Origin of the sequence: Pseudomonas kitaguniensis (genome assembly GCF_049199985.1) — a bacterium.
GTDB classification, from domain to species: Bacteria; Pseudomonadota; Gammaproteobacteria; order Pseudomonadales; family Pseudomonadaceae; genus Aquipseudomonas; species Aquipseudomonas kitaguniensis.
This window is the reverse complement of record NZ_JBLZPT010000011.1, coordinates 55,563-111,855: the sequence shown is the minus strand read 5'-3', so window position 1 is coordinate 111,855 and position 56,293 is coordinate 55,563. Positions and strand designations below refer to the sequence as shown.

The following is a 56,293-nucleotide window of genomic DNA, read 5'->3' as shown; positions in this document are numbered from 1 at the left end:
CTCGACCTGTCCCGGCCGGTGGTCTCGCGTTACCTCGCCGAGCTGGAAGACTGGGTCGGCGCGCGCCTGCTGCACCGCACCACGCGCAAGCTCAGCCTGACCGCCGCCGGTGGTGAAACCTTGCCGCGCTGCCGCCAGTTGCTGGAACTCTGCGGCGACCTGCAAGCCGCCGTCAGCGCACCCGATGACGCGCCCCGTGGCCTGTTGCGGCTAAGTGTCAGCACCTCGTTCGGTCAGGCGCAACTGGCGGCGGCCATCGCCGAGTACGTCAAGCGCTACCCGTTGGTCACGGTCGACTTGCAGATGCTCGACCGCACGGTGAACCTGGTGGACGAACGCATTGACCTGGCCATCCGCACCAGTAATGACCTGGACCCCAACCTTATCGCCCGGCGCCTGACCGTGTGCCGTTCGGTGGTGTGTGCAACGCCTGCGTATTTGCTGGCGCATCCGGCCCCGCAAAAAGTCGAAGACCTGGCTCGGCACAACTGCCTGACCCATAGCTATTTCGGTAAACACCTGTGGCATTTCGAAGAGCGCGGCGAGCACGTCTCGGTGCCCATCAGCGGCAATATCACCTGCAACGAGGCCAGCACCTTGTTGCGTGTGACGCTGGCGGGGGCGGGCGTGGCGATGCTGCCGAGTTACCAGGCCGGTGACTGCATTCGGGCTGGCGAGCTGGTGCGCCTGTTGCCCGAGGCCGAACCTCGGCAGATGAGCATCTACGCGGTGTATGCCTCACGCAAACACATGCCTGCGGCGCTGCGCAGCTTGCTGGATTTTCTGGTGCTGTGGTTCCCGGAAGAGCCCGCTTGGGATGTTGGTCTCTGAGCCGACATAAACAGTTTGAATGGCGCCCAATAATGGCAACTCGCCCTGACTGACCTATGCTTAAAGCAGCACCCCGTAGATCCGTTCAGAGGTCTGTGCCATGACCCTAAAAACCAGAAAGTACGTGATGATTTTTATCCTGTCTGCCCTGACCACCGCGCTGTACGGCTTCGCCGCCTTGCGCGTTGAACAAACGCGCATGCAGCCGAGCTTCGCGATCAGTTGCCATCACGACCTATGCGTTCCGCACACCGGCAGTTTCAGCGCGCTCAGGTAACCTGTTCAGCCTTCAACTGCTCGCGAAACGCCTTGGGCGAAAACCCGACCCGTCGGCGGAACAGCCGCGAGAAGTTGGTCGGGTCGGAAAACCCCAACACCTCCGACATCTCATTGATGGTCATGCTGGTGTAGGTCAGCAGGCGCTTGGCTTCCAGTAGCTGGCGGTCGTGCATGATCTGCAACGCTGGCTGCCCGCCCAATTCCCGGCATGTGCCATTCAGGTGTGAGACCGAGATGCCCAGCTTGTGGGCCAAATCCTCAATCTTCGGGTGTTCGCGGTAATGCTGTTCGACCAGTTGGGTGAAACGTCGAAAGTATTCGCGGCCACGCGGCGCTCGCGGGTGGCGGCGCTGGATGGCCTGGCGGCTGATCCACACCAGCAGCACGCTGACCAGCGCGTGCAGCATCATGTCGCGCGCCGGTTGCTCATTCGCGTATTCGTCCTGCAAGCGCGCGAACTGCGCGTTCAGGTAGTCGCTGTCCTTGCCCGCCGGGTAGCTGCCGAGGGCTTGCAAGCCGTCCACTGTGGCGCCCAGTTGTTTCTGTAAATGGCTGACCAGCGGCGCCGCCAGCGTCACGATGTAGCCCTGCACATCCTCCGAAAAACGAAACCCGTGCACACACAGCGGCGGCAGCACCTGCAACGTGGCTTCACTGAGCGTGGTGCGCTGGCCCTCGATTTGCAATTGCGCCTGACCTTTATGCACGTACAACAACTGGCACAGATCCGCGTGCCGGTGGGGTTGGATTTCCCACTGGTATTCCCGACTGCGCCGCGAAATAGTTTCACAGTGCAACAAATCCGGGGTCGGCCATTGCTGGCTTTCACCGTAAAGCTTGAAGACCGGAATCGCGGTACTGGCAGTTTTGGTCATGGTTTCAATCCGATGCTCAGGATAGTGGTGCGGTAATCGCCCCGATTGGCAAAAAGCGCAGGCTTTGTCTCAGTTTTCACCTTCCTGTGGCGTCAACTCAAGTGAAAAATGTCAGCAACAACACCAATGACAACTCTTTCACCTGATCCGTTCGGGTGAAGCATGCGGGCCACAAAAATAATGAAAACCCTGACCACTCAAGTCGCCATTATTGGCGCCGGTCCCTCTGGACTGTTGCTCGGCCAACTGCTGCATAACGCCGGTATCCAAACCCTGATCCTGGAGCGCCAGAACGCCGAGTATGTGCAGGGCCGCATCCGTGCCGGCGTGCTGGAGCAAGGCATGGTTGACTTGCTGCGCGAGGCGGGCGTGAGCCAGCGCATGGACGCTGAAGGCTTGGTGCACGACGGGTTCGAATTGGCGCTGGATGGCCAGCTCACGCATATCGACCTCAACGCCCTGACCGGCGGCCAGTCGGTGATGATCTACGGCCAGACCGAAGTTACCCACGACCTGATGGCCGCGCGCGCAGCCGCTGGCGCGATCACCCTGTACGAAGCGCACAACGTGCAGCCGCATGACCTCAAAAGTGATCGACCGTGGCTGACCTTCGAGCATCAGGGCGAGGCGTTTCGCCTGGAGTGCGACTACATCGCCGGTTGCGATGGCTTCCATGGCGTGGCGCGCCAGTCGATCCCGGCGCAGGCGCTGCAGGTGTTTGAGCGGGCCTACCCGTTCGGCTGGCTGGGCATTCTCGCCGACACCCCGCCGGTGCATGCCGAGTTGGTGTACGCCAAGCACCCGCGCGGCTTTGCGCTGTGCAGCATGCGTTCGCCGACCCGTAGCCGGTATTACTTGCAAGTGCCGGCTGAGGAACGCGTTGATGAATGGTCGGACCAGCGCTTCTGGGATGAACTAAAAAACCGCTTGCCCAGTTCTTTGGCCGAGCAACTGGTCACCGGCCCTTCCATCGAAAAAAGCATCGCGCCGCTGCGCAGCTTCGTCGTGGAGCCGATGCAGTACGGGCGCCTGTTCCTGCTCGGGGACGCCGCGCACATCGTCCCGCCCACGGGGGCCAAGGGCTTGAACCTGGCGGCCAGTGACGTGAGCACGCTGTTTCGGATTTTGCTCAAGGTGTATCGCGAAGGTCGCGTGGACTTGCTGCAGACGTATTCGGCGATCTGCCTGCGACGGGTGTGGAAGGCCGAGCGGTTCTCGTGGTGGATGACCTCGATGCTGCATCAGTTTCCCGAGGCGGATGGCTTCAGCCAGCGCATCGCCGACAGCGAACTGGCGTATTTCATCCACTCAGAGGCCGGTCGAAAAACCATCGCTGAAAATTACGTCGGACTTCCTTACGAAGCTATCGAATAGGCTGCTATCGAGTAGTATGTTGAGCATTCCCGCAGGGCCCTTCTTTACCTGCGGGTTTTGCTCGAAGGGTCTGCCGTGACTAACCTGAATCAACCCGCACCACCGGTTCCCGCCATACGCAGTGTGCTTGCCGCCTTGATGCTGGCGATCTTCCTCGGGGCCTTGGACCAAACCATTGTTGCCGTGTCGATGCCGGCCATCTCCGCGCAGTTCCATGACGTTAACCTGCTGGCCTGGGTGATCGCCGGCTACATGGTGGCAATGACCGTGGCGGTGCCGATCTACGGCAAGCTCGGTGATCTGTACGGGCGGCGGCCGATGATGCTGATCGGCATGGGCCTGTTCACGCTGGCGTCGCTGTTTTGCGGCATGGCGCAAAGCATGGAACAACTGGTGCTGGCGCGGGTGCTTCAGGGCATCGGCGCTGGCGGCATGATCTCGGTCAGCCAGGCGATTATCGGCGACATCATCCCGCCGCGCGAACGTGGGCGTTATCAAGGCTACTTCAGCAGCATGTACGCGGTGGCCAGCGTGGCCGGGCCGGTGTTGGGCGGCTACATGACCGAGTACCTGTCGTGGCGCTGGGTGTTTTTGATCAACCTGCCGCTGGGCGCCGGCGCCTGGTATGTGGCCCACCGCACCCTGGTGGGGCTGCCGGTGCCGCAACGCAAGCCGATTATCGACTACCTCGGCACCTTGCTGATGATCATCGGTCTTACGGCCTTGCTGCTGGGCATCACTGAAATCGGCCAGGGCCATAGTTGGCGTGACCCGCAAGTGCTGGGGCTGTTGGGCTGCGCGTTGCTCGCGCTCAGTGTGTTTGTGTGGCACGAACGCCGCGCGCCGGAGCCTTTGTTGCCCATGCATTTATTCGCCAACCGCAGCGCGGTGTTGTGTTGGTGCACGATTTTCTTTACCAGCTTTCAGGCGATTTCCCTGACGGTGTTGATGCCGCTGCGGTATCAGACGGTGACCGGCTCGGGGGCCGACAGCGCGGCCTTGCATCTGCTGCCGCTGGCGTTTGGTTTGCCGGTGGGCGCCTACACGGCCGGGCGCCTGACGTCGGTGACGGGGCGTTATAAACCGATGATTCTGGCCGGCGCATTGCTGAGCCCGTTGGCGATTTTGGGCATGGCGTTCAGCGCGCCTCAGGATGTTTGGCTGACCGCGGTGTTTATGCTGCTGTGCGGGATTGCGGCGGGCATGCAGTTCCCGACGTCGCTGGTGGGCACCCAAAATTCGGTGGAGCAGCGCGATATTGGCGTGGCCACAAGCACCACCAACCTGTTCCGCTCCCTGGGTGGGGCGGTGGGTGTGGCCTGTATGTCGGCGCTGTTGCTGGCATTGTTGCAGGATTCGAGTGTTGCGCATTTGGCGAGTGGCGCGCTGGGCGGCGAGGGCAGTTCCGGCAACGTATTGCTCGACGGCCTCAACGCCGCGCCCGGCCCGGCGCAGGATGCGTTGCGTGGGGAACTGGCGCTGACGTTTCGGCATTTGTTGATGGTCAGTGCGGCGGTCTCGCTGTTGGGGCTGGCGGCCGCTGTTGCGATGCCTGACCGGGTTTTGCGCGGGCGCGGCGATAAGGCTCGGTAATTTCGTTATTTGCGTAACGGCCGCTTACGGCTCAACTCGGTCAACAGTGGGAGCGGGCTTGCTCGCGATTACGGTATATCAGATAAATATGTTTCAACTGACACACCGCAATCGCGAGCAAGCCCGCTCCCACAAAAGCGCTTTTAAGCTCAAGGGCTGTAATACCCCACAGCCACCATCAAATGCCCCGCCTTGCGCAAATAAGCGTGCTTGTTCTCGACCCGGTCAGTCACCGGGTTTTTCCAGCGGTATTTGTATTCCCCCTGACCCTGCTCAGCCATCAGCTTCAAAATCGGCTCCCCCACCGGCCTGCCGTCCGGGTCATTGACCTTGGCGAAATCCGTATTCACCAAGCGCGCATTCGTCCCATGCGCTACATAGCGGCCTGTACTCAGGTCCACCACAAACACATACAAGTCATCCTGCAGAAACCCGCCTTGCAACGAATTGATCGCCTTCAGCGTGCCCGCTTCATCCTTGGCCAGCGCCTTCACCGCTTTGTCGCGCAACGCCCGTGCCTGCTCCGGCGTAGCGCGAGGCAAGTAATACCCCACCGCCAGAATCCGTGCGCCGACGCGCTGATAAAACACATGCTTGTGCTCAACCTTGCCGTCATTCCAGTTCTGCCAGCGGTAGTCGGCTTGTTGCACACCCTGACCTTCGGGCACTGCCAGCGCGTCCTTGAATGATTGACGCAAATCCGGCCCCAGCACTTCAGACACATCGCGGCCGATCAATGCAGAGGATGGCCCGCCACTCGCCAGCAACACGCCTTGGGTATCGACCACAAACACATAACGGTCCTGGTCAATAAACTCGCCCTGGCGGCTGAACGCGGCAAACGCCTTGTCGCCATTGCTCTGGTAATACGCCAGGGCCTTTGCCAGCAATGCCTTGGCGGCGTGGGCGTCGGTATCTTCTGCCGTGTCGGCGTGCACCTGGCTGAAACACAACAGCAGCAGCCAGGTGAGTCGGAACAGTCCTTTCATTGCTCATCCCTCATTATTATAGGTGTGACAACAGCGTAGACCGGCGTGACTCAGGGCGCCGCCAGCCATTGATCGAGAATGCCGGCATAAACGCCATTGGCCACGCTCAGGTGCAACCACTGGTCGACGTAGCTCTTCCAGGCCACATCATCGCGGGGCAGCAAGTAAGCTTTTTCGCCGTACTGCATCTGCCGCTCAGGGTTGACCGCACACAGCCCCGGCTTGCGCTTTTGCTGGAAGCGCGCCTCACTGGCGTCGGTGATCATCACGTCGGCCTTGCCCGCGAGCAACTCGTCAAAAATAGTCACGTTGTCGTGCAGGCGGATTTGCGCGTTGGCCAAATGGGCGCGGGCAAAGGCCTCGTTGGTGCCGCCCGCCGGCTCGATCACACGCACCTGCGGCTGGTTGATCTGTTCGACGCTCTGGTAGCGTTGTACCTCGGCGCATCGCACCAGCGGGATCTTGCCGTCGACGCCGAGCGTCTGGCTGAAGAAGGCCTTTTTCTGGCGCTCCAGTGACACCGAAATACCGCCCACGGCGATGTCGCAGCGCTGCGCCAGAAAGTCCGGCATCAGGCTTTTCCAGGTGGTCGGCACCCAGTGGATGCTGGCGTTGAGGCTTTTGGCCAGTGATTCGGCCATGGCGATGTCGATACCTTCGTACGTGCCGTCTGCGCGCAGGGCGGAGTAGGGCGTGTAGTCGCCGGTGGTGCAGACGTTCAGCGTGCCGCGTTGCAGCACTTCATCGAGGCGCGAGGGGGCGGTGTCGGCCAGGGCGTTAGTCGCCAGGCTCGCCAATAAACACAGGGCTAGGGCAGCTTTCATGCAAGCGAGTCCTTGGGGGCATGATCGGGGGCGTCATTATTTCCAGCTGCGCGCGCAGGTAGCAAGGGGCGTGGCCGGGTTTACCACGGTAGGGCTTCGACCTTTTTTTCACGTTGCAATGGTTAAGCTACGAATCAAGGTCATTTACTACCGTTCCACCCACATGAGCCCGTGATGTCGCCACAACCTCCTTCCTCTATCGAGATTGAATTCGCCGAACACTGCGACCGCGAGCATGCCAGGGTCTGCGGCGACACGCGCCCGCCTGCGCTGCGCAAGCGCCTGGCGGTGTGGCGCGATGAGCGGTTGGTGCGCCAGGCGTTGAAAGTGGCCGGCGAACCCGGGCTGATTCTTGACCTGGCCTGTGGCGCCGGCCGCTTCTGGCCGGTGCTGGCCGAACACATCAATCGGGTGATTTTGGCTTCAGACAACTCCCAGCACATGCTCGACCACGCGTGCAGTCATCACCCGGCGGCGCTGCTCAAGCGTGTCAAAACGTTCCAGGGCTCAGCGTTTTCCATCGGCTTGTCGGCGAATGCGGTGGACTGCATTTTCTGCCTGGAGTTGTTTCGCCATGTACCCGGCAGCGACGCGCGTTTGGCGCTGCTGCGCGAATTCCATCGGGTCAGCCGGGACACGGTGATTGTGTCCGTCAGCTCGCAGGCGTCGGTAGAGGATGAGTTCCGTCAGGCCGGCTTCAAGGTGCTGAATCACCAGGAGTTCCTGCCGGGCTCAAAACGTTGGCGCGTTTACGTTCTACGTAAGAGAGGCTAACTCCCGTCTGTCCGACTATTCTTCAGCTCCTGTCGGAGTTTTCATGATGGCGTGTGCACTGCGGATGCTCGCTAAGCGCTTTCACGATATATACTGCGCGCCATTCTTCAAGGGAGAGCCGTGTGGCCATCGATATTCACTGGATCTGCGACAACGATAGCCTCGGCCAGCATTGCGCCGAATGGCAGCAGTTGCCATTCGTCGCCCTCGACACCGAATTCATGCGGGTCGACACTTTTTACCCCATTGCCGGGCTGATCCAGATTGGTGATGGCGTACGCGCTTACCTGATCGACCCCCTGACCATCGACAACTGGCAACCGCTGGCCGCTTTGCTGGAAAACCCCGGCGTTATTAAAGTGGTGCACGCCTGCAGCGAAGACCTCGAAGTGTTGCTGCGCCTGACCGGCAGCTTGCCGGTGCCGTTGTTCGACACTCAATTGGCGGCGGCTTACCTGAACCTCGGTTTCTCCATGGGCTACTCGCGCCTGGTGCAAGCGGTGCTCGACATCGAGTTGCCCAAGGGTGAAACGCGCTCCGACTGGCTGCAGCGGCCGTTGTCCGAGACGCAGGTGAGCTACGCCGCCGAAGACGCGGTGCACCTGGCCGAAGTGTATATCCGGCTGCGCCCGCAGTTGTCCGACGACAAATACAACTGGGTGCTGGAAGACGGTGCCGAGTTGGTGGCCAACTTGCGCCGCGAAGTCGACCCGTACGAGGTGTACCGCGAGGCCAAGCTGGCGTGGAAACTCTCGCGTGCGCAACTCGCCGTGCTGCGCGAACTGTGCGCCTGGCGCGAGCAGCAAGCCCGCGCCCGTGACCTGCCGCGCAACCGCATCGTGCGTGAACACTCGTTGTGGCCCCTGGCCAAATCCCAGCCGGATAACCTTGCCGCGCTGGGCAAAATCGAAGACATGCACCCGCGCACCGTGCGTCAGGATGGCCAGTTTCTGCTGGACCTGATCAAACGTGCCGGCAGCGTGCCGATGGACCAATGGCCACCCGCCGTTGCTGAACCGCTGCCGGTGGATGCCGCCACGCTGATCAAGCAACTGCGCGCCTTGGGCCAGGCCGAAGCTGAGCGCCTGGAGATGGCGCCGGAACTGATGCTGCGCAAAAAAACCCTTGAGGCGCTGGTCAAAAGTGGCTACCCCGACGGGCCATATAAATTGCCTGACTCGCTGCGTGGCTGGCGCCGCGAGTTGATGGGCCAGGCGCTGCTCGACAGCCTGGCGACTGCCGGAGAACAGCCTTGAAACGAATTTGCTCGATCTATCGCAGCTTGAAAAAAGACGGGATGTACCTCTACGTGCTCAAAAGCGATGCGCTGGAGCGTGTGCCGGAACCCCTGATGATCGCGTTCGGCAAGGCTCATCTGGCCTTTGAAATGGTGCTGACGCCGGAGCGCAAGCTGTCGCGTGAGGACATCACGGTAGTCCTGGAAAACCTCGACAAGCAGGGCTACCACCTGCAAATGCCACCGGCCGAGGACGAGTACATCGAACACTTGCCCGAAGAGCTGCTGCGCCGCAACGACCCGATGTGATCGGTCAGTGCCCTGTTCAGGGCACATGCTTCCCTGTACTCGTATTAGTTGGCGGTGGCCGCATGGATGCGGGCGGCCGTCTGCACTGTTTTTGAAAGGTTTGAACCATGCGTGTTCTGATTGCTGAACAGGATCACCCGCTTTACGCCCAATTGCTGAGCGAAGCGGCGCCGGACGTTGAAGTGTTGACCAGCGGCGACTCGGCCGAACTGTCGCGCCTGGCCGCCGATTGCCCTGTCTGGCTCGGCCAACCGGATTTGCTCGCCACGTTGCTGCGCCAAGGCCATACGCCGCAATGGCTGCAATCGACGTGGGCGGGCATCACGCCGTTGCTGGCCGAGGGCTTGCCACGCGATTATCAACTGACCCGCGCGGTCGGCATTTTTGGCCAGGTCATGGCCGAGTTTGTGCTCACGTATATGTTGGGCCACGAGCGCGAAGTACTCGCGCGGCTGGTCAGCCAGGTCGAGCGCAAATGGGACAACCGGCTGGGCCAAAGCCTGGCGGGGCGCAAGGCGCTGATCGTCGGCACCGGTGATATTGGCCAGAGCGTTGCCGATTTTCTGTTGCCGTTTGGCGTCAAGCTGTATGGTATCGCCAGTTCCCCACGCGAGCAGGCGCCGTTTATCGAAGTCGCCGGGCTCGACCAATTGGGCCGGTTGGTGGGTGAGGTCGACTACGTGATCAACCTGCTGCCGAGCACGCCGAGCACGCATGACCTGTACGACGCGGCGCTGTTCAAGCAATTCAAGCCGACCGGGTTGTTTATCAACGTCGGGCGCGGCGTGGCGGTGGTCGATGCCGACTTGGTCGAGGCGTTGAAAGAAGGGCACCTGGCCGGCGCGGTCATCGACGTGTGCCGCCAGGAACCGCTGCCGCAACGCCACCCGTTCTGGACTGCCTGGGGCTTGTTGCTGACCGGGCACAGCTCGGCGCCGACATCGCCAGCGTTGATGGTCGCGTTGTTTGTCGAAAACCTGCGGGCGCATCAGGCCAGGCAAGCGTTGCGCGGCGAAGTCAGCTTCGAACGCGGTTATTGAAGGCAGCGCCCGGCAATCGGGCGCATTGCTTAACATTGGGTCATGTACATAAAACCTGACAGTCAAGATGGAACCTCTTTCGCGGGTGCCCCCACCCAGTGATCGCAAAAGGCGCAGGGTTGCGCGTTTTGAAAGTTTGCTCTTGACTAAGGACAGGTATCACCATGACCACGCTCACTTCGCCTGGGGTTTATACGCCCCACTTCGCGCATTCAAACTCATCCAGCGTACCCACGGGCGAACCGCCCGCAACGCGTGTGCCCGCGCACACTAACCCAACGCCGACGCCACCCGCGCTGTTGGACGCAACGCTGGCAGCCCACTGCAATCGGCGAACCCTGGCGGATAAACTGCGCCACATCATTCAAGACCTGCCCCGGCAGCTCGTGGCGAACCAGCCGTTATCCAGGGCCAGGGCGCAGATGGAAACCGCGCTGGCAGCGCAGCTGAAAAACACAACGATGTACGTGTGTGAAAACTCGATCTATCCGGCACCCGAAGCTCTGCCTGCCAACCGCCTGGTCAGCCTTGAGGCCTACCTGCTCAGTTGCGGCCTGGAAGTGCCGAAAACCCTCGAAGCGCTGGTGCAGCAGCAAAACGTTATTGGCAGGCAGGCACAGGCCCATCCACTGGGCAACCTCAGCGGCGCGCTGTCGTGGCCCGTCGCGATGCCGGCGCAAGACCAGCGCGACATCATTGCCCTGATGCACGACAACAGCAGCGGCTTGGCGGATTTGCCGTTGGCCGACAGCGCGAAGGGCGCGCTCGGTTATTTGCTCAGCGGCAGTGCGGTGGTTGGAACGGCGCTGAACGCGCCGGTCCTGGCGATGGAACAACTGCTCGGCTCACCCAAAGCCCAGGCGCTGGGGCAAGCCATTCAGTCAAGGTTGGACGGCAGTGACTCAGGTATCGGCAGCAGCGCTTATGTGTTGACGGCGATCCACCTGGGGCTTGACCCGGAGTCCCTGGCCACACCCGCGCGCAACAGCGTTGCCGGGTTTGATCTGGCGAGCCGTCAGCACTGGGGGCAACCGCCTTCGGTGGTGATTGAAGGGTTGGGCAAACACTTGGTCGAGAAAGGTCGCGCCAGCGCGCAAACCGCCGACCTGGCCGCTTCATTGCTGCTGGCCAAAACGGCGCCGGAGTTCCTGATCAGGGATATTCCGGCGGGCGTGACCTGCGCCAGCGTGCTCTGGGCACACTTGGCGATGTCGGTGGGCAGGCTCGAAGCGCAAACCCCGGGCCGCACGCTCGGCATGCGCTATGCAGAAGTCTTGCTGGCCGCCGAGCAGCTCGATACCGACGCCGCCGTCAGCCAGCATATCGACCTGCAGGCACTGATAAATTGGGGCGTCGCCAACGGTCTTCTCGGCACCGCTGAACAGGCACCGTCGACGATTGAGATGGAGCGCGTGAGGGCCGCGTATAACGACCAGTTGGGCGTGTTGAAAACCACCAGCACCTTGCTGCAAACGCCCATTCCCAGTCGAGAAGCGATGGCGCTTGCCCAGCTTCAAGAGGCGTTTCCTGGCGTGGACGTCAGCCTCTTCAAGGTCAGGAACATCCAGAAGGCCAGGTTGAAGGCAGGCCGTCCTGGTCTCTACCCCGGCCTGCGTTCAATGCTCGACATCGTGATGGAAGGGAGCAAGCTGGGGGGCGAAGATCATTGGATCAGCAATGACAAACGCTTGCCCATCAATCGGTTTTGCAGCCTTTACGGCCAGGGCAAACTGGATGTTTCCACCTCGTTCAAGGCGCAGTTCGATGCGTCCATAACAGCCCACGAAGGCGGGCAACAAGCCAGGGTCCGGCATCTGATCTCGACGTTGCCGCTGGCAGATCGCAAGCGCCTCGAAAGCGCCAAGCTGGAATTCTTCCGTACCGACCAATACAAAATCGCCGGTGATTTATTTACCCCGCCAGCGCTTTACGCCAGGGGGCACACGTTGGAGGTGAAAGCCACCGGGAGTGACGGCCAAGTGGATCTTTACCGGATCGACACGCGCCGCGGTACGGTGCACAAACAAAACTTTCTGATACGCCGCCGCACTGAGCCTTTTACCGCGAACAAAATGCATGAGCGCGAGGCTAATGTGCTCTCGAAAACGCAGTTGTTTGAGCCCGATAAAGCCAAGTACGCCGAGCAGTTTCACGCGCAACCCGAGGGCGCGGGGGCGCCTGACAGTTTCAGCTCGGCGCGCAGTCACGCTATCGCCGATGTGTTTGTGCAGGCCCTTGACCTGAAGAATGATGACCTGTTGAAAGAGGCCAGGGGCGTCACCTCTTATGATCAGGACAGCGCGCGTAACGCGGCGATTTCCGAGTTCTTCCTGAACCTCATTCCGCTGCGCTCGGCCATCGTCAACTTTGGTAATGGCAACATTGGCCAAGGCGTCTTCGACCTGGCGATGGATGCGGTTGGCCTGATCACGTTGGGCGCGGGCAAGGCTGCACAGGCCGGCAAGCTGGTGGGCAGTGCGGTGTCGACGGCGGGCAAGGTGGCGAAGGTTTCGAGGTTTGTCGGGGCAACGCTTGTCGAGGCCTTCAACCCCTTGAGCGGCGCGGGGGATTTGCTCGCAAGTGGTGGCAGGTTGGTGGTCAAAGGCAGTCGTGCTGTGAGCCGGCAACTTAATCAGCTCAGGGGCGCGGCCGGCAGTTATGCCCTGTTGAAGGTCGCCAGTAAACACTATGCAGAAGCGGCCACGGGCGTGTTCAAAGTCGCGGGTGAGAGTGTTGAAGGCGGCGCCGTGTTACACAAGGGCAAATGGTATGCCTTTGATGCCGAAACAATGCTGCCCTACGGTCGACCACTCGACGATTTCGCGCCTGCAACCCGCGCGGTGAATGGCCAGATTACCCGCGCCTCGGCAGTGCCGGATGGCGAGTTGAGCAACGGCCTGTTTGGCCAACTCAACGTGCCGGCGTCCAGAATTACCGGGCTAACGCGCAACCATCAGGGTGTATATGTTGCCGCTGACGGGCACTTGTCGCATATCCGCCACACCGACAGTGCCGGCCAAACCGCCGTTTACGAAGTGCGTCAGGTAACGCGCACGGCAGACGGCACGGTACAGGCGCGGGTTTATCACAACAATCGACAAACCCCGCTGTTGCTCGAGCATGTGCAGGGTGACCAGTGGCGGCGGCTGGGGGCGCGTGGCGGTAGCCCGGTGTCGGTGAAGTCCGATTTGGGGCCAGAGATTGGCCGAGGCGGGGAGGGGACGGTTTATGCCAGCCTGGACGGGCAAAATGTTTACAAAGACACGGGACCGACCTGGCTAACCAGCGCCGAAGGCTACACCTCTATGGAAGTGGTCAATATGAACAAATACTACGGGGAGGATGTTGCTGAAGTCATCGTTGAGGAAGGGCGCAAATACATAAAAATGAGAAGAATCGACGGTGTGGACCTTAGCAAGATTGAAAAGGGCAGTTTGCCGCCCTCCGCGCGGTCATTAGTGGATGACATGCTGGCGCGCATGGAAGCGAATGACATTTATCACGGCGATCCGCAAATGAGCAATTTCATGTATTCCAGGAAGGACAATAAAATTTACCCCGTCGATATGGATGGCCTGCCTGCTGAGTTCATGGTGTCGGAGATAATGGACACGTATAACCGGAAAAAGGCCGAACTGCGCAAAACCTTCAATGAACTGATCGCCGCCTAACGTTGAGGGTGCACCCTGCCGTTTTTCAACGGCAGGGTTGCAGCGGCGTTAAAGGCTGAAGTCACCTTCGCACACCAGCTCGCTCAACGGCTTGCGCGGGCTTGGCGCTTCACGGCCTTGCAGGTATTCAGGCAAGGTCGATTTGTCGCCCAGCTTGCCCACGGCCACGGCCGCGTGCAGCGCATACCCATCCGGGATCTTCAGTTCTTTGCGGGTCAGCTCCTGATCGAACCCGGCCATGCCGTGGGTGTGCCAGCCGCTGAGGCTGGCTTGCAGCGCCAGGTGGCCCCAGGCCGAGCCAGTGTCGAAGGTGTGCCACAGAGCCGGGGTTTCTTCCGTGGCGCCGGGGGCAATGAAGTCGGTTTTCGACGCGATAATCACCAGCGCCGACGCGTGCTGCGCCCACCCCCGATTGAATTCATTCAGCAGGCCCAAAAAACGCTCCCAATCCGGCGTGTCGCGGCGCGCGTAGAGAAACCGCCAAGGCTGCGAATTGTAGGCCGAAGGTGCCCAGCGTGCAGCTTCGAAGAAGCTCAGCAGGGTGTCCTGCGCGATGCTCTCGCCGCTGAAGGCGCGGGGCGACCAGCGCTCGGTGAACTGCGGGTGGATCGGGTAATCGGCAACGCGTGTCATGGGCTTTTCCTGATCGACAATGGGGCGCTCAAAACTACTGCGCCCCCGCCAGACTGACAAGTGGTGTAACGCAGCCACTCGTAAGCGCTTGGCCGCAACGGCCTTGGGCACTAGACTGGCGGCCTTTTCACCTACCGATACTGATGCAGAGCCATGGCCGCCAAAGTCGAACCTTTCTGGATACGCAAAACCCTTGAACACCTCGACCAGGAGGAATGGGAGTCGTTGTGTGACGGCTGTGGCCTGTGCTGCCTGCAAAAGCTTGAGGATGAGGACGACAACAGCGTCTATTACACGCGTATCGCCTGCAAACTGCTCGACCTGAAAACCTGCCAGTGCACCGACTACCCCAACCGCCGCGCCTCGGTGCCCGACTGCATCCAGCTCACGCCGGGCCAGGCTGACCAGTTCAAATGGTTGCCGCCAACCTGCGGCTATCGCCTGGTCAGCGAGCGCAAAGACCTGCCGCTGTGGCATCACCTGGTGTGCGGCGACCGCGATGCGGTGCACCAGGAACGCATTTCCCAGTCTGGCCGCATGCTCGCCGAAGGCAGCGTGCCCGAAGACGACTGGGAGGATTACCTGATCTTCCGTGCAGGCTAAAGGAGGCGTGTGTATGACGCTGCAAACCCGGCTGGCGGCGCTTTTGGTGTTGCTGGCGCTGAGCCTGCCCGCGTGGTGCGCGAACAAAGTCGAGCTGGACTACCACGTCAAACTGCTGCCGCAGAGCGATCAGGCGCAAGTGCGCGTGAGCGTGTCGCAAGGCTCGGCGGTGCGCAGCCTGAACTTCGACCTGGGCGCAGGCGGCGACTACAGTGACTTCAAGGCCGACGGCCAATGGAGCCTCAACGGGCACCGTGGTCTGTGGCAACCGAGCGCCGGCATGGCCAGCCTGACCTACCGTGTACGCCTGACCCACGCGCGTAAAACCGGCATTTATGAAGCGCGGATGACCCCCGGTTGGGCGCTGTTCCGGGGTGAAGACCTGGTGCCGCCAGCGCGGCTCGACCAGCAGGGCGGCGTCGAGTTGGTCTCGCGGCTGGCGTTCGAATTGCCGGCAGGCTGGAAAAGCGTCGAAACCGCCTGGCCGCGCATCGGCAAAAACACCTTTCGCATCGACAACGTATCCCGCCTGTTTGATCGGCCCACCGGCTGGATGCTCGCCGGCAATCTTGGCAGCCGCCGCGTACGCTTGGGCGACACCGACGTCACGGTGGCTTCGCCCAAGGGCCAGGGCATGCACCGCATGGATGTGCTCACGTTGCTGACGTTCGTCTGGCCGCAGGTTGAGGCCGCGTTCCCGCGTCACCCTGCCAAGTTGCTGGTGCTGGGCGCCAGCGACCCGATGCGCCGCGGGGTGTTTGCGTCGCGCGACTCACTCTACCTCAACAGCCGCACGCCGCTGGTCAGCGAGAACGGCAGCAGCCCGTTGATTCGCGAAGTGGTGCAGGCCGTCGGGCGTTTCAATGATCACGGCAAGAGTGACTGGATCAGCGAAGGCATGGCGCAGTTCTATGCCATCGAGCTGATGCGCCGTGCGGGCGGTATCACCGATGATCGGTATGCCGCGATCCAGGCGCGACTGGCCAGGGAAGGCAAGGACGTGACCACACTGCGCGGCGAGCACGTCAGCGGCGCAACCGTTTCACGCGCGGTGGTGGTGTTGCAGGAGCTGGACCGGGAGATCCGCGTGAAAACTCACAACAAACGCTCGCTGGATGACTTGGCACACGCGGTGATGCGTGCAAACAGCGTCACCACCGCCGAGTTTGTGCAGTTGGCCGACGCTGTCATCGGCGAGTCTTCGGTGGTGCTCGATTCCAAACTGCTGCGCTGATCGATTAGGTCAAACGCGCTTTTTTGTGGGAGCGGGCTTGCTCGCGATAGCGCTGTGTCAGTTGAAAAATACTCGTCTGAGACAGCGCCATCGCGAGCAAGCCCGCTCCCACAGTTTGACCTTGCACCTCTGCAAGGCGTGGATCAGGCCGGAGTTTTGGCGGCTTTTTCAGCCGCCACTTCGGCCTTGGTCTTCAAGTTTTTCAACTCTTGGCCTGCGCGCTCGATCTTTGTGCGCACCGTGTTCATTTCCTGACGGCCCTCCTCCAGCTTGTCTTTGAGCGAGCTGTGCCCGGTCACGCCGCGCACCAGCGCCACGCCGCCAATCGCCACCTGGATCAGCCCGAAGATCCCGCCTCGGCGCAGGCCCTTGCCGACCAGCATAACGCCGCCGGCGACTGAGCCGATGCGTTCCCAACCGTGCACGTTTTGGCCGGGTTGGGTTTCAAGTGGCGCGTGTTCGATGATAGGTCGCAGGATTTTGTTGTCGCTCATGGTCTGTCTCCAACAAGGGCTAGTGTGAATAGCTGACTGTTGGCAGGCGTCGGATGTTCCCGAAAAATCAGTATTTGGGGCCTGAACGGGTGTTGTTGCCTTTAGCCAAGCGGTCGTAAAGCACCACGTTGACGGTGGCGGCAAGGTTCATGCAGCCCGTGGTCGGGATGTACACCACGTCTTCACACCAGTCGCGAATGTCTTTATCGAGCGAGCCGTCTTCGGGGCCGAAAATATACAGCGCGCGGTCGGGATGGGTGTATTCGGGCAGCGGGCGCGCGCCTTCGACCAGTTCCACAGCGACCGGGATGCAGCCCAGCGGCAGGATCTTTTTCAAGTCGTCGATGCCGATCAACGGAATGTCGTGGTGGACTTTTTTGGTGTCGGTGATGAAATCCCGCGCGCGCGCGTAACGCACCCCGGTGTAGAACACCGAGGCCACGCCGTAGCAGCCGGCGGCACGCATCACCGAACCGACGTTTTCGGGGGATTTGGGGTTATACAGACCGATGCAGCTGTAGCGTTTATTGCCCACGGGGAAGGGTGCCTTAAAAAGACGGCATTATAGCGGCAAGTTTCAAGCTGCAAGCTACAAGTTAGGAGCGGCAAGCTGCATGCAGATCGGCTTTTTCTTGCAGCTTGCAGCTTGTAGCTTGCAGCTATGATCCATCTTTTTTCATGAGTCCGGCCAACGCCGCAAACGGGTTGTGCGTCGCCTTGGCAATCGTCGGGCTGCTGGTGGAGCCTTCGCCGAAGTACTGCTGGTCGGTGTAGCGCGAGTGTTCGTTATCGTGGCAGTACAGGCACAGCAACTCCCAGTTGGAACCGTCTTGGGGGTTGTCATCATGATTATGGTTACGGTGGTGTACGGTCAGCTCGCTCAAGCGCTTGCCGGCAAATTCACGCGCGCAGCGGCCACACACGTGCGGGTACATCTTCAAGGCTTTGTCGCGGTAGCCCATTTCCCGGTCGCGCTGGGCATCGGCAAGGATGCGGTCCAGCTTGGCAGTGTGGGAGGGCGGGTTAGTCGAGCTCATCATGGCTCCTGGCTATTTGGGGGTTCACGGATACAGTTGATTCTAGCCGCTCGCGCCGTAAATGACCGCTGGCTTTTTCAGCAGCGGTACAGCCTGGCACCGGCAATCGTTTGTAGTATCGGCTCACACCCTTCACAAGGATCTGAAAACCTATGCGTTTATACCCATGGACCGCTGCGCTGCTGCTCAGCGTGCTGGCGGCTCAAGCCCAAGCGTTCTCAACGCCCAAGCCTGGCCAGGTAATCGAGGTGAGCCTCGAACAACTGCACCCCACCCAAGCCGTGGTCGGGTTTGACCAGATTGGCTACAGCCTGGCGTTGTTCGCCGACAAGCCGGCCAAAGTCTTCGACGAATACTGCGAAACCAACGGCCAGGGCGAGGCCGACAATGTGCCCAAAAAGGCCGACCTGCAGCAACCTCAAAGCTTCACCTGCAAAGACCCGGTGGGCGCCCATCCCGATGCGATGAAAACCGTGGTGGTCGGCCCCGGCGGCCAGTTGTACCTGACCGACGGTCATCACAGCTTCACCACCTTGTGGGAAGTACCCGGTGGTGGGCCTCAATTAAAAATGTGGGTGAAGGTTACCGACGATTTCAGCACCAGCGCGGACATGGCCACCTTCTGGCAGCGCATGCAGGCCGCGCGCAAGGTTTGGCTCAAGGACAATCAGGGCCGCACGCTGGCGCCTGAGCAATTGCCGGCGCACTTGGGTTTCAAGAACCTGCAGGACGACACGTTCCGCAGCCTGGTGTACTTCACCCGCAAGGCGGCCTACGGCAAGCCGGAGGACGGCGCGATTGCGCCGGAATTTTTGGAGTTTTACTGGGGCAACTGGCTGCGCACGCAAATCGATTTGAGCGCGTTCAACCTGAACAAGAAAGGCGGCTATAAAGATGCGATTGAAGCTGTCGCCAAGCGCATGGTCAGCCTGGCGCCGGGTTCACAGGTCGGCGACAGTGGTTTTACCGCGCATCAATTGGGCGGCATGACCAAGCTGGACCAGGGTGAGCTGGAAAAAACTGTCGATAAAAAACTGCCGTATGTGATCGATTACCGCAAATCCAGAAGCTGACGGGGATTGAACGTGTGGGAGGGGGCTTGCTCCCGATAGCGGTGGTTCAGTCGATGATGTGTTGACTGAGTGACCGCCATCGGGAGCAAGCCCCCTCTCACAGGGGATCTTCGGTGTTTGTAGGGCGCGCGGATCAGCCCTTGAGCTTCTCGGCAATCCAAATGGTGTGCCGGGTGCCTTTGTTGCCGTGGGCGAACACTTGCACTTCTTCGGCCTTGAAACCGGCCTTGCGCAGTTTGTCGCTGAACAGCTTGTCGGCGCTGGCCGACCACACGGCCAATACGCCCTTGGGCCGCAAGGCTTTGTCGCAAGCGGCCAGGCCGCCGGCGGAGTAGAGCCAGCTATTGGCCTTTTGCGTGAGGCCTTCGGGGCCGTTGTCGACGTCGAGCATGATCGCGTCAAAACCCTGAGGCTCGGCCTGCAGCACCTTGGCCACGTCTTCCATGCGGATCACCGTGCGCGGGTCCAGCAACGGGCGGCCGGACTTTTCGCCCAGCGGCCCACGGTTCCATTCCACAACACCGGGCACCAGTTCCGCCACCACCACTTCGGCGGTCTTGCCCAAGTGTTTGAGGGCCGAGGCCAAGGTAAAGCCCATGCCCAAACCACCGATCAATACCCGCGAACCGGGGCGCCCGGCGACCTTGCGGCAGGGGATTTCCGCCAGCGCGTCTTCGGAGCCGTGCATGCGCGTGTTCATTAACTGGCCGCCATCACCGCCCTGGATCTTGATGACAAAATCCTCGCCGTATTCGAACAGGCACAAGGCACCGCCGTTGTCGGGGATCGGGGTGGTGTCGAGCAGTACGAAACGTTTCATGGAAATCTCATTGGGAAGGGCATTCTTGCGCGGTTGGGAGTAGCCTTACGGTATTCCGGTCAGGCCATGGAGCCATCGATGAAGTGCAACATTCTAACGGTCATTGTGTTGAGCGCGCTCGCATTGGGTGCCGCGCAGGCTCAGGAGGTGCAAACCGTGCCCGTTGCACCCGCGCCAACCCCAGGCGCGCCGGGCACGCCGACGCCGACGTTATACCCGCAGGTCACCCCGCCTGTCGCCCCCAAGGCCACCGCTAACGGCTCACCTGCGCTGGTGCCCATCGTATTGCCGACGCCTCCGAAGGACCAAACCGTGCCTGGCTTGCTGCAGAACGACAGCAAACCGAAAACACCCGGCGGTTAAACCTGTTGCGCGAGTAATTGCCCATCGGCCATGCGCAGGCGTTTGGACAGGGCAATCGCAATCGCGCGGATGATCTTGGCGGCAACGCGCGGTGCTTCGTTGAGCATTTTTTCCAGGGAATCCTTGCCCAGGTTCAGCACCACGCTGTCGCTGACCGCCACGCAACTGGCCGAACGCCGCTCGCCATCGAGCACCGCCATTTCGCCAAAAGCCCGGCCACTGCGCAGGGTGGCGATGGTCAGGCGCTGGCCCGTGTGATTGGTTTTTTGCACGGCGACTTGGCCGCTGTGGAGGATGCACATGAAGGTGCCGGCATCGCCCTCGAGAAAAACCGCCTCGTCTTGAGCAATGCTGCTGATATTGAAGTAGCCCGCGGCCAGGTGAAAATCTTCCGGCAACAGCGCGTCGAACAGCCCGCAGTCCATGAGCATGTCGCGGATTTCGTCGTTAAGCAAAGTGGCTTGTGGCATAGCGGCAGTATTGATCCATCAATCAGTCGGCGGTCCTGTGTTCAGACAGGACCGCCGCACTAAGTTCCTTAACTCAACCCGAGTGCCTTGAACACAAACGCATATTCGAGCGCTACGTCACGTAAACCCTGGTAACGCCCGCTCATCCCGCCGTGGCCGGCACCCAACTCGGTCTTGAGCAGCAGCAGGTTGTCATCGGTCTTGGTGTCACGCAGCTTGGCCACCCACTTGGCCGCTTCCCAGTACTGCACGCGGCTGTCGTTGTAACCTGCGATCACCAGCGTGGCCGGGTAGGCCTGGGCGCTGACGTTTTCGTAGGGTGCGTAGGCCTTGATGCGCGCATACACCTCGGGCTCTGCAGGGTTGCCCCACTCGTCGTACTCGGTGATGGTCAGCGGCAGCTCCGGGTCGAGCATCGTGTTGAGTACATCAACGAACGGCACTTCGGCAATCGCCGCCTGGAACAGCGCGGGGCGTTGATTGAGCACCGCGCCGATCAACAAGCCGCCAGCACTGCCGCCGCTGATCGCGAGTTGCTTGGAGGTGGTCAGGCCTTGGGCGATCAGGTGTTCGGCGCAGGCGATAAAATCGCTGAAGGTGTTTTGCTTGTGTTCCTGTTTGCCGTTGCGATACCAGGCTTCACCCAGTTCGCCACCGCCGCGTACGTGCGCAATGGCAAACGCCACGCCACGTTCGAGCAGGCTCAGGCGCGCATGCGAGAACCACGGGTCAAGGCTCTGGCCGTACGCGCCATAACCGTAGAGGTACAGCGGGGTTGGCTTGCCGAGCTGGTCGCGCTTGACCACCAGGCTGATCGGCACTTGAGTGCCATCGGCAGAAGTGGCCCACAGGCGCTGGCTGACGTAGTCGTCGGCGTTGAACGCGCCCAGCACCGGGGTTTCTTTAAGCACCACTTGTGCGCCTGTCGCCAATTCGAGCTGGCGCACTTGGGCGGGGCGGTTCAGGGCTTCATAACGCAGGCGGATCTTGTGGCTGGCAAACTCCAGGCTGTTCTGCACATAAAGGCTGTAGGCGGCGTCGGGCAATTCGACGCGATAGGCCGCCACGTCCTGAGCGTGCACTTCGATTACCGGCAGGCCGCCGATGCGCAGGCTCAGGGTCATTGCGCTGGCGTTCAAGCTCACGCCGTCGAGCATCACCTCATCGCTGTGCGGGATCAGGTTTTGCCATTGGTCTTCAGTCGGCACGCTGCCGGTGTCGGCGGCAACAAACAGCGCGTAGTTGATGCCGTCGCGGTTGCTGCGAATAAACCACGCCCACTCGCCGTCGAGTTGGCCGTGGTCGACATCGTATTCATGGTCCTCGACGCGTGGCGCCAGGCAGGTAAAGTCCAGGTGCGGTTGGTCGGCGTCCAAGGCCCAGATTTCACTGGTGGTTTTGCTGCCCAGGGCCAGCAGCAACTGGCGCTCCGAGCTTGCACGGTAGCAATGCAGGAAAAACCGCCCATCGGGCTCGTGGAACACTTCCTGCGCCGCCGTGCCATCCAGGCGGTAGCGATAAAGCTTATGCGGGCGGTGGGTGTCGTCCAGCTCGCCGAAGAACAGCGTCAGGCTGTCATTCGCCCAGGTCATGCTGCCGTCGCAGTTCTCGAACGCCAGTTCGCTGACCTTGTCGGTGGCCAATTCCTTCACGAACAGCGTGTAAATCTCTTCACCACTGGTGTCGAGGCTGTAGGCCAGGCGCTGGTGGTCGGGGCTGATGCTGAACGTGCCCAGCGAAAAAAAACCGCCGTTGGCCAGCACGTTGGGGTCGAGCAGCAATTGTTCAGTGCTTTCATCCACCACGTTGCTGTCATCCGCCGGGCGGCGGCAGCGGTAGTGGCGGGCGTATTCGTCACCCGCGGTGGTGCGCGTGTAATACAGGTACGGCCCCCACGGCGAGGGCAGCGACAGGTCGGTTTCGAGAATGCGGCCCTTGATCTCTTCGAACAAGGCCTCGCGCAGCGTGTGTTGATCGGCGAGTTGCGCCTCCTGCCAAGCGTTCTCGGCTTTGAGGTAATCAAGTACTTCAGCGCTGTCACGCGCTTGCAGCCAGGCGTAAGGGTCTTGGCCTGCGGCCTTGCGGGCAATCGGGGCGGCAGCGATGTGGGTCGATGAAGGCATGGATCACTCTCTGTCTGGCGGATGGTGGCAGGCATTGCAGCCGAGACACGCAAAAGCCGTTATCATAGCCGCCTGTTTGCCTACCTTGCCATGGACACCATGACCGAGAACGACTATCTGACCGCTTGGGGCCTTTACGCCTTCGCAGCTTTGGGCTGCTTGTTGGTGTGGTTGCGCATGACCCGCTGGGTCTGGCGCTGGCTGCGCGAGCCGCTGCAACTGCTGATGGCGGTGCTGCTGTTCAGCCCGACCATCGTTGACCCGGTCAAAACCCAGTTCGCGCCGGCCGTGGCGATTACCGCGCTGGACCTGGTGCTCAAGGTCGGCAATAACGCGTGGCGGGCGGTTTCCGATTTGTTCATGTACACGATGATCGCCGCTGGCGTGTATATCGTCTTTGTGTTGATCCGCTGGCCCATCGAGCGCGCCGCCAATGCCCGTCGTGAGCGCAAGGCCGCGACCGATGCAGCGTTGGCCGCCGAGCGCGCAAACCAAGACGAAGACGACGAGCCGTACCGTCGCCCGGCGCCTGCCGGCAGCATGCGGGTCGAACCGCGCCTTTAACGTTGTCCGCCCTGCAGCGAGAGCCCTGGCATGTGTGAATTATTGGGCATGAGTGCCAACGTCCCCACCGACATTGTGTTCAGCTTTACCGGGCTGATGCAGCGCGGCGGGCGTACCGGCCCGCACCGCGACGGTTGGGGCATCGCCTTCTATGAAGGCCGTGGCTTGCGTCTGTTCCAGGACCCGGCCGCCAGCAGCGAGTCGGAAGTCGCGCTGCTGGTGCAGCGTTATCCCATCAAAAGTGAAGTAGTGATTGGCCATATCCGCCAAGCCAACGTGGGCAAGGTGTGCCTGTCCAACACCCACCCGTTCGTACGCGAACTGTGGGGCCGTAACTGGTGCTTTGCGCACAACGGCCAATTGGCCGACTTCAACCCGAGCGCCACGTTCTACCGGCCGGTGGGCGACACCGACAGCGAAGCGGCGTTCTGCGACCTGCTCAACCGTGTGCGCGAAGCGTTCCCGGAGCCTGTGGACATCGAACAAATGCTGCCGGACCTGATTGCGGCCTGTGCTGAATACCGCAGCAAAGGCGTGTTCAATTGCTTGCTCAGCGACGGTGACTGGCTGTTTTGCTACTGTTCAACCAAATTGGCGCAGATTACCCGGCGCGCACCGTTTGGTCCGGCACGGTTGAAGGATGTCGACGTGATCGTCGATTTTCAGGCCGAAACCACGCCCAATGATGTGGTCACGGTGATCGCGACCGAACCGCTTACCGACAACGAAAACTGGACCCGCTATGAACCGGGCCAATGGAGCCTGTGGCGACGCGGTGAATGCGTGAGCCAGGGCATCACTGAGTAAGGATAACGACCATGTTGCTTAGCTATCTGCGATTGGTGCTGTTTGCCATTGGCTTGTTGGTGGGTGTGCAAGTGCCGGGGTTTATCAACGACTACGCCAAGCGTGTCGAGGCCCACTTGATCGAGGCGCAGACTGGCCTGCGCGGGTTTGATGCGACTGCGCAGCAGTTCTTCAAGGGTGATTTGCAGGCGCTGGTGGCGCATTACCGCGCGAGTGATGACCCGGTGTTTCGCAGCGATGCCAACAGCTTGGGCACTTTGCTGGACCGTCAGGTGGCGTTGGACAAGCAATTTCAGGCGATGCAGGGGCCTTGGTACATTCGCGCGCTGCAGGTGGCGGTGGCGGCCGACCCGGCGATTCGTCTGGAAACCTGGAACGGCTACAGTTATCAGATTCTGCTGACGCCTGAAGCCATGGGCTGGGGGTTGGGCGGCGCGATGTTGTTGTCGTTTGGCATTGAGTGCCTGTTTCGCTTGATCGATTGGGTAGTGTTGGGCGGCAAGCGCCTGCGCCAGAGCCGGCCGATTGAAGAGCGTGACCTTAAAGGCCTCTAAAGACCGCCACAGCTCTACTCTAAATGTGGGAGCGGGCTTGCTCGCGATTGCGGTGTGTCAGATAAGTATTTTTCAACTGACACACTGCTATCGGGAGCAAGCCCCCTCCCACAGAAAGCAAAAGAAGCAGATCTGCTGTGTATGCAAAAGCCGCCTTTGATCTGCTTCAACCACTCAGGTCGGCTTTCAGGCCGCCGTGCTTTTGCTTTTGATCTGAGAAGCGCCCCGTTAAACCACGATGGCGGCCCACGGATGCAAGCCTGCGGGCGGGCATGCCGAGCCTAAGCGAGGCACCGAGTGGTGGCACAGGCCCACTAATCCGCTTGCTTCAATGAAACCTGTGGGCTCAGCACCATCCGCTCTTCACCGACCTCTTCGGCATACCGCGCCACTACCTTCTGGCACAGCCCGACTATCTCCTCCACCAACTCGACGCCGACGCGCCACGACACCACCACCGGCAAGTTCGGCAAGCGTTGCGCCATCGGCAGCATCACCAATTCCCCGCGTGCCAGCTCCTCACGGACCAGCACCGGGGGCAGGGCGCCCACCCCAAAACCATCGCGCAGCAAGCGGGTGATCGCCGACACCGAGTTCACACAGTTCATGCGGGGCGCGGCCACGCCGTTGGCCTGCATCAGGCTCAACACGTCCTGGTGTGGGTGGGAATTTTTCGAGTAAGTGATGATGCGCTCCCGGGCCAGTTCGGCGAGGGAGGCATAGTCTCGGTTGTAGATCGAATGGCGGGCAACAATCCATGCCATCGGGTGGCTGGCAAGTTCCAGGCTGCGCACGGTTTCGAGGCGCAGCAGGTCGGTTTGCAGGATCAGGTCGAGGAAGCCCTTTTGCAGCTGATCGCTGAGGTTGAGCGCGGTATCGGCGATCAATTCAATTTCGACCAGCGGAAAATGGTCCATCAATTCCGCCACCAAAGGGCTGAGCCACGTATGGATCACCGTGTCCATCGCGCCGATCCGAATCCGTCCGACCTTGCTGCTGGTGGTTTCCAGGGACTGTTTCAAGCCCTGCAGCGTCACCATCATTTGCTCGGCGTAATCGAGCACCTTCAAGCCTTCCGGGGTCAGGCTCACGCCGCGCGAGTCGCGCAGAAACAGCTTCACGCCCAACTCGCTTTCGAGCACGGCAATGCGGCTGGAAATCGAGGCTTGGGTGGTGAACAGCTTTTCGGCGGTCAGCCGAAAGCTCTTGAGCTTGGCCACCCAGACGAAGGTTTCGAGGAACTTCAAATTCATGGGATCAACTTTTCTTATGCATGGATCGGTTTTTATTAGTTGGACGCCGCGCCGGGCAAACGCCAAAAATCGTGCTATTCCACGATAAGCGGCGTTGGGGTGCCAGGACAAGTTGCGCGTTGTGTGCCCACAATCCCACACTGTAAAAAATACACAGCCTAGAGGAGCGCCCACCGTGAGCCGTCTGTTATTGAACTGTGACATCGGCGAAAGTTTTGGCAACTGGACCCTGGGTCTGGACGCCGAAGTCATGCCGTTCATCGATTGCGCCAACGTGGCTTGCGGCTTTCATGCCGGCGACCCGAGCATCATGCGCAAGACCGTCAGCCTGGCCTTCAAGCATGGCGTGCAAGTCGGCGCGCACCCGGCGTACCAGGACCTGCAAGGTTTCGGGCGCCGCTCCATGGCCTACACATCTCAGGAAATCCAGGACCTGTTGCACTATCAGATTGGCGCGCTGGACGGCATCTGCCGCGCGCAAGGCGGGCGCGTCAGTTACGTCAAACCGCATGGCGCGATGTACAACGACATGATGGCCAACCCTGCGCAACTGCGCGCGGTTATTCAGGCCGTGGCGGCCTATGGCGACTTGCCGCTGATGCTGTTGGCCACTTGTGATAACAGCGCGGCCAAGGCCTTGGGCGATGAATACGGGGTTATTCTGTGGTTCGAAGCGTTCGCCGACCGTGCTTACGACCACCGGGGGCACTTGGTCTCCCGCCAGTTGCCGGGCGCCGTGCACCACGACTCCGAGACCATCATCCAGCAAGCCTTGACGCTTTCCCAAGGCGAAGCGCTGACTGCCAGCGACGGCAGCGCCTTGCTGTTGCAGGCCAATACGCTGTGTGTGCATGGCGACAACGCCAGTTCGGTGGCCGCGGTAAAACGTATCCGCGAGGCATTGAGGCCAGCATGAAGCCACGCGTTGAAGTGGTGGCGATTGACTGCCTGATGGTGCGTCTGTTTGAGGTGATTGCCGAAGCCAATACGCCGTGGATGCTTGCTGCCACCCAGCGCTTGCGCGAGCGTTTTGGCGCGGCACTGGTCGACCTGGTGCCGTCCTACACCACCTTGATGGTGCATTACGACCTTACGGTATTGGCCCCGGCTCAGGCGCGGGTGTTGATCGATCAGGCCCTGGCCGACCTGCAACCCCAAGCCCAGGGCAGCGGCCAGTGCCACGTGTTGCCGGTGTGGTACGACCTGAGCGTTGGCCCTGAACTGAGCTTGCTCAGCCAGCGCAGCGGCTTGGCGGTAGACGACGTGATCCGCCGCCACAGCGCCCATCAATACCAGGTATTCGCGCTCGGCTTTGCGCCCGGTTTTGCCTTTATGGGCTTGGTCGATGAGGTGCTCGCCACGCCACGCCTCAGCACGCCACGCAAACGCGTGGCTGCCGGCAGCGTCGGCATTGCTGAACGGCAGACCGCCGCTTACCCGGTGGTATCGCCCGGTGGCTGGAACCTGATCGGCCGCACCCCGGCCAAGCTGTTCGACCGTGAGCGCGACGGCTACAGCTTGATGCAACCCGGCGACACTGTACGTTTCGAGCCCGTCAGCCACGCCGAATTTATCCGCTTGGGCGGCGATGACACGCCATTGGAGGCGCAGGCATGAGCTGCTTGTTGATCGAGGCCAGCACGCCGCTGTGCCTGTTGCAGGATGCCGGCCGTTTTGGCGTGCGCCACCTCGGCGTGACCCAGGGCGGCGCGCTGGATTGGGTGTCGATGTCGTGGGCCAATTGGTTGCTGGGCAACGCATTGGATGCGCCGGTGGTGGAAATCACCTTGGGCGGTTTTACCGTGCAGGCGCAAGCGTATTGCCTGCTGGCCCTGGCCGGTGCGGACCTGGGCGCTTACATTGATGAGCGTGCGGTCAGCCCCGGGCGCAGTTTTATCCTGCAAAAGGGCCAGCGCTTGCGCTTCACCCAACCGTTCAGCGGCGCGCGCGCTTACCTGGCGGCGCCCGGCGGGTTTACTGCGCCGCAGGTGCTGGGCAGTTGTGCCACGGTGGTGCGCGAGGCGTTGGGTGGGCTGGACGGTTTCGGCAAAGCGTTGGCCGAGGGCGGGCATCTGGCGTATTCCGGTACGGGCGGCGCGATGAAAGTGCTGAGTGAACCGGGGTTGCCTGCCAAGGCGCCGCTGGAGGTCATTGTCGGTGCGCAGATTGGCCAGTTCAGCGGGCAAAGCCTGTTTGACGCGTTCAACACCGAATGGGCCATCGACAGCCGCGCCGACCGCATGGGCATGCGTTTGCTGGGCACGCCGTTGCAGTATCAAGGACCGTCGTTGATCTCTGAAGGCATTCCGCTGGGGGCGATCCAGGTGCCGCCGGACGGGCAACCCATTGTGTTGCTCAATGACCGGCAGACCATCGGCGGCTACCCGCGTTTGGGTGCGCTGACGCCGTTGGCGCAGGCCAGGCTGGCGCAATACCTGCCCGGCGAGAAAGTGCGCCTGGCGCCGGTGGTGCAAGAGACCGCGCATCGCCAGCACCGCGACTTTTTACAGCGCCTTGCCACCGTCTAAAAAATACCGAGGCCACAATTTGGGAGGGGGCAAGCCCCCTCCCACATTGGATTTCCTGCAGCATGGGTATCCTGATTTGGATTCGGATTACTTGGAGAGAAAACGCATGCCTTCTTCCAGCCCGCGCAGCGTCAGCGGGTACATCTGATCCTCCACCAACTCACGCACAATCGCGGTCGACGCCGTATACCCCCACGTGTCCTTCGGGTACGGGTTTATCCAAATCAGCTTTTTATACTTGGCCATAAAGCGCTGCATCCATACATAGCCCGCCTCTTCGTTCCAGTGCTCGACGCTGCCGCCGGCCTGGGTGATTTCGTACGGCGCCATCGACGCATCACCAATAAAGATCACTTTGTAATCGGCGCCATACTTGTGCAGCAAATCCTGGGTCGAGGTGCTTTGCGAGGTGCGGCGCTGGTTGTCCTTCCACACCGCTTCATACACAAAGTTATGGAAGTAGAAGTACTCCAGGTGTTTGAACTCAGTCTTGCACGCCGAAAACAGCTCTTCGCAGATTTTTACATGCGCGTCCATCGAACCACCGATGTCGAACAGCAGCAACAGCTTGATAGTGTTACGCCGCTCCGGTCGCATCTGAATATTCAGCAAGCCGGCATCACGCGCCGTATGGTCGATGGTGCCGTCGATGTCCAGCTCTTCGGCCGCACCCTGGCGCGCGAACTTGCGCAGGCGGCGCAGGGCGATCTTGATATTGCGCGTGCCCAGCTCTACCTGATCGTCGAGGTTTTTGTACTCACGCTGGTCCCAGACTTTTACCGCCTTGCCCTGGCGCTTGCCGGCATCGCCCACGCGGATACCTTCCGGGTTGTAGCCGCCGGAGCCAAACGCGCTGGTGCCGCCGGTGCCGATCCACTTGTTGCCACCGGCATGGCGTTCCTTCTGTTCTTCCAGGCGCTTCTTGAATTCCTCGATCAGCTTGTCGAGGCCGCCGAGGGACTGGATCTGCGCACGCTCTTCATCGCTCAGCGAGCGTTCGAATTCCTTGCGTAGCCACTCCTCGGGAATCAGTGCCTGCAGGTGGTCGTCGAGTTTTTCGAGGCCATTGAAATAGGCGCCGAACGCGCGGTCGAACTTGTCGAAATGCCGTTCGTCCTTGACCAGAATCGCGCGGGCCAAGTAGTAAAACTCGTCCATGTCGGCGAAGGTCACCCGCTGTTTCAGCGCGTTGATCAGGTCGAGCAATTCGCGCACCGACACCGGCACCTTGGCTGCACGCATTTCGTTGAACAGGTTGAGCAGCATCAGCGATTACCGCGACGGCTCATAAACGCCAGTCGTTCCAGCAGTTGCACGTCTTGCTCGTTCTTCACCAGAGCGCCGGCCAATGGCGGGATCGCCTTGGTCGGGTCGCGTTCGCGCAGCACCGCTTCACCGATGTTGTCGGCCATCAGCAGTTTGAGCCAGTCGACCAGCTCCGAGGTGGAAGGCTTTTTCTTCAAACCCGGTACTTTGCGCACGTCGAAGAACACGTCCAGCGCTTCGCTGACCAGGTCCTTCTTGATGTCGGGGTAGTGCACGTCGACGATTTTTTGCAGCGTGCTGCGGTCGGGGAAGGCGATGTAGTGGAAGAAGCAGCGGCGCAGGAACGCGTCCGGCAGCTCTTTTTCGTTGTTGGAAGTAATGATGATGATCGGGCGCTTTTTGGCCTTGATGGTCTCGTCGATTTCGTAGACGTAGAACTCCATCTTGTCGAGTTCTTGCAGCAGGTCGTTGGGGAACTCGATGTCGGCCTTGTCGATTTCATCGATCAGCAGAATCACCCGCTCCTCGGACTCGAACGCTTCCCAGAGCTTGCCCTTTTTCAGGTAATTGCGCACATCGTGCACCTTGTCCACGCCCAACTGCGAGTCGCGCAGGCGGCTCACCGCGTCGTACTCGTAGAGGCCCTGATGCGCCTTGGTGGTGGACTTGATGTGCCAGGTGATCAGCTTGGCGCCGAAGGATTCGGCCAGTTGCTCGGCCAGCATGGTCTTGCCGGTGCCGGGCTCGCCCTTGACCAGCAACGGCCGCTCCAGGGTGATCGCGGCGTTGACGGCCAGTTTCAGGTCATCGGTAGCCACATAGGCCTGGGTGCCTTCGAACTTCATCGCTCATTCCTCACATTCATCAATGCCCGGACTATACCGCGCAGCCCCGGTGGCTGTGAACGCAGACGCCTTATTCAGTCTCTGAATGGCCGGTCACGCGCAGCATCAGTCGGTCGACGGCTTGGGCTGTTCGTAGCGCGCATTGAAGGCCTGGATGAAACCGTTGCGCAAAATCGCCACGAATGCAGAGAACGCGCTGATATTTTGCTGGTGCACGCTGCCGCTGAGTTCGACGCGCGTGGCGAATTGATTTTTGCGCTGGTTTTTCAACACCGTCTCGCTGGTGCCCACCACGGCTTCCCAGATCGAGCGGAAAATATTTTTGTCTTTGTTTTCGACGTCCTGCTGCCAGTCAAAGACTTCAACATCGCGCAACAGCGGCTTGATGTAACCGCTGAGTTGGCCCTTCTGGGCCTGCGCTTCGATCACCACATCACCGGTGCCCGCCTTGAAGTCGAACTTGCCGTACGCCGAGGCGAAATCGTTCATGCGTGTGAGTTGCAGGTCACGCGCGCGGAAGCGGAATTCGAAGTCCTCAAAATTATTGAAAGGGTCAAAGGTGGCGGTGGCTTCCAGCGGCGCTTGGCCTTGCAGCATGGCCTTACCGTCAAAGCGTGCATCGCGCTGGCCTTTGAGGTCCACCACGTTGGTCAGGTTATACAAGCTGGCGTTGATTTCGGTGGCGTTGATGTTTACTTGCGGTTTGGAGCTGAAGTTGTGAAAGGCGACCTTGCCGTCCTCAATGCGCACTTCGTTCAGAGTGATCGGCAGGAGTTTTTTCAACTGCGCCTGCCAGTCGGTGCCCTTACCGGTCTGCGACGCCTGTTTGTTTGCGCCGCCGTCGACGAAGTTGATTTCAGGCCGCACAAAATGCCCCTCGGCAACCACCGCATGGTCGTACCACAGCGAGTGCCAACTGACCGCAAATTCAATCAGCGGCGCGTTAACCAGCGGCACCGGAACCTTACCGTCGACCTTGACGATTTTCAGCCCTTTGATCCGGTAGGCACCGCGCCACAACGCCAGGTCTACATCGGCGACTTCGCCGCGGTAATCACCCATGTCGGCAAGCTTGTCATTCAGGTAATTGCGCACCACATAAGGCAACGCGATATTCAGGGCAACCAGCAGCAGCACCAGCCCGGCGGCGGTCCATAGCGGCCAACTGTAGCGACGTTTCATGGGGTAGGCTCTCTGTCCATATTGGGTTACATATAATTGATGGACTTGCGCACAGGGCGCAACGTTCCGCAGACTGGACGCCTCTACGCCGGCGGCATAACCTTGGGGCCTTCCTGAAATAGCCTTAAGGACCCCGTCATGAGCCGCATCTTTGCAGACAACGCGCACTCCATCGGTAATACGCCCCTGGTTCAGATCAACCGGATTGCGCCGCGTGGCGTGACCATCCTGGCCAAGATCGAAGGGCGAAACCCAGGTTATTCGGTGAAGTGCCGCATTGGCGCAAACATGATTTGGGACGCCGAAAGCAGCGGCAAACTCAAACCCGGCATGACCATTGTGGAACCGACTTCCGGCAATACCGGCATCGGTTTGGCGTTTGTCGCGGCCGCGCGTGGCTACAAACTGCTGCTGACCATGCCGGCGTCCATGAGCATCGAGCGGCGCAAAGTCCTCAAGGCTCTCGGTGCCGAACTGGTGCTGACCGAACCCGCCAAAGGCATGAAAGGCGCCATCGAAAAAGCCGGTGAAATCGTTGCCGGTGACCCGTCGGCCTACTTCATGCCAGGCCAGTTCGAAAACCCGGCCAACCCTGCGATCCACGAGAAAACCACCGGCCCGGAAATCTGGAACGACACCGACGGCGCCGTCGACGTGCTGGTCGCGGGCGTCGGCACCGGCGGCACCCTTACCGGTGTGTCGCGTTATATCAAGAACACTGCGCGCAAGCCGATTCTGTCGGTGGCGGTGGAGCCGATTGCATCACCGGTGATCACTCAGGCGCTGGCCGGTGAAGAGATCAAGCCCAGCCCGCACAAGATTCAGGGCATCGGCGCGGGTTTCGTGCCGAAAAACCTCGACCTCTCGATGGTCGACCGCGTGGAACTGGTGACCGATGAGGAATCCAAGGCGATGGCCCTGCGCTTGATGCAGGAAGAAGGCATTTTGTGCGGTATCTCTTGCGGCGCCGCCATGGCCGTGGCTGTGCGCCTGGCCGAGAAGCCGGAAATGCAGGGCAAAACCATCGTGGTGATATTGCCGGACTCGGGTGAGCGCTACCTGTCGAGCATGCTGTTTAGCGATTTGTTTACCGATCAAGAAAACCAAGCCTGATCAGTTTGCTGCGCGTCTCCCACGCAGGGCCAGCAATCAGGGGTGCAGAGGGTTGATTTATGTCAGCCGGTCGGCCGAGGCCTTCTGCATAATGCAGCAAATGTTTATGATGACCGGCTGCTATGTTTGGTTTCCCCTCACCGGGAGGTTATTCGCCAGGCGCTAATTTCCAGGAGTTGCTGCATGACCTTTTCTTTGGCCGCCAAACTGTCGGTGCTGCTGTTGTTTATCGGCAGCACGTTGTATGTGCACTTGCGTGGCAAGGCCCGTTTGCCGTTGTTGCGTCAGTTCGTCAACCACTCGGCGTTGTTCGCCCCGTACAACGCCTTGATGTACCTGTTCTCGGCCGTGCCGTCCAAGCCGTACCTGGACCGCAGCAAATTCCCTGAACTGGACGTGCTTAAGGACAACTGGGAAGTGATCCGCCAAGAGGCCATGCACCTGTTCGACGAGGGTTATATCCGCGCCGCCGAAAAGAACAACGACGCAGGCTTTGGTTCGTTCTTCAAGAAGGGCTGGAAACGTTTTTACCTCAAGTGGTACGACAAACCGTTGCCATCCGCCGAGGCGTTGTGCCCGAAAACAGTGGCCCTGGTCAGCAGCATCCCCAACGTCAAGGGCGCGATGTTTGCGCTGTTGCCCGGCGGCAGCCACCTCAACCCGCACCGCGACCCATTTGCCGGTTCGTTGCGTTATCACTTGGGGCTGTCCACGCCGAACTCCGACGACTGCCGCATCTTCGTTGACGGCCAGGTCTACGCCTGGCGCGACGGCGAAGACGTGATGTTCGACGAAACGTATGTGCACTGGGTGAAGAATGAAACCGAACACACTCGGGTGATTCTGTTCTGCGACATTGAACGCCCGCTGAGCAGCCGTTTGATGACGCGCATCAATCGCTGGGTCAGCAAGCAACTCGGTCGTGCTACTGCGCCACAGAACCTGGATGACGAACGTGTTGGCGGCATTAATCAGGCCTATGCCTGGAGCAAGACCTTCAGCGATAAGTTCAGTGGCCAGGTCAAACAGTGGAAGCGCAAGCACCCCAAAGCCTACCGCATCGCGCGGCCAGTGTTGGCGGTGGTGGTGTTGTTGCTGTTGTGGAAGTGGTTGTTCGGCTGATCTGATGTTGCGGTGTGGCGCGGCAAGCCTGCGTGCGGCCAGCGTGGTTAACGGGGCGCTTCTCAGATCAAGAGCAAAAGCACGGCGGCCTGAAAGCCCACCTGAGTGGTTGAAGCAGATCAAAGGCGGGTTTTACATACACAGCAGATCTGCTTCTGCTTGTTGTGGGGGGGGGCTTGCTCCCGATAGCAGTTTTACAGTTGATACATGAATTGACTGACCCACCGCCATCGGGAGCAAGCCCCCTCCCACATTGAGGGCTCCATTAATTTGTAAGCCCCATGTTTTCAGTTCGCCTTATGAAGCGATCAACTGGCGCAGCACATAGTGCAGAATGCCGCCCGACTTGAAGTACTCCACTTCATTCAGCGTATCGATCCGGCACAGCACCTCGAGCTTTTCACTGCTGCCATCCTCCCGGGTAATCACCAAGGTCAAATTCATTCTTGGCTCGATCTCGGCATCGGTCAGGCCGAGAATGTCGATCTTCTCCTTGCCCGTCAGCTTCAACGCCTTGCGGTTCTGGTCCAGCTTGAACTGCAACGGCAGCACACCCATGCCCACCAGGTTGGAGCGGTGAATACGCTCGAAGCTCTCGGCGATCACCGCCTTGACCCCCAGCAAATTAGTGCCCTTGGCCGCCCAGTCACGGCTTGAGCCGGTGCCGTATTCCTGGCCGGCAATCACCACCAACGGTGTGCCCGACGCCTGATACTGCATGGCCGCGTCGTAGATCGGCATTTTCTCGCCGGTGGGGATGTACAGCGTGTTGCCGCCTTCTTCGCCGCCGAGCATTTCATTGCGGATACGGATGTTGGCAAACGTGCCGCGCATCATCACTTCATGGTTGCCACGGCGTGAGCCGTACGAGTTGAAGTCACGCGGTTCCACGCCTTTTTCACGCAGGTAACGGCCAGCGGGGCTGTCGGTTTTGATGTTACCGGCCGGGGAGATGTGGTCGGTGGTCACCGAGTCGCCGAGCATTGCCAGCACGTTGGCGCCTTTGACGTCTTTGATCACCGGCGGCGGGCCGGCAATGTCATCGAAAAACGGCGGGTGCTGGATATAGGTCGAGTCTTCCTGCCACACATAGGTCGCCGCTTGCGGCACTTCAATTGCCTGCCACTGCTCGTCGCCGGCAAACACCTCGGCGTATTCCTTGTGGAACATGCCAGTAGTGACTTGGGCCACGGCGTCGGCGATCTCTTTGCTGCTTGGCCAGATGTCTTTCAGGTACACCGGCTTGCCGTCTTGGTCGTTACCCAGCGGCTCGCTGCTGATGTCGATACGCACGGTGCCGGCCAACGCGTAGGCGACCACCAGCGGCGGCGAGGCCAGCCAGTTGGTTTTTACCAGCGGGTGCACGCGGCCTTCAAAGTTGCGGTTGCCGGACAGCACCGAAGCCACGGCGAGGTCGGCTTTCTGGATGGCTTTTTCGATCGGCTCGGGCAACGGGCCGGAGTTGCCGATGCAGGTGGTGCAGCCATAGCCGACCAGGTCAAAGCCGAGCTTGTCCAGGTACTGCGTGAGGCCCGCGGCTTTGTAGTAATCGGTGACCACTTTGGAGCCTGGCGCCAATGAGGTTTTCACCCACGGTTTGCGCGTGAGGCCCTTTTCAACGGCCTTTTTCGCCACCAGACCGGCGGCCATCATCACGCTGGGGTTGGAGGTGTTGGTGCACGAAGTGATCGCGGCAATCACCACGGCGCCGTTTTTCAGGCGATAGGTGTGGCCATCTTCTTCGTAGTCGGTTTCACCCACCAAATCGGCGTTGCCGACGGCGACACCACCGCCGCCTTCGCTTTCGAGGCGACCTTCTTCTTTGTTGGTCGGTTTGAATTGCAGGTCGAGGAAGTCGCTGAAGGCTTGGCCTACATTCGGCAGCGACACACGGTCTTGCGGGCGTTTCGGCCCGGCGAGGCTGGCTTCGACGCTGCCCATGTCCAGCGCCAGGCTGTCAGTGAACACCGGCTCCTGGCCAGCGTTACGCCACAAACCCTGCGCCTTGGTGTAGGCCTCGACCAGTTTTACCGTGGCGGCCGGACGGCCGGACAGGCGCAAGTAGTCGAGGGTCACCTCATCCACCGGGAAAAAACCGCAGGTGGCGCCGTATTCCGGGGCCATGTTGGCGATGGTGGCGCGGTCGGCCAAGGGCAAATCGGCCAGGCCGTCGCCATAGAACTCGACGAACTTGCCGACCACGCCTTTTTTACGCAGCATCTGCGTCACCGTCAGCACCAGGTCGGTGGCGGTAATGCCTTCTTTGAGTTTGCCGGTGAGCTTGAAGCCGATCACTTCCGGAATCAGCATCGACACCGGCTGGCCAAGCATTGCCGCTTCCGCTTCGATACCGCCCACGCCCCAGCCGAGTACGCCGAGGCCATTGATCATGGTGGTGTGCGAGTCGGTGCCGACCAATGTGTCGGGGAACGCGTAAGTGCGGCCGTCTTCGTCCTTGGTCCACACGGTGCGGCCGAGGTATTCGAGGTTGACCTGGTGGCAGATGCCGGTGCCCGGCGGCACCACGCTGAAGTTGTCGAAGGCGCTTTGGCCCCAGCGCAGGAAGGCGTAGCGTTCGCCGTTGCGCTGCATTTCGATGTCGACGTTTTGCTCAAACGCGCGGGTGGTGCCGAACTTGTCGACCATCACTGAGTGGTCAATCACCAGGTCGACCGGCGACAGCGGGTTGATGCGCTGCGGGTCACCACCAGCCTTGGCCACGGCGGCGCGCATGGCGGCGAGGTCGACCACCGCGGGCACCCCGGTAAAGTCTTGCATCAATACACGCGCGGGGCGGTATTGGATTTCGCGGTCGGACTGGCGCTGTTTAAGCCACGCGGCGATGGCCGTCAGGTCGGTGCCGGTGACGGTTTTGCCGTCTTCCCAGCGCAGCAGGTTTTCCAGCAGCACCTTGAGCGACATCGGCAGTTTGTCCAGGTCGCCGAGGCTCTTGGCGGCTTCGGGCAAGCTGAAGTAGTGGTAGGTTTTGTCGTCGATTTGCAGGGTTTTAAGGGTTCTCAGGCTATCAAGGGATGACATTACATGACTCCTTATGGTCCGCACGGCTACGGACCTGACGGGACGAACAGAGCGTTCAACTTAGCCCTGTTTTCATTAGCAGGCTAATAACTGGACTGTATCGTTGAGTCCAAGGTTCCGAACTCGGCTATCATGCGCGCGTTTTCATGACAGGCATTGCGATAGCGCAAGCCAGTTGCCAGGAGAGTCAATGAACACCCTTTTTATGCACTGCCGCCCAGGTTTTGAAGGCGAAGTCTGTTCCGAGATCGCGGAACACGCCGCGCGCCTGAACGTTTCCGGCTATGCCAAAACCAAAACCGGCAGCGCTTGCGCCGAATTTGTCTGCACCGAAGAAGACGGCGCGCAGCGCCTGATGCACGGCCAGCGGTTTGCCGAGCTGATCTTTCCGCGGCAGTGGGCGCGCGGTGTGTTTATCGACCTGCCGGAAACCGACCGCATCAGCGTGATCCTCGCGCACCTGCAAGGCTTCCCGGTGTGCGGCAGCCTGTGGCTGGAAATGGTCGACACGAATGACGGCAAGGAGCTTTCGAACTTCTGCAAGAAATTCGAAGTGCACCTGCGCAAGGCTTTGTTGAACGCCGGCAAGCTGGTCGACGACCCGAGCAAACCGCGCCTGCTGCTGACCTTCAAAAGCGGCCGTGAAGTGTTCATGGGCCTGGCCGAATCGAACAACTCGGCGATGTGGCCGATGGGCATCCCGCGCCTCAAGTTCCCACGCGACGCGCCAAGCCGTTCGACCTTGAAGCTGGAAGAAGCCTGGCACCACTTTATCCCGCGCGACCAGTGGGATGAACGCCTGCACGGTGACATGACCGGCGTCGACCTCGGCGCGGCCCCCGGCGGCTGGACCTGGCAACTGGTCAACCGCGGCATGCTGGTCACGGCTATCGACAACGGCCCAATGGCTGAAAGCCTGATGGACACCGGCCTGGTGCAGCACTTGATGGCAGACGGCTTCACCTTCGTGCCCAAGCAGCCGGTGGACTGGATGGTGTGTGACATCGTTGAAAAACCGGCGCGCAATGCGGCGCTGCTGGAAACCTGGATTGGCGAGGGCCATTGCCGCGAAGCCGTGGTGAACCTGAAGCTACCGATGAAGCAGCGTTATGCTGAGGTAAAACGCCTGCTGGAGCGCATCGAAGAAGGCTTCAAGGCACGTGGCATTCGCGTGGAAATCGGCTGCAAACAGCTCTACCACGACCGCGAAGAAGTCACCTGCCACCTGCGCCGCCTGGTTGATGTGAAGAAGCGCAAGTAATCGCGTTCATCTCGTACCAACGCCTGAAGAAATGCTTCAGGCGTTAAACGCGAAGGTTTAATCTTCATGTTCATCAATAATCGAAACACTTTGAATGTCTGTAAGGTAGATGTCACCGTAAGTTCCATCTTGGTATTCCACTCTCATCACCTCGTGGCCGTTTTTTGTAGAGAGTCCCGTAAACTTATGAGTATGTGTCTGATTGAGTTTGTTAGTGACCTTCACACTGAAGGATTCCGGGTCTTTCAATACGGCTTTGATTTCATCTAAAGTCATTGTTAAGTCACTCTAATCAAATGAGTAATCAGTTTTTCACCCAACCGAATGCTACGTATACTGTCAAGTCTGACAGTTTTTTAGATGATTTTTTCATGTTCATTGTTTTTTTGAGTTATATAGGGTAGGCATTTGAGTCAGTTGTTTTGACTCGGTCGGGACGATTTATAGAATCAGTATTTAATTAAGTGGTTTGGGGATGTCGCAAGCACGCAAGCGGCCTTCCGTTCGAAAACGCCTTGCAGCACTACCGAAAACGCCTCTGAAGAGTTACGTATCTGCCAGAGGATATCAAGGCAGCGAATTTTCAAATACACCTGATCTGGTGGTGGTGCGGAATTTGGGCAACAATGCACGCCAGTTTCAGGAGTAAACAATGAGCGACACTTTTCACACCGCTGTCGACGGCACCCTCGACGCCACCGGCCTTAACTGCCCGGAACCGGTGATGATGCTGCACCAGCACATCCGCGATTTACCGCCGGGCGGCTTGCTCAAGGTGATCGCGACCGACCCTTCGACCCGCCGCGATATTCCCAAGTTTTGTGTGTTCCTTGACCACGAACTGGTCGATCAGCAGGAGCAGGCCGGGACGTACCTGTACTGGATTCGCAAAAAGGCCGATTAACCGCGCGCCTTGTGTGCGTGAATCTGCCGGCGTGCACTGCGCGCCAGGCGCACCAGCAACATCCCCGCCGCACAGCTCAGGCCCACGATCAGCCCTTGCCATAAACCGCTGGGGCCGCTGGGTTCGCCGAGCCAGTCAGTCAGCCCCAACGCATAACCCACCGGCAGCCCCACGCCCCAATAGGCGAACAAGGTCAGCACCATGGTTACGCGCGTGTCTTGATAACCGCGCAAGGCGCCGGCGGCGGTGACCTGGATCGAGTCCGAGAACTGGAACAGCGCAGAGAACACGATCAGCGTCGACGCGAGGTGAATCACAATCGGGTCCGGCGTGTAGATCGCCGCGATCTGCTCGCGAAACAACAACATCAGGCTGCACGACAGGCAGGCATACGCCAGCGCGGTGCCCATGCCGACGCCAGCGGCAAAACGTGCCTCACGCGGTTCGCCACGCCCCAGCGCCTGGCCGACACGCACGGTCACGGCGATGCTCAGGGAATACGGGATCATGAACACCAGCGAGCTGACATTCAGCGCGATCTGGTGGCCGGACACCACCGTGGCGCCCAAACTGCCGATCAACAGCGCGATGACTGCGAAGATGCTCGATTCGGCGAAAATCGCGATGCCAATCGGCAGGCCAATGTTCAGCAGGCGCTTGATCACCGCCCATTGCGGCCAGTCAAAACGCTTGAACAGTTCGCAACGCTGGTACGCCGGGCCCCAGCGCGTCCAACCGGCCAAACCGAGCATCATCACCCACATCGCGATGGCCGTGGCCCAGCCGCAGCCCACGCCGCCCATGGCTGGTACGCCGAAATGGCCATAGATGAAGATGTAGTTCAGCGGGATATTCAACGCCAACCCGCACAGGCCCATGACCATGCTCGGCCGCGTGCGGCCCAAGCCATCACTGAAACAGCGCAGCACGTAGTACAGCGCAATGGCCGGCATCCCGGCGGCGATGCCATACAAGTAACCCATCGACGGCGTGATCAGGTCGGGCTCGACCTTCATCGCCTGCAGGATCGGCTCGGCGCTGAGCAGCAACAGGGACGCCGTGATCCCGACCACGACAGCCAGCCATAGCGACTGGCGCACCAGCGGGCCAATCTCGCCGTAGTGGCCTGCACCGTAGCGCTGCGCGACTTTCGGCGTGGTCGCCAGCAGCGTGCCGGTCATCAGCAGGTAAACCGGAATCCAGATCGAGTTGCCCAGGCCCACCGCCGCCAGGTCCTGCGGGCTGACGCGACCTGCCATCACCGCGTCGACAAAGCTCATCGCAGTGGTGGCCAGTTGGCCAATCATGATCGGCAAGGCGAGCGTCAACAGGTCGCGCACTTCCCGGCTGATGCGGGCGGGGCGGGTGATGGAGGCGGTGGCAGTGTTCACGTACAAGTGTCCAGTTAAGTGTGGCTGAGGACGGCGGAGTCTACGCCTTGACGCAATGGTCAGGAAAAAACCTGTGTTAGCGATTTGTAAGCGATTTACCGCTGCGCAAGCTGGCTTGCCCGCTCGCCACCACAACGCAGGTCGCTTCCCTGTACACTGCTGTTCCGCGAAAGGAGCCTGCCATGCTGATTGTTGCCGACGAAAATATCCCACTGCTTGATGCCTTCTTCGAAGGGTTTGGCGAGATTCGCCGGGTGCCCGGCCGGTCCATCGACCGCGCCACGGTCGAGCAGGCGGATGTGCTGCTGGTGCGTTCGGTAACCAACGTCAACCGCGCCTTGCTTGAAGGCACGCAGGTGCGGTTTGTCGGCACCTGCACCATCGGCACCGATCACCTGGACCTGGGCTACTTCAAGCAGGCCGGTATCCAGTGGTCGAGCGCGCCGGGCTGCAATGCGCGTGGCGTGGTGGACTACGTGCTGGGCAGCTTGCAAACCCTGGCCGAAATTGAAGGCGTCGACCTCACTCAGCGTACCTACGGCGTGGTCGGCGCGGGTGAAGTGGGCGGGCGCCTGGTCAAGGTGCTCAAGGGTTTGGGCTGGAACGTGCTGGTATGTGACCCGCCGCGCCAGATCGCCGAAGACGCTGATTACGTCAGCCTTGAGCAAATTATCGCGCAGTGCGACGTGATCAGCCTGCACACGCCGCTGACCAAGTCCGGCAACGGCTCTACCTGGCACTTGCTCGATCGTCAGCGTCTTCAGCGCCTCAAGCCCGGCACTTGGTTGATCAACGCCAGCCGTGGCCCGGTGGTGGACAACGCCGCGCTGCGCGACGTGTTGCTGGAACGTGAGGACTTACAGGCCGTTCTGGACGTGTGGGAGGGCGAGCCTGAGGTAGACGTCCACCTGGCTCACCTGTGCGTGTTGGCCACGCCGCACATTGCCGGTTACAGCCTGGACGGTAAACAGCGCGGCACCGCGCAGATTTACCAGGCGTTCTGCGCCCATCTTGGCCAAGCGCCGAGCATTCAATTAAGTGATTTGTTGCCGGCGCCGTGGCTGGCTGAAGTGCATTTGAATGCCGCCACTGACCCTGCCTGGGCATTGGCGACCTTGTGCCGCAGCGTGTACGACCCGCGCCGCGATGATGCGGATTTCCGCCGCAGCCTTGTAGGAACAGTTCAACAACAGCGCGAGGCGTTCGACCTGCTGCGCAAGCATTACCCGCTGCGCCGTGAGATCGATGGCTTGAAGGTGCGCATCAACGGCGAGCCAGCCGGTTTGGCGCGCATCGTCGCTGCGTTGGGCGCCGAAGCGCTTTAAACAGCCACAAAAAACCCGGTCACTTGGGCCGGGTTTGAAAGAGCGTGGGCGCTTCAGCCTCGCTGCGCAGGTTTTACCAGGCGCTGTTCCAACTCGCTGCACGCTTGCTGGATCATCTCTTCGGTAATCTGCACTTCGCGGCCTTGGGCGTCGATCACCGAGCAAGGCAGATGCTGCGGTTGGCGGATTACTTCAATTTTGGCGTCGCTGCTAGTTTGCAAGGTCATGGCCTGTCTCCTCATCAGGTTGTGTACCTACTCTAATTCCCCCGCGTGACCAAGCTATTACAAGTCCTTACAAAGTCACCGGTTCGAACGCTCAGTCGACCAGAAATCGATACGAATTTCCAGCCAATCGTTAGACCGATAGCCTCTATTAGCCTGTGTCTGCGGGCATAATTAACCTGACTCATTGTTATTTACTCAAGTTCCCCCAATGTTCAGGTGTAGCGACTTCTATTCCTCACGCAGGTGATGCCCTCCATGTTTTCAGCCCGTCAACGCCGCGCGATTCGCCTGGCCAGCCGCTTTATTGCGCCCTATCGCTGGCAGGCGCTGGGTGCCTTGTTGGCGCTGATCGTTACCGCCGGCATTACCTTGTCCATGGGGCAGGGCATCCGCCTGCTGGTAGACCAAGGCTTCATGACACAATCTCCGCACCTGCTTAACCAGTCGATTGGCCTGTTTATGCTGCTGGTGCTGGGTTTGGCGGTGGGCACGTTCTCGCGGTTTTATCTGGTGTCGTGGATCGGCGAGCGGGTCGTCGCGGACATTCGCCGCCAGGTGTTCAGCCACTTGATCTACCTGCACCCGGGTTTCTACGAGAACAACCGCAGCTCGGAAATCCAGTCACGGCTGACCACCGACACCACGTTGCTGCAGTCGGTGATCGGTTCGTCGCTGTCGCTGTTCCTGCGCAATGCGCTGATGGTGATCGGCGGCATCGTGTTGCTGTTTGTCACCAACCCCAAGCTCACCAGCATCGTGGTGGTGGCCCTGCCGTTGGTGCTGGCGCCGATTCTGATTTTTGGTCGCCGCGTACGCAGCTTGTCGCGCCAGAGCCAGGACCGCATCGCCGATGTTGGCAGCTATGTGTCCGAAACCCTTGGTCAAATCAAGACCGTGCAGGCGTACAACCATCAGGTGCAGGACGAACAGCGCTTCGCCGTCACCGTGGAGCAGGCGTTTGCCACCGCGCGCAAACGCATTGTGCAGCGCGCGTGGCTGATCACGTTGGTGATCATGCTGGTGCTCGGCGCTGTGGGCGTGATGCTTTGGGTCGGTGGCATGGACGTGATCGGCGGGCGCATTTCCGGCGGTGAGCTGGCGGCGTTTGTGTTTTACAGCTTGATCGTCGGCAGCGCTGTCGGCACTTTGAGCGAGGTGCTGGGCGAGCTGCAACGCGCCGCGGGCGCCGCCGAGCGGATCGGCGAATTATTGCAGTCGAGCAATGAAATTCAGGCGCCCGCCAGCGGCACCGTGCAACTGCCGCAGCGCGTGAGCGGGCGTACGCAGTTGCAGGACCTGCGCTTTTCCTACCCTTCGCGCCCGGACAGCTATGCCATCGACGGCTTGAACCTGACGATCAATCCAGGCGAAACCCTGGCGCTGGTAGGCCCGTCCGGTGCGGGTAAATCAACCCTCTTTGACCTGCTGCTGCGTTTCTACGACCCGCAGCAAGGCCGCATCCTGCTCGAAGGGCACCCGCTGACCGAACTCGACCCGATGGACCTGCGCCGTCATTTCGCGCTGGTCTCGCAAAGCCCCGCGCTGTTTTTTGGCAGCGTCGAAGAAAACATCCGCTACGGCAACCCGTCTGCCACGCGCGAGGAAGTCGAAGCCGCCGCGCGCATCGCTCACGCCCACGACTTCATCCTGCAAATGCCCGAGGGTTACCAAACCCACCTCGGCGACGGCGGCATGGGCCTCTCCGGTGGCCAACGGCAACGCCTGGCCATCGCCCGCGCGCTGCTGGTGGACGCGCCGATCCTGCTGCTGGACGAAGCCACCAGCGCCCTGGATGCGCAGAGTGAACACCTGATCCAGCAAGCGCTGCCGCAACTGATGCAAGGCCGCACCACGCTGGTGATCGCGCACCGCTTGGCCACCGTGAAGAACGCCGACCGGATTGCGGTGATGGACCAAGGCCAGTTGGTCGCGGTGGGCACGCATCAGCAATTGATTGCGAGCAACCCGCTGTATGCGCGGCTGGCGGCATTGCAGTTCAGTGACGGGGTGCAAGTGCAAGCGCAATGAAGCTGCCGACCGGCGTCTGCATGAGGCATCATATGGGCTTTGGTTATTGATCTGGATGAGGACATGGGCCGTTATCAACCTCCGTTGACGCTGACTACAAAGATGCTCGCGCTGATAGCCGAGATCAGTGAGCAGATCGGTCAACTCTCGATCGGTGACGACACTCGTCAGACGCCTCAGCTAAGGCGTGGCAACCGTATTCGCACGATCCAGGCCTCGCTGGCGATCGAGAACAATACCCTGAGCGTCGAGCAGGTGAGCGCCGTGTTAGAGGGCAAACGCGTGTTGGGTTTGCCCCGGGAAATCCAGGAAGTACGTAACGCATTTGCAGCGTACGAAGCGATGGCGCACTGGGTGTCGAGTGATCGTGCTGACCTGTTGAAGGCTCACGAATTGTTGATGTTTGGGTTGATCGACGATGCTGGCCAGTTGCGTCAGGCCGGTGTCGGTATTTATCGCGGCGATCAATTAGTGCATATGGCGCCGCCCGCGAGCCGTGTAACGCACCTTGTCGATGACTTGCTGCAATGGTTGTCGCTGTCTGATTGGCATCCGCTGATCGCCAGCTGCGTATTTCATTACGAATTCGAATTTATCCATCCTTTCGCTGACGGCAATGGGCGGATGGGACGGCTCTGGCAAACCTTGATTCTCAGCCAATGGCGCCCCATCCTGGCCTACATGCCTGTAGAAGCGGTGATACGCGAGCAGCAGGACGCCTACTATGCCGCACTATCAGCCGCCGACCAGCAGGCCGAGGCGACGCCCTTTGTCGAATTTATGCTACAGGCGCTAAACCTGGCCTTGGCCGAAGCCGTACAAAGCGAGCGCTCACTCGCCCCATAAAAAAATGCCCGCATTGCTCAATGCGGGCATTATTCTTCAAGCTTCAAGCTTCAAGCTTCAAGCTTCAAGCTACAAGCTAAAAGCTGCCTCTCTTACTGATCATCAAAATACCGCTCATGCCAATCCACCAGCGGTTGCGGTGAGTTGAGTTTCTGCCCGTAGATCACCGAATAAGACAGCACGTTCTGTACATACTGGCGGGTTTCGTCGAACGGAATGCTTTCCACCCAAACATCAAAACTCAGGTGGTCGGCGCCGCGCAGCCACTGGCGCACACGGCCGGGGCCAGCGTTGTAGGCGGCGGAGGCGAGCACGCGGTTGCCGTTGAACTGGCTGTGCACCTGGCTCAGGTAAGCGGCGCCGAGCTGGATGTTTTTGTCCGGGTCCAACACTTGTGCCGGGGAAGCCAGCGGGATACTGAACTTGCGTGCGGTTTCCTTGGCGGTGCCGGGCATCAGTTGCATCAGGCCGCTGGCGCCGACGCCGGAGCGCGCGTCGTCCATAAACGCGCTTTCCTGGCGAGTGATTGCGAACACCCAGCTGGAATGCAGGCCGCGCACTTTGGCTTCGCGCACCAGCGTGTCGCGGTGGGCCATCGGGAAACGGATGTCCAGGTCGTCCCAGTACTGCGCCTGGCTGATGGTGCGGATTGCCGGGAAGTACCACTTCATGTCGTAGGCCAGTTTGGCCTGGGCGACCATTTCATCGCGGTTGAAGTGACGGCTGACGTGGTACCACTCGCGACGGCCATCGACGATTTGGCCGCGTGCGTAGAACTCCAGGGCCCGGCGTACACCGGGCGTATTGCGCACCTTGTTGACCAGCGCCTGGCTCATCACCAGCGGTTTGTTTTTCAGCTGATACGGGGCTTTGGAGCGATCCGCCGCGAGGAAGCCGTAGAAGTCACGTTCCTGCGCGAGGTTTTTGTACAGCACCAGCGGTTGCGGGTTTTTCGGCTCGGCCAGCTCCAGGCTACGCGCTTGCCAGTAACGCCAGCGGTTGGTGGTCGCAAGGTCCTGCGGCAGCTTGCGGGTCAACTGGTAGGCATCTTCCCAGCGCGCCAAACGCAACAGCAGGCGCAGGCGCCATTCGGAGACGGTGTTATCGCGCAACTCGGGGTCGTATTGGGTCATGACATCCAGCGCGCGCGGGTCATAACGGCGCGCCAGGGTCAGGCCGATTTCGCGGGCGATCGACACTTTTTCGTCACGCGAGAAGTGCATGCTGCTGGCGTAACCGTCGAGCAGGGCCATGGCCTTGTCCGGGTCCTGGCGTGCCAGGCGGCGCAGGCCAAGGCCCACCGCGTCAGACATGGCCTCGTTGGCCGGCAGGAAGCGCGACGGGTCGCCGAGCATGTCGGGCCTCTGCGCCACGTCCACCATCAAACGGCCCTGAGCGCCGAGGGTTGGCAAGGTTTTCACCAGGCTGTTGGCCAGCGCGTAGTTGCGGGCTTCGGCGGCGAGCTTGGTGCGGTCCCAGATTTTTTGTTCGGTGAGTTGGCCGTCGGCCGCCCACTGGCCGAAGGTGGTATCACACGCGGTCGGCTGGGATTTGCCGGTCAGCCAGAGTTTTTCGGTGTTCTTGTAGCCTTCGGCTTTCAGGTTATGCGTGAGCTGGTACTGGGCTTGCAGGCAGTCCAGCTCAACAAAGTTGAGTTTGGCGTCGTAGTACTTTTCAAAGGTCTGCCAGTCGCCCCGGTCGGCCAGCCAGCGCAACCAGCGCAGCTTCATCCAGTTGGCCTGGGGCAGGTCGCCGTTTTTGGCGAGGAACTGTTCGATTTCCTCGTTGCTCGCGGTTTTCAGGCGTGCGGTCAGCTCGTCGTAGGCCAGGTACGGCGTCAGCGGGTAGTCGGCCAACGCCTGGCTGTATTGCATGTAAGGGCCGCTGTCGCCCCTGGCCAAGGCGCGTTTGGCCTCATCGTAATATTGACGTTGGGTGGTGAGGTCCACGGCCTGGGCGGATTGAACGGCGGTGGCGGAAAGAAGCAGGCAAGATAAAAAATTGAAAAGGCGACTGCGCATGAGACGTCCGTGCAGAGAAATCACGACTAGCACCGGCATCGCCGACACTGATTGCCCCTAGCTTAGCCTTTTGCTTGCAGCCGTTGAAAGCTTTGCCAGCCGGTTGGTTGAAGTTGGTCGTAAATGTCGTTCAGAACGTGTCGATAGCGAAAATGCAGACCGCATCCCACCTTCAAGTCAGGTAGAATGCGCGCCCAGTTTTTGGAGAAGTGTATGACCCTGCTCAAATTCAGCGATGTGTCCCTTGCTTTCGGCGCTATGCCGTTGTTGGACAAGGTGTCCTGGCAGATCGCCCGTGGTGAGCGGGTGTGCATCATCGGCCGCAACGGCACCGGCAAGTCCAGCATGATGAAGCTGGTAAAAGGCGACCAAAAGCCCGATGAGGGCTCTGTTTGGCGCGCGCCCGGCCTCAAAATTGGTGAATTGCCGCAAGAGTTGCCGGTGGCCGACGGACGGACAGTGTTCGACGTGGTCGCCGAAGGCCTCGACGGCGTGGGTGAGTTGCTCGCGCAATACCATCACCTGGCGCAGAACTGTGTGACCGACGCCGACCTGGACAAGCTCATGCATGTTCAGCAAGACCTCGAAGCCCGTGACGGCTGGCGCTTGCAGCAACTGGTCGACAGCACCTTGAGCCGCCTGCAACTGCCGGCCGACAAAACCCTGGCCGAATTGTCCGGCGGCTGGCGTCGCCGCGTCCTGCTGGCGCAGGCGCTGGTTTCCGAGCCGGACCTGCTGCTGCTCGACGAACCGACCAACCACTTGGACATCGGCGCAATCGCCTGGCTCGAAGAGGCCATCAAGGACTTCCAGGGCGCCGTGCTGTTTATCACGCACGACCGTGCTTTCCTGCAGAGCCTGGCGACGCGCATCCTCGAACTCGACCGTGGCGGCCTGATCGACTGGAACGGCGACTACGCCAGTTTCCTGGTCCACAAGGAAGCCACGCTGGCAGCTGAAGAAACCGCCAACGCGCTGTTCGACAAAAAACTGGCCCAGGAAGAAGTCTGGATCCGCCAGGGTATCAAGGCGCGCCGCACCCGTAACGAAGGCCGCGTGCGTGCCCTCAAAGCGCTGCGTAACGAGCGCAGCGAGCGTCGCGAGCGCACCGGCAAGGCCAACATTCAGCTGGACACCGCCGACAAGTCGGGCAAGCAAGTGATGGTGCTGGAGAACGTCAGCTTCCATCACCCGGACGGCCCGTTCCTGATCAAAGACTTCTCGATGGTCCTGCAGCGCGGCGACCGTATCGGCCTGCTGGGTGCCAACGGCACCGGCAAGACCACCTTGCTCAAGCTGATGCTCAATGGCCTGCAACCGACCAGCGGCACTGTGGAGGAGGGCACACGCATCGACGTGGCTTACTTCGACCAGTTGCGCCACCAGTTGGACCTGGAAAAAACCGTAATCGACAACGTTGCCGAAGGCCGCGACTTTATCGACATCGATGGCCAAAGCCGCCACGTACTCAGCTACCTGGGCGACTTTTTGTTCAGCCCGCAGCGTGCACGTACGCCGGTAAAAGCCTTGTCCGGTGGTGAGCGTGCGCGCCTGCTGCTGGCCAAACTGTTCAGCAAACCGGCCAACCTGCTGGTGCTCGACGAACCGACCAACGACCTCGACGTAGAGACGCTGGAGTTGCTGGAAGAAGTGCTGCTCACCTTCAACGGCACTGTGCTGATGGTCAGCCACGATCGGGAATTTCTCGACAACGTAGTCACCAGCACCCTGGTCTTCGAAGGTGAAGGCAAGGTGCGTGAATACGTCGGTGGTTATCAGGACTGGCTGCGTCAGGGCGGCTCGCCGCGCCTGTTGGGCGTGACCGAGAGCAAGTCCGGCAAGGCCGATTTGACCTCGGCGGTGGTTGCTCCGGCAACGGCTGCACCGGCTCAGGAAGCCGCACCGGCGGCCAAGAAAAAGCTCAGCTACAAGCTGCAACGCGAACTGGAAGCCTTGCCCGGTGAGATTGACGCCAAGGAAAAACAGATCGCTGCGGTAGAAGCTGACATGGCTGACGCGGGTTTTTACCTGCGCCCGGCGGCAGAAACCGCCAAGGTCATCGCTTCCCTGGAAACGTTGAATCAGGAGCTGGAAGTGCTGGTTGAGCGTTGGGCCGAGCTGGATGCCTGATTGATCCGCACGCACTAAAAAAAGCCCGGCACTCATTTGTATGAGTGCCGGGCTTTTTATATGAAATGCAATTCAAATGTGGGAGGAAGCAGGCTCCCTCCGACATTTGATCCTGATGGGTCTTACTTGCTGGTGTCTTTGACCAGTTTGACTGCCAGCACATCGCAGGGCGCGCCGTGCAGTACGTCATTGGCAGTTGAGCCCAGCAACAACGCCAGACCATGACGGCCGTGGCTGCCGACCACAATCAGGTCGCACTGATGTTCTTTGGCCAAGTGATGAATTTCCTGGCGGGGTTGGCCGTAAGTCAGGTGGGAATTTTCCTTGGTGATTTCCGGGTACTTGAGGATCAAGCGTTCCAGGCGCTCTTTGGCCTGATCGAACTGTTGTTGCTGCAGTTGGGACAAATCCATGGGGACGTCGCCGCCGAACGCCATGGCCATCGGCTCGACGATGTGCACCAGCGAGAGTTTGGCGTTGCTGGCGACGGCGAAGGCCCGGGCGCGCTTGATGACTGGATCGCACTCTTCAGTCAGGTCTACGGCGACCAGAATATGTTCGTAGGACATGTGGCGTTCCTCCAGGGGACTGCAATAAGTTGAGTATGGCTGCTTTCAAGCGGACTGGGTTGCGTCAGGTCATATCCGCTCATCTAGAAAATCGGGAGTACACATATGACGGTCTGGATAGTGGTGTCAATCCTTCTGGTGGTTCTGAGCCCTCTGGCATGGTTGCGCCCGTCGCGCCATCAGAGCGGGCGCATGGCCCTGCGCATGGAGGCGCGCCGCATCGGCCTGGCCATGCAGCTGTCGCCTCAGGAGTGGCCGCACTGGCTCAAGCAGGAGCCGCCGAGCCCGTGCGCGCAATATTGCAGGCCGCGGCGCGGCAGTGCGCCAGCGCTCTGGAGTTACTGGCAGTTGGAGCCGGGGGTGTGGGTCAATCGGTGGCGTGAAGTGTGTGTTGATGAGAAATTGTTACCCTATTTTGCACGGTTGCCGGACAACGTCTACAAGGTCGAGGCCGACACGCAAATGATCGCCTTGTATTGGGGCGAGAAGGGCGAAGCCAGTGTCTTGAAGGACATTGACGCGTTGCTCAAGGCATTGGCCTGAGGCAGCCCCTGCAGTGGGGGCGAGCGCGCAATAAAAAGCCCGACATCATCATCGGGCTGGAGTTGGCCAGGCAGGCCGGTAATTCTTTGATGCTGCGCCGGATGTTCATCCAGGCGCGTTACGCTTATCGCTAGCCTAGCGGTCTATCTCATTCTGTACAGCTTTTTGCCGCAGTCATTGCCTTATTGATTATGTGAATAGTCGAATATTGACGTGCCGCGTGCGCAGGCGCGCGGTTCTGAAATGACTGGAAAGTCGCGTTTTACCTAGCCTTTCGAGCGATTGACAATTACCTGGAATTGGATGAAGGTGACGTACCCAAATCAAACGGGCGTATGAATTGAGCGTTTGCCTGTCAGACGGCTCATACAGAACCCCGACTATCGCATTGGCGGGTGTGCCTGGCGGATTGGCTTGAGCATTGGCGTAATTATCAATGTCCAACCAGAGGCCAGCGTCCAGTGTGTACTGTTCAGCTTCCATATCGTGGAGATCAGTTGATGATTTACGAAGGTAAAGCCATCACGGTTAAAACTCTTGAAAGTGGCATCGTCGAATTGAAATTCGACCTCAAGGGTGAGTCCGTCAACAAGTTCAACCGTCTAACCCTGAACGAACTGCGTCAGGCCGTCGACACCATCAAAGCAGATGCTTCGGTCAAAGGCGTGATTGTCTCCAGCGGCAAGGACGTGTTTATCGTCGGCGCTGACATCACCGAATTCGTCGAAAACTTCAAGCTGCCCGATGCCGAGCTGGTGGCTGGCAACCTCGAAGCCAACAAGATTTTCAGCGATTTTGAAGACCTTAATGTGCCAACCGTTGCCGCAATCAATGGCATCGCGTTGGGCGGCGGGCTGGAAATGTGCCTGGCGGCTGACTTCCGTGTGATGTCGGCCACCGCCAAAGTGGGCCTGCCTGAAGTCAAGCTGGGCATCTACCCGGGTTTTGGCGGCACCGTGCGTTTGCCGCGCCTGATCGGCGCCGACAATGCCATCGAGTGGATTGCCGCAGGCAAAGAAAACACCGCTGAAGACGCGCTGAAAGTCGGTGCTGTTGACGCTGTGGTTGCCCCGGACAAGCTCGCCGAAGCTGCACTGAACCTGATCAAGGGCGCCATCAGCGGCGAATTTGACTACAAGGCCAAACGCCAACCGAAGCTTGAAAAACTCAAGCTCAACGCCATCGAACAAATGATGTCGTTCGAAACCGCCAAAGGTTTCGTGGCAGGCCAGGCCGGCCCGAACTACCCGGCGCCGGTTGAAGCGATCAAAACCATCCAGAAGGCCGCGAACTTCGGTCGTGACAAAGCCCTGGAAGTGGAAGCTGCAGGCTTCGTCAAACTGGCCAAGACTTCTGCTGCGCAGAGCTTGATCGGCTTGTTCCTGAATGATCAGGAACTGAAGAAAAAGGCCAAGGCCTACGACGAAATCGCTAAAGACGTGAAACAGGCCGCCGTACTCGGTGCCGGTATCATGGGCGGCGGTATCGCCTATCAATCGGCGTCCAAAGGCACGCCGATTCTGATGAAAGACATCAACGAGCACGGTATCGAGCAAGGGCTGGCCGAAGCCGCCAAGTTGCTGGTGGGCCGCGTTGATAAAGGCCGCATGACCGCTGCAAAAATGGCCGAAGTGCTTAATGGTATTCGTCCTACGCTGTCCTACGGCGATTTCGGCCACGTCGACCTGGTGGTCGAAGCGGTTGTCGAGAACCCGAAGGTCAAGCAAGCCGTGTTGGCTGAAGTAGAAGCCCACGTTAAAGACGACACCATTCTGGCGTCCAACACCTCGACCATTTCCATCAGCTTGCTGGCCAAAGCCCTCAAGCGCCCGGAAAACTTCGTCGGCATGCACTTCTTCAACCCGGTGCACATGATGCCGCTGGTGGAAGTGATCCGTGGCGAGAAGTCCAGCGAGCTGGCGGTTGCCACCACCGTTGCCTACGCGAAAAAAATGGGCAAGAACCCGATTGTGGTCAATGACTGCCCGGGCTTCCTGGTCAACCGCGTGCTGTTCCCGTACTTCGGCGGTTTCGCCAAGCTGGTCAGCGCTGGTGTCGACTTTGTGCGTATCGACAAAGTCATGGAAAAATTCGGCTGGCCAATGGGCCCGGCGTACCTGATGGACGTGGTCGGTATCGACACCGGCCACCACGGTCGCGACGTAATGGCTGAAGGCTTCCCGGACCGCATGAAAGACGACCGCCGCTCGGCGATCGACGCGCTCTACGACGCCAAACGCCTGGGCCAGAAGAACGGCAAAGGCTTCTACGCTTACGAGGCCGACAAGAAGGGCAAGCAGAAGAAAGTCGCTGACCCTTCGGTGCACGAAGTGCTCGCGCCGGTCATCTACGAGCAGCGTGAGGTGTCCGACGACGACATCATCAACTGGATGATGATCGCGCTGTGCCTGGAAACCGTGCGTTGCCTGGAAGACGGCATCGTCGAAACCGCCGCCGAAGCCGATATGGGCCTGGTGTACGGTATTGGTTTCCCTCCATTCCGTGGTGGTGCGCTGCGTTACATCGACTCGATCGGTGTGGCCGAGTTCGTTGCCCTGGCTGATCAATACGCTGATTTGGGCCCGTTGTACCACCCGACCGAAAAACTGCGTGAGATGGCCAAAAACGGCCAGCGCTTCTTCGGTTAAGTGCCCAGACGAACAGAGCGAGAATATTTATGAGCTTGAATCCAAGAGACGTGGTGATTGTCGACTTCGGTCGCACGCCGATGGGCCGCTCCAAGGGCGGCATGCACCGCAACACGCGTGCCGAGGACATGTCGGCGCACCTGATCAGCAAATTGCTGGAACGCAACGTCAAGGTCGACCCGAACGAAGTCGAAGACGTGATCTGGGGCTGCGTTAACCAGACCCTGGAGCAGGGCTGGAACATCGCGCGCATGGCCTCGTTGATGACGCAAATCCCGCACACCGCCGCCGGCCAGACCGTCAGCCGCCTGTGTGGTTCGTCGATGAGCGCGCTGCACACCGCGGCGCAAGCGATCATGACCGGCAACGGTGATGTGTTCGTGGTCGGTGGCGTGGAGCACATGGGCCACGTGAGCATGATGCACGGTGTCGACCCGAACCCGCACATGTCGCTGTATGCGGCAAAAGCCTCGGGCATGATGGGCCTTACCGCAGAAATGCTCGGCAAAATGCACGGCATTACCCGCGAAGCCCAGGACGCGTTCGGCTTGCGCTCGCACCAGCTCGCCCACAAGGCGACGCTGGAAGGCAAGTTCAAGGATGAAATCATCCCGATGAACGGCTACGACGAGAACGGTTTCCTGAAACTGTTCGACTACGACGAAACCATTCGTCCGGACACCACCCTGGAAAGCCTGGCGGCCTTGAAACCGGCCTTCAACCCCAAGGGCGGCACCGTCACAGCCGGTACGTCGTCGCAAATCACCGACGGTGCCTCGTGCATGATCGTGATGTCGGCGCAGCGTGCCCAAGACCTCGGCATCCAGCCGCTGGCGGTGATTCGTTCGATGGCGGTGGCTGGTGTGGACCCGGCAATCATGGGCTATGGTCCAGTACCCGCGACCCAAAAAGCCTTGAAGCGCGCAGGCCTGACCATCGCCGATATCGACTTCTTCGAGCTCAACGAAGCGTTCGCCGCACAGGCGCTGCCGGTGTTGAAAGATTTGAAAGTACTCGACAAGATGAACGAGAAGGTTAACCTGCACGGCGGCGCGATTGCCCTGGGCCACCCATTCGGTTGCTCCGGTGCACGTATTTCCGGCACTTTGCTTAACGTGATGAAGCAAAATGGCGGCAACCTTGGGGTTGCAACCATGTGCATTGGTCTCGGCCAAGGCATTTCCACCGTCTTCGAACGCGTTTAAGCGTTGGCTTGACGCAAGCCGGGGCCCAGTGCCCCGGTTTTTGTTTTTTGGAATTTTTAATATTTTTTTTCAACACATTTTGTAAGAGGGCCAGAGCATGAAAGTCGAACCAGGGCTCTACCAACATTATAAAGGTCCGCAGTACCGCGTTTTTAACCTGGCGCGGCACTCCGAGACCGAAGAAGAAATGGTCTTTTACCAAGCACTGTATGGCGATTACGGCTTTTGGGTACGCCCGTTGAGCATGTTCCTGGAAACCGTCGAAGTTGACGGCGAGCAGGTCCCGCGCTTTGCTCTGGTGCAGGTCGAACCCAGTCTTTTTTCAGGGCAATAACCGCAGGCCGCGCAGAATGCTGCGCTTGACCTCGTGTTGTAGCCACTATATATAGCGTTGCCGCGACAGGCGCCAACTGCCTTTCACTTCTCGAATTCAGGAATTTTCCGATCCATGGGCAAATCGCTGGTCATTGTGGAATCCCCGGCTAAGGCCAAGACCATCAACAAGTACTTGGGTAACGAGTACGTGGTGAAGTCGAGTATCGGCCATATCCGAGACCTGCCCACCAGCGGTTCGGCTAGCGCCAGCAAGGAGCCTGCCGCCAAGCGTGGCAAGGCGGCTGCGGGCGAAGGTCCGGTACTCACGCCTAAAGAGAAAGCGCGCAAGCAACTGGTCTCCCGCATGGGTGTAGACCCGGATCATGGCTGGAAGGCCAAGTACGAGATCCTTCCGGGCAAGGAAAAGGTCATCGAGGAGCTGCGCCGGCTCGCCAAAGATGCTGACACCATCTATCTCGCGACGGACTTGGACCGCGAAGGGGAAGCCATTGCCTGGCACCTGCGCGAAGCCATCGGCGGCGATGACAGCCGCTACAAGCGTGTGGTGTTCAACGAAATCACCAAAAAGGCCATCCAGGAAGCCTTCTCCAAACCGGGCGAGCTGGACATTGACCGCGTAAACGCACAGCAGGCGCGGCGTTTCCTCGACCGCGTTGTGGGTTACATGGTCTCGCCGTTGCTGTGGGCGAAGATCGCCCGTGGCCTGTCCGCCGGCCGCGTGCAGTCGGTCGCGGTCAAGCTTGTGGTGGAGCGTGAGCGCGAGATCCGTGCGTTCAACCCCGAAGAGTACTGGGAAATCCACGCTGACCTCGGCACCACCAAGGGCGCCAATGTGCGCTTTGAAGTGGCCCGTGAAAAAGGCGAGGCTTTCAAGCCGCTGAACGAAGCCCAGGCCATGGCCGCGCTGGAGAAGCTCAAGTCTTCCAGCTACAGCATCGTCAAGCGCGAAGACAAGCCGACCAGCAGCAAACCGTCGGCGCCGTTCATCACGTCCACCCTGCAACAGGCCGCGAGTAACCGCCTGGGCTTCGGTGTGAAGAAAACCATGATGATGGCCCAGCGTTTGTATGAAGCTGGCTACATCACTTATATGCGTACCGACTCCACCAACCTGTCGCAAGACGCGGTGGCGATGGCGCGTACGTATATTGAAACCGAATTCGGCAAGAAGTACTTGCCCGAGAAGCCGAACGTTTACAGCAGCAAAGAAGGCGCTCAGGAGGCTCACGAAGCGATTCGTCCTTCCGACGCCAACACCGAGCCTGCCAAGCTGAGCGGCATGGAGCGTGACGCCGAGCGCCTCTACGAGTTGATCTGGCGCCAGTTCCTGGCCTGCCAGATGCTGCCGGCGCAATACTTGTCGACCACGGTCAGCGTGGCGGCTTCCGACTTCGAGCTGCGTGCCAAGGGCCGTATCCTCAAGTTCGACGGCTACACGCGCGTCATGCCGCAAATCGCCAAACCAGGCGATGACGATGTGCTGCCGGACATGGCGCAAGGCGATGCGTTGAAGCTGATCAAGCTCGACCCGTCGCAGCATTTCACCAAGCCGCCGGCGCGTTATTCCGAAGCCAGCCTGGTAAAAGAGATGGAAAAACGCGGTATCGGTCGTCCTTCGACCTACGCGGCGATCATCTCGACCATCCAGGACCGTGGCTACGTCGCGCTGCACAACCGTCGTTTCTACTCGGAAAAGATGGGCGACATCGTTACCGAGCGCCTGTCCGAGAGCTTCTCCAACCTGATGGACTACGGCTTTACCGCCGGTATGGAAGAGAACCTCGATGACGTGGCGCAGGGCGAGCGCGACTGGAAAAACGTACTCGACGAGTTCTACGGCGACTTCAAAAAGAAACTCGAAGTGGCTGAAAGCCCTGACACCGGCATGCGCGCCAACCAGCCGGTGATGACCGACATCCCGTGCCTGACCTGCGGGCGCC

At 60.1% G+C, this 56,293-nt stretch carries 51 protein-coding genes and 1 pseudogene (2 of these 52 only partly in view); 32 read left to right on the top strand and 20 right to left on the bottom strand.

Translation table 11 applies throughout. The features are described 5' to 3' along the window. On the top strand, window positions 1–831 hold the 3' portion of the coding sequence (locus ACOZK9_RS15565; protein WP_421556157.1) for a LysR family transcriptional regulator. The gene continues 75 nt to the left of window position 1, outside the view; only the last 831 of its 906 coding nucleotides appear in the window; its start codon lies beyond the left edge, outside the window; the stop codon is at window positions 829–831. Between the two features lie 100 nt (window positions 832–931). After that, window positions 932–1,108, top strand: coding sequence for a hypothetical protein (locus tag ACOZK9_RS15560; protein WP_162839863.1), 177 nt, complete (start codon window positions 932–934; stop codon window positions 1,106–1,108). On the opposite strand, the gene ACOZK9_RS15555 is transcribed toward ACOZK9_RS15560, so the two are convergent. Beyond that, window positions 1,101–1,985, bottom strand: coding sequence for a helix-turn-helix domain-containing protein (locus tag ACOZK9_RS15555; RefSeq protein WP_122249428.1), 885 nt, complete (start codon window positions 1,983–1,985; stop codon window positions 1,101–1,103). The two genes, ACOZK9_RS15560 and ACOZK9_RS15555, sit on opposite strands and share 8 nt — an antisense overlap. 180 nt (window positions 1,986–2,165) lie before the next feature. On the opposite strand from ACOZK9_RS15555, the gene pobA reads away from it, so the two are divergent. Both pobA and ACOZK9_RS15545 read left to right on the top strand, forming a co-directional pair. Then, window positions 2,166–3,359, top strand: a complete 1,194-nt coding sequence (pobA, locus tag ACOZK9_RS15550; RefSeq protein WP_152749280.1) for a 4-hydroxybenzoate 3-monooxygenase — start codon at window positions 2,166–2,168, stop codon at window positions 3,357–3,359. Window positions 3,360–3,434: 75 nt separating this feature from the next. Continuing rightward, window positions 3,435–4,952, top strand: a complete 1,518-nt coding sequence (locus ACOZK9_RS15545; RefSeq protein ID WP_172979703.1) for a DHA2 family efflux MFS transporter permease subunit — start codon at window positions 3,435–3,437, stop codon at window positions 4,950–4,952. 149 nt (window positions 4,953–5,101) lie between these two features. Here the strand turns inward: ACOZK9_RS15545 and ACOZK9_RS15540 are convergent, their stop codons facing one another. After that, complete coding sequence (locus tag ACOZK9_RS15540; RefSeq protein WP_058411072.1) at window positions 5,102–5,941, bottom strand: cache domain-containing protein; 840 nt, start codon at window positions 5,939–5,941, stop codon at window positions 5,102–5,104. 50 nt (window positions 5,942–5,991) lie between these two features. Then, window positions 5,992–6,765, bottom strand: a complete 774-nt coding sequence (locus ACOZK9_RS15535) for a transporter substrate-binding domain-containing protein (protein WP_058411071.1) — start codon at window positions 6,763–6,765, stop codon at window positions 5,992–5,994. 174 nt (window positions 6,766–6,939) lie between these two features. On the opposite strand from ACOZK9_RS15535, the gene ACOZK9_RS15530 reads away from it, so the two are divergent. The 5 genes from ACOZK9_RS15530 to ACOZK9_RS15510 all read left to right on the top strand — a co-directional run bounded on the left by ACOZK9_RS15530 (window position 6,940) and on the right by ACOZK9_RS15510 (window position 13,796). Further along, the gene (locus ACOZK9_RS15530; protein WP_122249425.1) at window positions 6,940–7,539 is read left to right on the top strand and encodes a class I SAM-dependent methyltransferase; all 600 of its coding nucleotides are present in this window, start codon (window positions 6,940–6,942) and stop codon (window positions 7,537–7,539) included. Window positions 7,540–7,661: 122 nt separating this feature from the next. Further along, entirely contained in the window at window positions 7,662–8,795 is a 1,134-nt protein-coding gene (gene rnd, locus ACOZK9_RS15525; RefSeq protein WP_058411069.1) for a ribonuclease D, read from the top strand. Continuing rightward, window positions 8,792–9,085, top strand: coding sequence for a YcgL domain-containing protein (locus ACOZK9_RS15520; RefSeq protein ID WP_058411068.1), 294 nt, complete (start codon window positions 8,792–8,794; stop codon window positions 9,083–9,085). Before rnd ends, ACOZK9_RS15520 begins: the two co-directional genes overlap by 4 nt. A gap of 107 nt (window positions 9,086–9,192) precedes the next feature. Continuing rightward, window positions 9,193–10,125 (top strand): D-2-hydroxyacid dehydrogenase, encoded by a 933-nt coding sequence (locus tag ACOZK9_RS15515; RefSeq protein WP_058411067.1) that lies wholly within the window; start codon window positions 9,193–9,195, stop codon window positions 10,123–10,125. 164 nt (window positions 10,126–10,289) lie between these two features. Beyond that, a complete protein-coding gene (locus ACOZK9_RS15510) occupies window positions 10,290–13,796 on the top strand; it encodes an OspG family effector kinase (protein ID WP_421556156.1) in 3,507 nt (1,168 codons plus the stop codon). A 48-nt stretch (window positions 13,797–13,844) separates the two neighbouring features. Here the strand turns inward: ACOZK9_RS15510 and ACOZK9_RS15505 are convergent, their stop codons facing one another. After that, window positions 13,845–14,429 (bottom strand): nitroreductase family protein, encoded by a 585-nt coding sequence (locus ACOZK9_RS15505; RefSeq protein WP_058411065.1) that lies wholly within the window; start codon window positions 14,427–14,429, stop codon window positions 13,845–13,847. A gap of 153 nt (window positions 14,430–14,582) precedes the next feature. Here ACOZK9_RS15505 and ACOZK9_RS15500 point away from each other — a divergent pair, with 153 nt between their 5' ends. Beyond that, window positions 14,583–15,032: a YcgN family cysteine cluster protein gene (locus ACOZK9_RS15500; RefSeq protein ID WP_058411064.1), complete on the top strand. Its 450-nt coding sequence runs from the start codon at window positions 14,583–14,585 to the stop codon at window positions 15,030–15,032. A gap of 13 nt (window positions 15,033–15,045) precedes the next feature. After that, on the top strand, window positions 15,046–16,266 hold the full coding sequence (locus ACOZK9_RS15495; RefSeq protein WP_152749276.1) for a hypothetical protein: 1,221 nt from the start codon (window positions 15,046–15,048) through the stop codon (window positions 16,264–16,266). Window positions 16,267–16,409: 143 nt separating this feature from the next. On the opposite strand, the gene ACOZK9_RS15490 is transcribed toward ACOZK9_RS15495, so the two are convergent. The 3 genes from ACOZK9_RS15490 to ACOZK9_RS15480 all read right to left on the bottom strand — a co-directional run bounded on the left by ACOZK9_RS15490 (window position 16,410) and on the right by ACOZK9_RS15480 (window position 17,797). After that, window positions 16,410–16,760: a YgaP family membrane protein gene (locus ACOZK9_RS15490; RefSeq protein WP_152749275.1), complete on the bottom strand. Its 351-nt coding sequence runs from the start codon at window positions 16,758–16,760 to the stop codon at window positions 16,410–16,412. A 67-nt stretch (window positions 16,761–16,827) separates the two neighbouring features. Further along, window positions 16,828–17,295 carry an RNA methyltransferase gene (locus ACOZK9_RS15485; RefSeq protein WP_058411061.1) on the bottom strand — a complete coding sequence of 156 codons (468 nt, stop codon included), beginning with the start codon at window positions 17,293–17,295 and terminating at the stop codon, window positions 16,828–16,830. 124 nt (window positions 17,296–17,419) lie between these two features. Next, the gene (locus tag ACOZK9_RS15480) at window positions 17,420–17,797 is read right to left on the bottom strand and encodes a YajD family HNH nuclease (RefSeq protein WP_058411060.1); all 378 of its coding nucleotides are present in this window, start codon (window positions 17,795–17,797) and stop codon (window positions 17,420–17,422) included. A gap of 152 nt (window positions 17,798–17,949) precedes the next feature. Between ACOZK9_RS15480 and ACOZK9_RS15475 the strand changes: the two genes are divergently transcribed. Beyond that, window positions 17,950–18,870: a ParB/Srx family N-terminal domain-containing protein gene (locus ACOZK9_RS15475; protein ID WP_152749274.1), complete on the top strand. Its 921-nt coding sequence runs from the start codon at window positions 17,950–17,952 to the stop codon at window positions 18,868–18,870. A gap of 133 nt (window positions 18,871–19,003) precedes the next feature. Here ACOZK9_RS15475 and ACOZK9_RS15470 read toward each other — a convergent pair whose 3' ends face one another. Beyond that, a complete protein-coding gene (locus ACOZK9_RS15470; protein ID WP_421556155.1) occupies window positions 19,004–19,690 on the bottom strand; it encodes a spermidine synthase in 687 nt (228 codons plus the stop codon). 78 nt (window positions 19,691–19,768) lie between these two features. Here ACOZK9_RS15470 and ACOZK9_RS15465 point away from each other — a divergent pair, with 78 nt between their 5' ends. Then, a complete protein-coding gene (locus ACOZK9_RS15465) occupies window positions 19,769–20,053 on the top strand; it encodes a hypothetical protein (RefSeq protein WP_058411057.1) in 285 nt (94 codons plus the stop codon). Here ACOZK9_RS15465 and ACOZK9_RS15460 read toward each other — a convergent pair. Next, entirely contained in the window at window positions 20,050–20,523 is a 474-nt protein-coding gene (locus ACOZK9_RS15460; protein WP_421556154.1) for a cyclic nucleotide-binding domain-containing protein, read from the bottom strand. The two genes, ACOZK9_RS15465 and ACOZK9_RS15460, sit on opposite strands and share 4 nt — an antisense overlap. A gap of 68 nt (window positions 20,524–20,591) precedes the next feature. Then, window positions 20,592–22,646: a S9 family peptidase gene (locus ACOZK9_RS15455; protein WP_421556153.1), complete on the bottom strand. Its 2,055-nt coding sequence runs from the start codon at window positions 22,644–22,646 to the stop codon at window positions 20,592–20,594. Between the two features lie 21 nt (window positions 22,647–22,667). Here ACOZK9_RS15455 and ACOZK9_RS15450 point away from each other — a divergent pair, with 21 nt between their 5' ends. From ACOZK9_RS15450 to ACOZK9_RS15440, 3 genes are read left to right on the top strand one after another with little or no spacing between them, the layout of a single operon-like run. After that, entirely contained in the window at window positions 22,668–23,210 is a 543-nt protein-coding gene (locus ACOZK9_RS15450) for a hypothetical protein (RefSeq protein WP_058411054.1), read from the top strand. A 30-nt stretch (window positions 23,211–23,240) separates the two neighbouring features. Beyond that, a complete protein-coding gene (locus ACOZK9_RS15445) occupies window positions 23,241–24,017 on the top strand; it encodes a class II glutamine amidotransferase (RefSeq protein ID WP_122249415.1) in 777 nt (258 codons plus the stop codon). Between the two features lie 11 nt (window positions 24,018–24,028). Next, entirely contained in the window at window positions 24,029–24,571 is a 543-nt protein-coding gene (locus tag ACOZK9_RS15440) for a DUF2937 family protein (protein WP_058411052.1), read from the top strand. Window positions 24,572–24,885: 314 nt separating this feature from the next. Here ACOZK9_RS15440 and ACOZK9_RS15435 read toward each other — a convergent pair whose 3' ends face one another. Continuing rightward, window positions 24,886–25,824, bottom strand: a complete 939-nt coding sequence (locus tag ACOZK9_RS15435) for a LysR family transcriptional regulator (protein WP_152750058.1) — start codon at window positions 25,822–25,824, stop codon at window positions 24,886–24,888. Between the two features lie 175 nt (window positions 25,825–25,999). Between ACOZK9_RS15435 and ACOZK9_RS15430 the strand changes: the two genes are divergently transcribed. The 3 genes from ACOZK9_RS15430 to ACOZK9_RS15420 are packed head-to-tail and all read left to right on the top strand — an operon-like array spanning window position 26,000 to window position 28,352. Then, window positions 26,000–26,740 (top strand): 5-oxoprolinase subunit PxpA, encoded by a 741-nt coding sequence (locus ACOZK9_RS15430; protein ID WP_172979821.1) that lies wholly within the window; start codon window positions 26,000–26,002, stop codon window positions 26,738–26,740. Then, window positions 26,737–27,441, top strand: a complete 705-nt coding sequence (gene pxpB / locus ACOZK9_RS15425; protein WP_058411049.1) for a 5-oxoprolinase subunit PxpB — start codon at window positions 26,737–26,739, stop codon at window positions 27,439–27,441. The genes ACOZK9_RS15430 and pxpB overlap by 4 nt, the downstream gene beginning before the upstream one ends. Next, a complete protein-coding gene (locus ACOZK9_RS15420) occupies window positions 27,438–28,352 on the top strand; it encodes a 5-oxoprolinase subunit C family protein (RefSeq protein WP_152750056.1) in 915 nt (304 codons plus the stop codon). Before pxpB ends, ACOZK9_RS15420 begins: the two co-directional genes overlap by 4 nt. 87 nt (window positions 28,353–28,439) lie before the next feature. On the opposite strand, the gene ACOZK9_RS15415 is transcribed toward ACOZK9_RS15420, so the two are convergent. The 3 genes from ACOZK9_RS15415 to ACOZK9_RS15405 all read right to left on the bottom strand — a co-directional run bounded on the left by ACOZK9_RS15415 (window position 28,440) and on the right by ACOZK9_RS15405 (window position 31,645). After that, window positions 28,440–29,618, bottom strand: coding sequence for a vWA domain-containing protein (locus tag ACOZK9_RS15415; RefSeq protein ID WP_058411047.1), 1,179 nt, complete (start codon window positions 29,616–29,618; stop codon window positions 28,440–28,442). Then, on the bottom strand, window positions 29,618–30,463 hold the full coding sequence (locus ACOZK9_RS15410; protein ID WP_058411046.1) for an AAA family ATPase: 846 nt from the start codon (window positions 30,461–30,463) through the stop codon (window positions 29,618–29,620). Before ACOZK9_RS15410 ends, ACOZK9_RS15415 begins: the two co-directional genes overlap by 1 nt. A 105-nt stretch (window positions 30,464–30,568) precedes the next feature. Then, window positions 30,569–31,645 carry a DUF748 domain-containing protein gene (locus ACOZK9_RS15405; protein WP_058411045.1) on the bottom strand — a complete coding sequence of 359 codons (1,077 nt, stop codon included), beginning with the start codon at window positions 31,643–31,645 and terminating at the stop codon, window positions 30,569–30,571. Window positions 31,646–31,783: 138 nt separating this feature from the next. Here ACOZK9_RS15405 and cysK point away from each other — a divergent pair, with 138 nt between their 5' ends. Both cysK and ACOZK9_RS15395 read left to right on the top strand, forming a co-directional pair. Next, complete coding sequence (gene cysK / locus ACOZK9_RS15400) at window positions 31,784–32,758, top strand: cysteine synthase A (RefSeq protein ID WP_058411044.1); 975 nt, start codon at window positions 31,784–31,786, stop codon at window positions 32,756–32,758. A 183-nt stretch (window positions 32,759–32,941) separates the two neighbouring features. Beyond that, window positions 32,942–33,880 (top strand): aspartyl/asparaginyl beta-hydroxylase domain-containing protein, encoded by a 939-nt coding sequence (locus tag ACOZK9_RS15395; protein ID WP_058411043.1) that lies wholly within the window; start codon window positions 32,942–32,944, stop codon window positions 33,878–33,880. 297 nt (window positions 33,881–34,177) lie between these two features. Here the strand turns inward: ACOZK9_RS15395 and acnA are convergent, their stop codons facing one another. Then, complete coding sequence (gene acnA / locus ACOZK9_RS15390; protein ID WP_058411042.1) at window positions 34,178–36,919, bottom strand: aconitate hydratase AcnA; 2,742 nt, start codon at window positions 36,917–36,919, stop codon at window positions 34,178–34,180. Between the two features lie 190 nt (window positions 36,920–37,109). Here acnA and rlmM point away from each other — a divergent pair, with 190 nt between their 5' ends. Further along, window positions 37,110–38,180, top strand: coding sequence for a 23S rRNA (cytidine(2498)-2'-O)-methyltransferase RlmM (rlmM, locus tag ACOZK9_RS15385; RefSeq protein WP_058411041.1), 1,071 nt, complete (start codon window positions 37,110–37,112; stop codon window positions 38,178–38,180). A 57-nt stretch (window positions 38,181–38,237) separates the two neighbouring features. Here the strand turns inward: rlmM and ACOZK9_RS15380 are convergent, their stop codons facing one another. After that, entirely contained in the window at window positions 38,238–38,456 is a 219-nt protein-coding gene (locus tag ACOZK9_RS15380) for a hypothetical protein (RefSeq protein ID WP_152749738.1), read from the bottom strand. A 376-nt stretch (window positions 38,457–38,832) separates the two neighbouring features. On the opposite strand from ACOZK9_RS15380, the gene tusA reads away from it, so the two are divergent. After that, window positions 38,833–39,084 (top strand): sulfurtransferase TusA, encoded by a 252-nt coding sequence (gene tusA / locus ACOZK9_RS15375; protein WP_058411039.1) that lies wholly within the window; start codon window positions 38,833–38,835, stop codon window positions 39,082–39,084. On the opposite strand, the gene ACOZK9_RS15370 is transcribed toward tusA, so the two are convergent. After that, window positions 39,081–40,475 (bottom strand): MATE family efflux transporter, encoded by a 1,395-nt coding sequence (locus tag ACOZK9_RS15370; protein WP_421556152.1) that lies wholly within the window; start codon window positions 40,473–40,475, stop codon window positions 39,081–39,083. The two genes, tusA and ACOZK9_RS15370, sit on opposite strands and share 4 nt — an antisense overlap. Before the next feature lie 182 nt (window positions 40,476–40,657). Here ACOZK9_RS15370 and pdxB point away from each other — a divergent pair, with 182 nt between their 5' ends. Further along, window positions 40,658–41,800, top strand: a complete 1,143-nt coding sequence (pdxB, locus tag ACOZK9_RS15365) for a 4-phosphoerythronate dehydrogenase PdxB (protein ID WP_421556151.1) — start codon at window positions 40,658–40,660, stop codon at window positions 41,798–41,800. Between the two features lie 53 nt (window positions 41,801–41,853). Here pdxB and ACOZK9_RS15360 read toward each other — a convergent pair whose 3' ends face one another. Continuing rightward, window positions 41,854–42,027, bottom strand: coding sequence for a PA1571 family protein (locus tag ACOZK9_RS15360; protein ID WP_058411036.1), 174 nt, complete (start codon window positions 42,025–42,027; stop codon window positions 41,854–41,856). 246 nt (window positions 42,028–42,273) lie between these two features. Between ACOZK9_RS15360 and ACOZK9_RS15355 the strand changes: the two genes are divergently transcribed. Then, entirely contained in the window at window positions 42,274–44,055 is a 1,782-nt protein-coding gene (locus ACOZK9_RS15355) for an ABC transporter transmembrane domain-containing protein (RefSeq protein ID WP_172979773.1), read from the top strand. A gap of 63 nt (window positions 44,056–44,118) precedes the next feature. Continuing rightward, a pseudogene (locus tag ACOZK9_RS15350) lies at window positions 44,119–44,886 on the top strand (Fic family protein); the annotation flags it as partial. Between the two features lie 107 nt (window positions 44,887–44,993). Here the strand turns inward: ACOZK9_RS15350 and ACOZK9_RS15345 are convergent. After that, a complete protein-coding gene (locus ACOZK9_RS15345) occupies window positions 44,994–46,922 on the bottom strand; it encodes a transglycosylase SLT domain-containing protein (RefSeq protein WP_421556150.1) in 1,929 nt (642 codons plus the stop codon). Between the two features lie 213 nt (window positions 46,923–47,135). Between ACOZK9_RS15345 and ACOZK9_RS15340 the strand changes: the two genes are divergently transcribed. Then, window positions 47,136–49,052: an ATP-binding cassette domain-containing protein gene (locus ACOZK9_RS15340; RefSeq protein WP_058411032.1), complete on the top strand. Its 1,917-nt coding sequence runs from the start codon at window positions 47,136–47,138 to the stop codon at window positions 49,050–49,052. Window positions 49,053–49,174: 122 nt separating this feature from the next. On the opposite strand, the gene ACOZK9_RS15335 is transcribed toward ACOZK9_RS15340, so the two are convergent. Beyond that, a complete protein-coding gene (locus tag ACOZK9_RS15335; protein ID WP_058411031.1) occupies window positions 49,175–49,621 on the bottom strand; it encodes a universal stress protein in 447 nt (148 codons plus the stop codon). A gap of 105 nt (window positions 49,622–49,726) precedes the next feature. Between ACOZK9_RS15335 and ACOZK9_RS15330 the strand changes: the two genes are divergently transcribed. From ACOZK9_RS15330 to topA, 5 genes are all read left to right on the top strand, one after another. After that, window positions 49,727–50,164: a hypothetical protein gene (locus ACOZK9_RS15330; RefSeq protein WP_058411030.1), complete on the top strand. Its 438-nt coding sequence runs from the start codon at window positions 49,727–49,729 to the stop codon at window positions 50,162–50,164. A gap of 500 nt (window positions 50,165–50,664) precedes the next feature. Continuing rightward, window positions 50,665–52,812, top strand: a complete 2,148-nt coding sequence (gene fadB / locus ACOZK9_RS15325) for a fatty acid oxidation complex subunit alpha FadB (RefSeq protein ID WP_058411029.1) — start codon at window positions 50,665–50,667, stop codon at window positions 52,810–52,812. A 29-nt stretch (window positions 52,813–52,841) separates the two neighbouring features. Beyond that, window positions 52,842–54,017: an acetyl-CoA C-acyltransferase FadA gene (gene fadA / locus ACOZK9_RS15320; protein WP_058411028.1), complete on the top strand. Its 1,176-nt coding sequence runs from the start codon at window positions 52,842–52,844 to the stop codon at window positions 54,015–54,017. A 97-nt stretch (window positions 54,018–54,114) separates the two neighbouring features. After that, on the top strand, window positions 54,115–54,351 hold the full coding sequence (locus tag ACOZK9_RS15315; RefSeq protein WP_058411027.1) for a DUF1653 domain-containing protein: 237 nt from the start codon (window positions 54,115–54,117) through the stop codon (window positions 54,349–54,351). A gap of 114 nt (window positions 54,352–54,465) precedes the next feature. Next, window positions 54,466–56,293 carry the 5' portion of a type I DNA topoisomerase gene (gene topA, locus ACOZK9_RS15310; protein ID WP_152746711.1) on the top strand. The gene runs 794 nt beyond the window's last position, so 1,828 of the gene's 2,622 nt are visible here — the first part of the coding sequence; its start codon is at window positions 54,466–54,468; the stop codon falls past the right edge of the window.

Bases quoted from the DNA above. Each gene is read 5' to 3' on its own strand.
- tusA (WP_058411039.1), top strand. From the start codon at position 38,833: ATGAGCGACACTTTTCACACCGCTGTCGACGGCACCCTCGACGCCACC.
- ACOZK9_RS15415 (WP_058411047.1), bottom strand. From the start codon at position 29,618: ATGCTGCTCAACCTGTTCAACGAAATGCGTGCAGCCAAGGTGCCGGTG.
- ACOZK9_RS15455 (WP_421556153.1), bottom strand. From the start codon at position 22,646: ATGCCTTCATCGACCCACATCGCTGCCGCCCCGATTGCCCGCAAGGCC.
- ACOZK9_RS15495 (WP_152749276.1), top strand. From the start codon at position 15,046: ATGACGCTGCAAACCCGGCTGGCGGCGCTTTTGGTGTTGCTGGCGCTG.
- ACOZK9_RS15505 (WP_058411065.1), bottom strand. From the start codon at position 14,429: ATGACACGCGTTGCCGATTACCCGATCCACCCGCAGTTCACCGAGCGC.
- ACOZK9_RS15555 (WP_122249428.1), bottom strand. From the start codon at position 1,985: ATGACCAAAACTGCCAGTACCGCGATTCCGGTCTTCAAGCTTTACGGT.
- ACOZK9_RS15445 (WP_122249415.1), top strand. From the start codon at position 23,241: ATGTGTGAATTATTGGGCATGAGTGCCAACGTCCCCACCGACATTGTG.
- ACOZK9_RS15540 (WP_058411072.1), bottom strand. From the start codon at position 5,941: ATGAAAGGACTGTTCCGACTCACCTGGCTGCTGCTGTTGTGTTTCAGC.
- ACOZK9_RS15500 (WP_058411064.1), top strand. From the start codon at position 14,583: ATGGCCGCCAAAGTCGAACCTTTCTGGATACGCAAAACCCTTGAACAC.
- ACOZK9_RS15435 (WP_152750058.1), bottom strand. From the start codon at position 25,824: ATGAATTTGAAGTTCCTCGAAACCTTCGTCTGGGTGGCCAAGCTCAAG.
- ACOZK9_RS15450 (WP_058411054.1), top strand. From the start codon at position 22,668: ATGGTGGCAGGCATTGCAGCCGAGACACGCAAAAGCCGTTATCATAGC.
- ACOZK9_RS15340 (WP_058411032.1), top strand. From the start codon at position 47,136: ATGACCCTGCTCAAATTCAGCGATGTGTCCCTTGCTTTCGGCGCTATG.
- ACOZK9_RS15420 (WP_152750056.1), top strand. From the start codon at position 27,438: ATGAGCTGCTTGTTGATCGAGGCCAGCACGCCGCTGTGCCTGTTGCAG.
- ACOZK9_RS15360 (WP_058411036.1), bottom strand. From the start codon at position 42,027: ATGACCTTGCAAACTAGCAGCGACGCCAAAATTGAAGTAATCCGCCAA.
- cysK (WP_058411044.1), top strand. From the start codon at position 31,784: ATGAGCCGCATCTTTGCAGACAACGCGCACTCCATCGGTAATACGCCC.
- ACOZK9_RS15355 (WP_172979773.1), top strand. From the start codon at position 42,274: ATGCCCTCCATGTTTTCAGCCCGTCAACGCCGCGCGATTCGCCTGGCC.
- pobA (WP_152749280.1), top strand. From the start codon at position 2,166: ATGAAAACCCTGACCACTCAAGTCGCCATTATTGGCGCCGGTCCCTCT.
- ACOZK9_RS15380 (WP_152749738.1), bottom strand. From the start codon at position 38,456: ATGACTTTAGATGAAATCAAAGCCGTATTGAAAGACCCGGAATCCTTC.
- ACOZK9_RS15515 (WP_058411067.1), top strand. From the start codon at position 9,193: ATGCGTGTTCTGATTGCTGAACAGGATCACCCGCTTTACGCCCAATTG.
- ACOZK9_RS15460 (WP_421556154.1), bottom strand. From the start codon at position 20,523: ATGCCACAAGCCACTTTGCTTAACGACGAAATCCGCGACATGCTCATG.
- ACOZK9_RS15530 (WP_122249425.1), top strand. From the start codon at position 6,940: ATGTCGCCACAACCTCCTTCCTCTATCGAGATTGAATTCGCCGAACAC.
- pxpB (WP_058411049.1), top strand. From the start codon at position 26,737: ATGAAGCCACGCGTTGAAGTGGTGGCGATTGACTGCCTGATGGTGCGT.
- ACOZK9_RS15410 (WP_058411046.1), bottom strand. From the start codon at position 30,463: ATGAAGTTCGAAGGCACCCAGGCCTATGTGGCTACCGATGACCTGAAA.
- ACOZK9_RS15480 (WP_058411060.1), bottom strand. From the start codon at position 17,797: ATGAGCTCGACTAACCCGCCCTCCCACACTGCCAAGCTGGACCGCATC.
- fadB (WP_058411029.1), top strand. From the start codon at position 50,665: ATGATTTACGAAGGTAAAGCCATCACGGTTAAAACTCTTGAAAGTGGC.
- ACOZK9_RS15465 (WP_058411057.1), top strand. From the start codon at position 19,769: ATGAAGTGCAACATTCTAACGGTCATTGTGTTGAGCGCGCTCGCATTG.
- ACOZK9_RS15510 (WP_421556156.1), top strand. From the start codon at position 10,290: ATGACCACGCTCACTTCGCCTGGGGTTTATACGCCCCACTTCGCGCAT.
- ACOZK9_RS15475 (WP_152749274.1), top strand. From the start codon at position 17,950: ATGCGTTTATACCCATGGACCGCTGCGCTGCTGCTCAGCGTGCTGGCG.
- ACOZK9_RS15315 (WP_058411027.1), top strand. From the start codon at position 54,115: ATGAAAGTCGAACCAGGGCTCTACCAACATTATAAAGGTCCGCAGTAC.
- ACOZK9_RS15535 (WP_058411071.1), bottom strand. From the start codon at position 6,765: ATGAAAGCTGCCCTAGCCCTGTGTTTATTGGCGAGCCTGGCGACTAAC.
- rlmM (WP_058411041.1), top strand. From the start codon at position 37,110: ATGAACACCCTTTTTATGCACTGCCGCCCAGGTTTTGAAGGCGAAGTC.
- ACOZK9_RS15330 (WP_058411030.1), top strand. From the start codon at position 49,727: ATGACGGTCTGGATAGTGGTGTCAATCCTTCTGGTGGTTCTGAGCCCT.
- ACOZK9_RS15490 (WP_152749275.1), bottom strand. From the start codon at position 16,760: ATGAGCGACAACAAAATCCTGCGACCTATCATCGAACACGCGCCACTT.
- ACOZK9_RS15470 (WP_421556155.1), bottom strand. From the start codon at position 19,690: ATGAAACGTTTCGTACTGCTCGACACCACCCCGATCCCCGACAACGGC.
- pdxB (WP_421556151.1), top strand. From the start codon at position 40,658: ATGCTGATTGTTGCCGACGAAAATATCCCACTGCTTGATGCCTTCTTC.
- ACOZK9_RS15335 (WP_058411031.1), bottom strand. From the start codon at position 49,621: ATGTCCTACGAACATATTCTGGTCGCCGTAGACCTGACTGAAGAGTGC.
- ACOZK9_RS15405 (WP_058411045.1), bottom strand. From the start codon at position 31,645: ATGAAACGTCGCTACAGTTGGCCGCTATGGACCGCCGCCGGGCTGGTG.
- ACOZK9_RS15345 (WP_421556150.1), bottom strand. From the start codon at position 46,922: ATGCGCAGTCGCCTTTTCAATTTTTTATCTTGCCTGCTTCTTTCCGCC.
- ACOZK9_RS15440 (WP_058411052.1), top strand. From the start codon at position 24,029: ATGTTGCTTAGCTATCTGCGATTGGTGCTGTTTGCCATTGGCTTGTTG.
- fadA (WP_058411028.1), top strand. From the start codon at position 52,842: ATGAGCTTGAATCCAAGAGACGTGGTGATTGTCGACTTCGGTCGCACG.
- ACOZK9_RS15395 (WP_058411043.1), top strand. From the start codon at position 32,942: ATGACCTTTTCTTTGGCCGCCAAACTGTCGGTGCTGCTGTTGTTTATC.
- ACOZK9_RS15560 (WP_162839863.1), top strand. From the start codon at position 932: ATGACCCTAAAAACCAGAAAGTACGTGATGATTTTTATCCTGTCTGCC.
- acnA (WP_058411042.1), bottom strand. From the start codon at position 36,919: ATGTCATCCCTTGATAGCCTGAGAACCCTTAAAACCCTGCAAATCGAC.